Genomic DNA, 41,623 nt, shown 5'->3' on the forward strand with positions numbered 1-41,623 from the left:
CAGTCTCAAAAGCGGATCGTGTGCTGAAACGTCGGCTTTCGCCGGACGCTATCTATCAGATCGTCAAACATCGCCTCCAGTTGGCGGGGTTACCGGAGGACTTCGCCTCGCCGCACGGTCTGCGTTCTGGGTTCCTAACCCAAGCCGCACTGGACGGCGAACCAATCCAAGCTGCCATGCGCCTCTCACTACACCGTTCCATGGCCCAGGCGCAGAAGTACTATGACGACGTCGATATCGCCGAAAACCCGGCGACGGACTTGTTGGGGTAACCGTTTGCCAAAAAGCCAACTCGCACCGTAAGGCCGCCCTACCCCTGCCAACAGTCCCGAACCCGAATATTCGCCAGCAAGAATTCGATTGCGCATTAGTTGGATTCGTTTCTGAAGCGAGATCGCTCATCTGGATTCCAATTAAGTTACGCAGATCAAATTCCACTCTTCAGCTATTGGACTTGTCGTGTAGAAAAGCGTGCAATTTTGACCCCCTAAGCGGGGAAATCGGCGTCCAAATTTGACCCCTCCCTATGGTTGTAGACATCCTTTTCATTGAGCAGTCGATGGAGAGGCAAGCGGGATGATTTGCGTGGAAACTATTAGAAAAGTGCGTCGCTTACACCTGATCGAAAAAAAGAGCATCAAGGAAATTTGCCGTTCGCTCAATTTGAGCCGTGCAACGGTTCGAAAGATAATCCGATCGGGAGTGACGGAGTTCAAATATGAGCGCAAATCGCAGCCATACCCGGTGCTCGGGCCTTGGCGCGCGCGTCTGGATGAAACGCTTGAGGAGAACGAGGCGCTTCCGAAGAAACACCGCAAGCGGATGACCAAAATCTGGAAGGAACTCTCCGATGATGGTTTTGGCGGCGGGTATGACAGTGTTCGACGCTACACAAAGAATTGGCGCATTGCGCACGGCCGACAACAGGCGCAGGCGTTCATCCCGCTGATCTTTGATCCTGGGGAGGCGTACCAGTTCGACTGGAGTGTGGAGACGGTTTTGATGGACGGTGCACTCACGACCGTGAAGGTTGCCCATTTCAAACTTTGCCATAGCCGCATGCCATTCTCCATTGCCTATCCGCGCGAGACGCAGGAGATGGTCTTTGATGCCCACGACGAGGCCTTCAAATTCTTTGGTGGAGGCTGCATCAACGGGATCTACGATAACATGACGACCGCCGTCGATGCGATCCTGTCGGGCAAGGAAAGAAAGTTCAACAAGGCATTCTCCCGGATGTGTTCTCATCATCTGGTGAACCCGATCGCCTGTACGCGCGCGGCCGGTTGGGAGAAGGGTCAGGTTGAGAATCTGGTCAAGGAGAGCCGCGCCTATAGTTTTACACCGCGTCTGGAGGTGGCCGACTTCGATGAATTGAATGCCCGGCTGCAAAAAGACGCGATCAAACGCGCAAAAGAACTGCGGCATCCGGAAAACCTGGAGGTGACGGTCTGGGAGGAGTTCCAGCAGGAAAAGCCGCTGCTGACGCATCTGCAGAAGCCCTTCGTCGGGTTCCGTGAAAAGACGGTCGCCGTGAGCCGAACCTGCCTGATCAACTTCGAAAGAAACAAATACAGCGTTGAGGCAAGAGCTGTTGGACGTCAGGTCCAGTTGGCCTAAACGGACCATAGCTGCATATATGGACATCTGAACGAACGGATGGGGAACAAACGGCGGGCTTAGTGAACACTTAGAGTGGCCTAATCATTCTCAGTTTCTGGTCGGTTTTCGCCGTTTCCCTCATGCTCGGCCTTTCCACTTTTCACCTTGTACACGGTCCCGCGCGATACTCCCATTTCTCGGGCAATTTTTGTCGGAGACTGGCCGTTGGAAAGGCGGCTCTGGATCTCCTGCGTGTCAATTTTTGGAGACCGCCCTTTGTAGATGCCACGGAGCTTTGCGGCGGCAATTCCTTCAGCCTGGCGTTCCTGGCGGAGATTTGTTTCGAATTCGGCGAAGACACCCAGCATGTCAAAAAATGCCTTTCCAGTAGCGCTTGAAGTGTCGACGGGCTGTTCTGTGGCTACCAGATGAGCGCCCTTTTCCTTGATCTTTTCGACTATGATTTGCAGATCTCGGAGTGATCTTGCCAGACGGTCAATGCGTGTGACCACCAATGTCTCGTTGGGGTGGATGAAGGTGAGGATGGTACCGAGCTCGGGCCGACTTTCGAGGGTTGAGCCGCTGCCGGTTTCAGTCCTGATCATGGTGCATCCAGCCGCCCTCAGCGCGGCGATCTGAGCATCAATATTCTGATGAGCGGTTGATACTCTGGCATACCCGATCCGGGCGGTAGAAGTGTTCATTTTGGGTATGCCCCCCAGGCGATTTGTTCATTATATCGAAAACCACCCAAAATGAACGAAAAAACGTGACGGATAAGTGTTCATCAGAGGTGTCATTAAGGGTACACCCATAATAACACTCATGCAGCCAGCAAACTTCTATCGAATTCGATGCGCTGCTCCAAGTCCACCTCGAAGTGACCGTAGGGATTGACGTACTTGTAGAACAACGGTGAAAGCCCGCGCATGTCTTCCGGCGTCATCCGTTCTGCCCAACTCCGGTCGGACAGGATTGACTGCACCATGCGCGTATTGACGTAGACAAGCGAGGCCTGAACGAGTTGAAGCGACAGCGCCGCGATCTCCTGCTCGTTGACCCGGTTGGTTGATATCTCGCCGCCCTTGCCGAAGAACACAAATCCGTTTGCGCTGTTCCAGTTCTCGACCACGTTCAGGCCTTCGTTGATCTCGCGGCGATAGCTCTCAAGCCGGAGATAGCGGCAAAGGAAGATTGTTTTCACAGCTCGACCGAGCTCCGCTAGCGCCTTGTAGGTAGGATGCATCACATCGCCCTTGGAAAAGCGCCGCAAGATCGACTCCGGATCGGCAGTGCCATGTTGCATCGCTGCAGCGTACTTGACCATCTCGTCGTATTGACGCGCAATCTCGCCCCAGTCCACGACGCCCGCAAGAATAGGGGTGAGGTTTGTTAGGCTGGCCCGCTGGTCAGCAGAGGCCAGCACCAATTTTTGACTTGCAATCGCCTTGAGCCGGGGAGCCAGTTCGAAGTCGAAAAGATGCGCAAAAGCGAAGCCAACGACGCTCTGCCCATGAGAATCTACATACTGACGCTGGATTTCCATGTCCGTACAATGGCGCAGCACTCCTTCGATCATAGCCGCCACTTCAGAGGATGAACATCGCTTCAACTGCGAATAAATACAGGTCGCCCGACGCTCGACATGCCAGTAAATCATGACGCCCCGACCGCCATAGCGGGCGTGCCATTCCGTCATGAGGTTACGGTCCCAAGCCCCAAATTTTGTGGAGTCTGCCGCGCAGGCCGTCCCAACCGAACCCCATATATCCGGATCGCGAATTGCCAGCGTGGCATTGGCCACCTTGGCGCAAGCCGCCCTCAACGCGGTGGCGTTGACATAGCGCCTGTAAACGTGGGCGAGCTCATCAATGCTGACACCCTCGGTTCCAGTGGCAATCCGGTTGAGACCGGCATTTGTGCCAACCCCGTAAAGCGTAAGGAGCAGACGCCGGTTGCGGACATCTTCCGTCAACACCTCCCGACTGGCCGAACTCTCGAAACAATCCAGAAACCCGGTATCCAAAGCGGTTTCCTTTAGGACATCGAGAAGGCTTGTCATTGGCCAGGTTCGTCCGATCTCGTTTTTCAAGTTGATCAAACCGGCTGGCTCCGGTTGGCGCTCGAAAGGCGTGATACAGATGCGGTTATCCCCTGTTGTCCGTAATCGGACTTTGTCGTTTTTCGGCAGTGTCTCGTTCAACAACCGCAACTCGTCCTCAAGTTCGCTGCGAATATTTGCCACGAAGGCCTGAGCGTCCTGAGGCAGGCCAAGACCAGCGTAGTAAGACGCGCGACGCTCGTCAAAATCTGCGGGCAAGTCGTGGTCCGGATTCCGGTAGCGATCGGCACCTTCAACCCAGATTTCACGCGCGCGGATACTGGAACGAAGTTGGCCAAGTATACAGATTTCATAGGAAATCACGTTCAAACGACCCGTATCGTCAACGACAAATTCCTTCCAGCCTGCAGGAATGGAGCCGGCAGGTGCGTCCCCGACAGGCACTGTCCTGCGGCCTTCTTCCCGCCATTCAATGATCCGCTCAAGGGCATCAAGTATTGGACGCCACACAGCATTGTTCGACCGGAAGTGCAGGACGGACAAGAGTGCTGGCATCATCCTGCGGTAATGATTGGCATAGGAGCCGCGCATGACAGTCTGGATGCGCTTGTCCAGTGTGCCGCTGGCGCGATATTCTTCAATCACTGCCTTCAACTTTGCAACACTGGCGACCGGATAGATCACATCGATCACCCGCCCCTCCGGTTCCTCGATCGCCGCTTCTGCCATGGCACACAACAGTCGATCCTTGCCGTAAACCCGCTCGATGTCGCTGGCTATCTTGGCAATTACCCTTCGTCGCGAGCGGGTTTGAAGGCGATGCGTAATTTCCAGAAACAGATCAACCAGATCATCCGTCAGCTTTCTCTGACGGTCCATGAGATACAGGGCGTAGAGACCGATCCGCCGGTCATCGCTATGCCGTCGCATTTCTGAGGCATTCTCCCGTTCAACCCGGCGACACAACATGGAGATCCAGGCAGGGTCAATGCCAGCCAAATGCTCAGAGGACAAATTGAGGGCCGCAAGAAAAGTCAGGCGATCACATGCCCCAAGAACGTTGGCGAGAGTGGCCGCGCCAACCCCGTTTTTCATAAGGTGAAATCCACCAGGGCCTCTTGGTTCCGAAAGGCTTTTTTCCAGTTGGTCCCGCGTGTTGGCTGGAAGAATGCGGGCAGTGGATGCCAACAAATCCTTAAGAAAATCGTGCCTGGCACTACGAACCAACCGCTCCATGATCTTGTCAGATGAGATGTAGATCGAATTGCTGAGGCACCACGCATATGCCGATGCAACTTGGTCTTCCACAGTCGGAGCCGACGACCTGCGGCAGTCCTCAAAAATCCATGAGCGCAAAGCCAGGCGATCCCGATCTGTGGCTCGCCGAACCCCAAGATGTTTCAGGATGGCAACACGGTGGCGGCGGGCATTGACGTGGCGGTAATCGAATGGCTCCTGATCAACGGGAACCTTCACGTCCAGTTGCTGGGCCAAATACTCCAGTCCTTCGGAACTGAGATCTTGCTCACGCGAAGGGAAACGCCCATGCGTCTGGAAAAATCGCAGCTGGAAGGCAACCCGGAACCGGCTGGCTAAATTGAATGCCTCAACGAACTCCATGTCGTTGAAATTCAGACTCCAGCACTCCAGGAATGATCGATCAGACATACGCGCTCCCATCGGAAAAGATGCTTGATCTCAGAACAGCTGTACTCCTGCGTCAAGGCGTTTTTGTTCCCCATATGTTCGTTCAGATGTCCATATATGCAGCTATGGTCCGTTTAGGCCGGGTTTGAAGGAATGCTTAGGCCTCATTCAAAAAGACCTGCATGGCATATCGTTTACAACGACGATCCCAGGTACGATGGACGTAACCGTTTCACGATGGCCCACGAGCTTGGACACTATCAACTGCACCGACCAGTTCTTACGGAACAAAACTACAGGTCTGGGGCACTGGATACCGATACGCTTTTCCAATGCAAGCCGATGCAGAGCAACGCGTGGAGGGAATCTGAGCAACAAAGAGAGGAAGAAGCCGATACCTTTGCTTCCTTTCTGTTGATGCCGATTGATGACTACCGCGCGCAAGTCTCTGGTCAAAACATGTCAGCGGAGATGCTTGACCATGTGACCGACAGATACGGTGTGTCGCTCACTGCTGCAGCGCTAAAATGGATTGAATTTACGGATACTCGAGCTGCAATGGTGGTTTCACGAGACGGATTTGCGCTTTGGGGGCGCGCGAGCAAATCTGCATATAAAAGCGGGATATTTGTGCGATCCGGTATGGCTCTACCAGAGTTAGTTACCCGCGAAATCGATAGCTCGAGCCGAGGTTTTCTGTCTGACACACCCGTAGAACGTCCAAAGGGTGTGTGGTTTTTCAGCCGGGGTTCAGAGACTCTGCAAGAGCTAACCCTTCGGTCTGAGTTTCTAGATATTTCAATTTCGATTTTGCAGTTTCAGGCAACACCGTTCTTGACCACCGACGAAGACCCAAGTGATTGGGACACCGTCGATCAATTCAACCGAGTCTCCCGTTAACGTCAGCTTTGGCGCTGACATCCCAAAAATGCTGCTCGCGCAACGAATGGCCAGTTTCCGCCCTTTGCGCCGGAATCTTCCATTTATCCCGGGTATTCCGATGGGTTTCCGCGTGGCGCTGTGTTTTTAATAATGTGTTATTTTCAGCGCTATAGACGCTTTAAATATATACTTCTCAAAGAGTTTCTCTTGCCTTCTCTTTGAAATAGTATCATTTAGGGCGTCATGAGCGCTGGAAGATCGCAAAATCTGAAGAAAGTTCTCAACTCGGTGCCCGCGGGATATCTCGTCGATGCCAACTGGCTCACCGCCCATGGCATAGCCTACGAAACCTTTCGCGACTATGTAAAACGGGGCTGGCTCGAGCGCGTTCACCGCGGTGTTTTCCGCCGACCTGCTCCCAACCCACCCGCATCAAACACCGTTGACTGGAAGGCCTGCCTGCTCTCGGTGCAACATATCATGGGCTATGATATTCATGTCGGCGGCAAAACCGCTCTCTCACAACAGGGTTACGACCACTACCTGCGTTTGGCCAATACCGCCCCCGTCTGGATCTATGGCTACAAAATACCCAACTGGCTCACGAAGCTGCCACTCAATGCACCTATAGAAACGCGCAATACGTCGCTGTTCGCTGACCAGGCGCTTGGCGTTACAAATGACGACATAAAATCTGAAAACTCCCTCCCGTGGGATTGGCAACTGCGCATGTCGTCCCCCGAGCGGGCGGTCATGGAAGCCATGGACGAATTGCCGGACCATGAGAGTTTTCACAACCTCGACATGGTGTTCGAGGGCTTGACGACGCTACGACCTAAGTTGCTCTCGGCACTTTTGCTGAGCTGCAAAAAAATAAAGGTCAAGCGCCTCTTCTTCGTTTTTGCAGATCGCCACAATCACCCCTGGCGCAAACGACTTGATGCTGCCGCCTTCAACCTCGGGACGGGGGATCGAGCATTGGTCGAAGGGGGTCGGATACATCCGCGATATCGCATCATGGTACCCGAAGAGTTCGTCACGACAGGGGCAGAAAATGGCGCGTAGGAATTATGAATCCCAGGTCGCCCTGCTCGTGCGTGTATTGCCTTACGTCGCGAAGGAAGAGATATTCGCGCTCAAGGGCGGGACAGCCATCAACCTCTTCTATCGCGATCTACCGCGACTCTCGGTTGATATCGACCTGACATATCTGCCGATCAAAGAGCGTGAACAGAGCCTCGCCGAGATCAACGAAGCCATGGATCGTATCGCTAAGTCGATCGAAAAGGGTATCAGCGGGGCGAAGGCTCAAAGAATAAAAGGAGGTGGGGGCGGCGCCACTCGCGTGCTTGCGCGTCTGGAAGGTGCAGAAGTCAAAATCGAGACCTCGCCTGTCACACGCGGCGTTGTTCATGACCCCGAAACCCGGGCGGTCTCCGACGCCGTAGCAGACGCGTTTGGCTATGCAGAAATGCAGATCGTCTCATTCGAAGATTTGTTCGGCGGTAAGCTCCACGCAGCCGTGGATCGCCAGCATCCACGCGATCTTTATGATGTAAAGCTGCTCTACGAACACGAAAGACTGACGGATGATCTGTTCCGGACTTTCCTGATCTACATCGCCAGTTCGGCACGTCCGGCACACGAATTGCTGAATCCCAACCTGATCGCCCTAGATCAACCTTATGTGCGTGAGTTCGAGGGCATGACTAAGTCAGCCGTCGGCCTGGATGACCTACTGACGACGCGCAACCAACTGATTGCGGATATCCAATCTCGCTTCGACAAACCCACCAGGCAATTCTTGCTCAGTCTGCAGGATGGCGCGCCGGATTTCGCCGTAATAGATCGACCGCAAGCCGCCAATCTTCCCGCCGTGCGTTGGAAGCTTCTCAATCTGGAGCGCCTGATCCGGGACAACCCGAAAAAGCACGTCGAGCAAAGGGAAGAACTCGAGAAACTCCTAGGTCGCCTCTTCGACTGATTTAAATTCAGAGTCCGACCAATTGAAAGCGCGGGGACATTTCCGCGCCGCTTATTGTCACTGCGTATAATGCCGAGAAATTCGAACATCCCATTACGATTCAGGAGGCTCATTCTTCTCCGTTATGGGAGCCACCTGTCATCAGGTCAAGAATCGTCAATTGGTAGGTAAGCCGTAAGGAAGTCAAATTGGGTTGGCTTCAGCGAATTTCCGAATGTACGCGAGAAATGCACGGTCGGGATCTTTGGGTGGTTCCATTCCTGCAGACCAGTCACGCCATTGGCCCTCAATGTAGTAGATGTCATACCCCGGATGGCGCAGACGAGCAGTTTCGTAGGTTTCGGTCTTTAAGGCGTCACCTCTTTTTTCTAGCCAGGCCGGACGCGGCTTGATGCTTGGAGCAACAGGCACTTGAACGTTTTCTTCCTGTTCTTGTGCTTTTGCCTTACGTCCAACGGACGAAAATTTTAGAGCACGTTCCGCAGCCCCCTGCCCTTCTCCGTCCTTTTTCCACCAGCGCAATTCGACGTGAGTCACACGGCGCCCGGTCTTTATTGGATCGATCGCCACCATGTAATCCGACAGCGCATTGACTTCAGCAATTGCAGGTTCGATCGCGCGTAGCTTCAGGTTGCTCCAGTTGGTTAGCTTACCCTTTGGTACACCTAGAATGCCGCGCAGATCATCGACGGAAAAATTCTCGGATGAGCGCCAGCGCAGATTGCCGCGCTTCTGTACGATCTCATACAACGTCAGCGCATATTTCGAACTCAGTGCGAACATGATCTCGCGCTGTAAACGGGCAAAAACTGTCGAATTGGAAATAATTTTGCGCAACCGCGCTGGGATCTCGTATTCAATTAGCCCGTCGCTTCGCACTGTTTCTACGTTGCCACCCAACAACTGGACCCGCTCGACCGCAGGTTCGCCATCCCATACAACTTCCACTTTCACAATGGCGGACATCAATCGCTCAATAGACTCCCCTACCCTGTCGTTCGAATTATGCGACCCACGCAGCATGGATTTCTGGATAACATGGCTGACAGGCTTGTCGATCGCATCCCAAGCGTTTTCCAAAAGCTGATTGTAGATCCGCCGATCGTTAAGCGTCAGCGGTGTTACCTCAATCACGTCTACAAGCTCACCAGGCTTGACCAGGCTTTCAGAATTTGGCCGTGCGTCCAAAGTGCGGTATGGTTTTTTTGACATGTACTGCCCAACACCTAATTATTACTTTTGTATGGCGTATGATGTAAGCATAGACATCACTGTTGTCTCGGTCCAGCACCCAATCTGTAATTTTTCGAATCAGCATCGAGTCTCGCGTGATTCGAAGGAAGTCTCACAAACCCCAATAAAACAAGGGTTTTTCGAATCACCTCACCCGTCCCCAAAAGTAGGATTTAGGCCCGTCCCGAAATGTAAGCTTTAACAATCCGAAACGTAAGGCAAAGCACCCCAATCTGTAAGGATTTGCGCCCGATATGTAAGGGAAACATAGCACAAAGCATTGATTTTAAAGCAATAACACTCGTATGAACAATTGAATCCAAGAATCTTGAACAAGATTGTTTTTTATATTTGGTTTTTTGGGGGATTGGTACCAGGCAACATCGTCAGACATCAACTTCACCCGTATTAGATGTTCTGAGTTAGAATGTTGTTACTAATGACCTTCGGTTACCCCCAATTTCCGCTCCTGTGGCCTTTGCCTTCGAATTTCCCATTTTTTACGTGATCTGCCTCAAAAACCACACTTGAGCCGATTCACCATTCCGGGCATGATTCACGAAAGGCAGATTTCTACAGGACAAAACCTATGACCACCTCCCCCTTGCCCCCTGTTGGGCTGGAAGAGATTGAGCAACTATCTGATCGTGCAAGTACCGTGATGGAGCGATTGCGCGATCGAGTATTCTCCCCTGACACTGAGAAAACGCTAAACCTAAATTTCAATGTCCGCTCCGCAGCCGAGATGGTAGGTCGATCAGAGAAGTTAATCCGTGATGCTGAGGCCGACGGCCGCTTGCCTGAGCCGGAAAAAGACCCGGTCACTGGAAGAAGGACCGGGTACTCACTGTCTGACATAAACCGGATGCGGGAAGTTTTCGGTACACTACCTCATCGTGCAACAGATGATCCAACATTGGTTTTGTCAGTTCAGTCATTCAAAGGTGGCGTTGGAAAGTCGACGGTAACGACCCACCTTGCCCAGTTCCTCGCGCTTAAAGGCTATAGAGTTTGCGTTATCGATTGCGACAGCCAAGCTTCAACGACTTCGATTTTTGGCCTTAATCCTGACATTGACGTGGATGAGACTGAAGATACGCTTTACCCATTCTTTCAGCATGGTGGGCCGCAGACACTTCATTATGCTTTACGCGCTACGTATTGGCCTGGCATTGCGCTCATCCCTGCAAACCTCGGTCTCTATGACGCTGAGTATGAATTCGCAGCTCGGATGGCCAGGGATCAAGTTTTCGTGTTGGACCGTTTGCGAGATGGGATCAGCACCATAGCCGATCAATTTGACGTAATCCTTCTGGACCCGCCGCCTGCGCTAGGAATGATTTCTCTTTCAGTGCTTCGAGCAGCAAACGCGATGGTGATCCCTGCCCCGCCGAATAATATTGACTTTGGATCTACTGCTCATTTTTTGAAGATGATGGGTGCAACGTTAAATGAACTAGCTCAACATGGCGGAGCTCGTGATTATTCATTCGTCAAGATTCTGGCCACCAAGATGAACGACAACAAATCTGCGCATGCAGCCATCAAACGAATGATGGACGCGGTTTTTCCCCAAGACATGTTGGCTAGTGTTCTGAAAGACAGCGCCGAGATTGATAACGCCACAGCGAACTTGGGGACGGTGTACGAAATTACGGGACCAGCAGCTCGCACAGAAACCCACAAACGCTGTCGGGCATATCTGGACGCGGTGGGACGCGAGGTTGAGGTTTTGATGCGCAAAACCTGGCCCAGTCACCATGCTGCATTGCGCAAGGAGGGAGTGTTATGAGCAAGAAACATGACGCAATTTTCGATGACGTTCTAAGCGGTCTCGATAGCGGCCCTGCCCCCAAAGCTGAACGCGCTGGTGCTCGCTTTCTAAACCGCTCTAACAGAGTTGCGGAACGGATGTCGGGGGATATCGAGGAGAAGTCCCTGAGGTGGGTTGATCCCGGAGAATGCCGTATGTGGGAGCGACATAACCGTGCGTATGACCTACTATCGGAGGACAACTGTCGAGATTTGATTGACGGAATCCGCAGCCAGGGTCGGCAAGAGTTTCCAGCTATCGTGCGCAAGACAAGCGATCCAAATCAGCCGTATGAAGTGATTTGTGGTGCAAGGCGACATTTTGCAATCAACTGGCTACGCGCAAACAATTATCCACAGTTTCGCTACTTGGTGGATGTTCGAGAGCTTACCGATGAAGAAGCTTTTCGATTGGGCGATATCGAGAACCGCGACAGAGAAGATATCTCCGACTATGAGCGTGCTCGTGACTATGCAGACGCTGTGACTCGTTACTACGGTGGTAAGCAAAAGGCGATGGCCGTACGGCTAGAGGTCAGTGAGGCTTGGCTTTCACGTTATCTGCAACTGGCCAAATTGCCGAACGAGATCGTTGAGGCATTCCCTTCGATCCGAGAGATCAAAGAACTGCACGCCCGTACGCTAAAACCGTTTCTGGGTCGGCCCGAAGATCGAAAGAAACTGTTAGAAACTGCGAGGCAGATGGCAACTGATGGAGTCAGCCGTGACGGCGTGCAGGTCATGAATGTTTTCAAGGCAGCGTTGAAACCTCCTGCTTCGACGAAAGCAGATACAGTGACTTTTCAATCGTCACCCGAAAAGCCTGCGATGACATACAAACGCAAAGGCAAAAAGGTCGTGTTAGAATTTCCGACCGACGTACGCAAAGATGAACTGCAAGAGGTCTTTTTGATCTTCTTGGACAGGCATTTTGACACAGATCGAGACTGATCTACTGAAGCGAAATTGGAAATTGCCAATTGGCAATTTCCCTGCAACGTCGGTCTTTCTAAGAAAATTGCCAATTGGCAATTTTGGTAATCCCCTCACTCAGAGGTCGTTTTTACCATTCGAACTGGCTGCATCCCTGCCGCGTAAACGAAGCATTTGCCTCAGCGATTGAAGAGGCTTTCATCCGCGACAAGTCTGTCAATCGGCATTGAATAATGACCCCCCATCGGCGTCCAAATTTGACCCCCCTTGGAGCTAAGAGGGGCGTTGAGGGGGTCGTGTTTAGGTTGATTCAGGAGGGGGTGGACAGCAGGTCAAACCGAAAAGAGAGCGTAGCTCGACTGAAGGTTTGACCTGCTGTCTGTTTTGAATTTATTCCCCGATTTCGAGGTTAGTCGCGGTGGTTAATTCGCCAGCTTTCGTTCCCGGTTTCGATGATATCGCAATGGTGTGTCAGTCGATCCAGGAGAGCAGTGGTCATTTTGGCATCTGTGAACACACTCGGCCATTCAGCAAATGCGAGGTTGGTTGTTAGCAGAATAGACGTTCGCTCGTACAGTTTGCTGATGAGATGGAAGAGTAATCGTCCACCAGACTCTGCGAACGGCAGATAACCGAGTTCGTCTATAATCACGAGGTCGACGCGGATCAGCTGCTCGCTGAGCCGCCCGGCGTTGCCTTCGCGATGTTCAGCCTCCAGCTTGTTCGCGAGATCCACAGCGCTGAAGAACCTGACCCGCCGGCGGTTATTGACCGCGTGGCCCCCGATCGCTGTTGCGAGATGCGTTTTGCCCGATCCGGTTCCACCGACCAGCACGCCATTCCTGGCCTGGTCCATAAAATCGCCGTCATGAAGATTGCGCACGACTTCCTCGTTGACGGGGCTGACCGTGAAGTCGAACTCAGGTAAGGACTTGCAGACCGGGAACTTTGCGGCACCCATCTGATACCGGATCGAGCGCGCAGTCTTTTCGGCCAGTTCGGCCGTGAGGAGTTCGGCCACGACCTGTTGGGGCCGCCAGTTGTTTTTGGCTGCGGCCTGCATCACTTCGTCAAAGCAGTTGACGATGCCTGGCAACTTCAGTTGACGGGCAAGTTCGAGAATTTCCTTACGCAGTTGCATGGGAGCCTCCAAGCCTGTCATAGCGAGCGCAATCCGCGATCGGTGCCATTTTTAGCTGCAGGTGGGCAGGCGGCTCAATCGCCTTTGGCGGCGGGGGATTGGTGCGCCGAGAGACAATGTTCAGGATCGCATCGGCCTTGCGCAGGCCAGATTTTAGAGCTTCTTCGCAGGCAGCCTCGACCACATCAATGTCGTGCTGGTAAGCAGCGAAAAGAATATCGGCAAGTTGCCGGTCTCCGTCGGATGTGCCCCGCAGATGGGTCCAGATCTGCGTCATTGCCGGTGGTAGGTCCCAGTCACGGAACGGTGCTCCATTGCGCAGAGCGCCAGGCTTGCGCTTGAGGACGGGCACATAGTGCCAAGGGTTGAAGATCGTTTTTCCTCGGCCGAAGCACCGTTCGTGCTCTCCGACAATCTCACCGTCTTGGCGCAGGACAATCCGCGTGGCGTAGACCTGCAACTGGGCCTAAACGGACCATAGCTGCATATATGGACATCTGAACGAACATATGGGGAACAAAAACGCCTTGACGCAGGAGTACAGCTGTTCTGAGATCAGGCATCTTTTCCGATGGGAGCGCGTATGTCTGATCGATCATTCCTGGAGTGCTGGAGCCTGAATTTCAACGACATGGAGTTCGTTGAGGCATTCAATTTAGCCAGCCGGTTCCGGGTTGCCTTCCAGCTGCGATTTTTCCAGACGCATGGGCGTTTCCCTTCGCGTGAGCAAGATCTCAGTTCCGAAGGACTGGAGTATTTGGCCCAGCAACTGGACGTGAAGGTTCCCGTTGATCAGGAGCCATTCGATTACCGCCACGTCAATGCCCGCCGCCACCGTGTTGCCATCCTGAAACATCTTGGGGTTCGGCGAGCCACAGATCGGGATCGCCTGGCTTTGCGCTCATGGCTTTTTGAGGACTGCCGCAGGTCGTCGGCTCCGACTGTGGAAGAGCAAGTTGCATCGGCATATGCGTGGTGCCTCAGCAATTCGATCTACATCTCATCTGACAAGATCATGGAGCGGTTGGTTCGTAGTGCCAGGCACGATTTTCTTGAGGATTTGTTGGCATCCACTGCCCGCATTCTTCCAGCCAACACGCGGCACCAACTGGAAAAAAGCCTTTCGGAGCCAAGAGGCCCTGGTGGATTTCACCTTATGAAAAACGGGGTTGGCGCGGCCACTCTCGCCAACGTTCTTGGGGCATGTGATCGCCTGACTTTTCTTGCGGCCCTCAATTTGTCCTCTGAGCATTTGGCTGGCATTGACCCTGCCTGGATCTCCATGTTGTGTCGCCGGGTTGAACGGGAGAATGCCTCAGAAATGCGACGGCATAGCGATGACCGGCGGATCGGTCTCTACGCCCTGTATCTCATGGACCGTCAGAGAAAGCTGACGGATGATCTGGTTGATCTGTTTCTGGAAATTACGCATCGCCTTCAAACCCGCTCGCGACGAAGGGTAATTGCCAAGATAGCCAGCGACATCGAGCGGGTTTACGGCAAGGATCGACTGTTGTGTGCCATGGCAGAAGCGGCGATCGAGGAACCGGAGGGGCGGGTGATCGATGTGATCTATCCGGTCGCCAGTGTTGCAAAGTTGAAGGCAGTGATTGAAGAATATCGCGCCAGCGGCACACTGGACAAGCGCATCCAGACTGTCATGCGCGGCTCCTATGCCAATCATTACCGCAGGATGATGCCAGCACTCTTGTCCGTCCTGCACTTCCGGTCGAACAATGCTGTGTGGCGTCCAATACTTGATGCCCTTGAGCGGATCATTGAATGGCGGGAAGAAGGCCGCAGGACAGTGCCTGTCGGGGACGCACCTGCCGGCTCCATTCCTGCAGGCTGGAAGGAATTTGTCGTTGACGATACGGGTCGTTTGAACGTGATTTCCTATGAAATCTGTATACTTGGCCAACTTCGTTCCAGTATCCGCGCGCGTGAAATCTGGGTTGAAGGTGCCGATCGCTACCGGAATCCGGACCACGACTTGCCCGCAGATTTTGACGAGCGTCGCGCGTCTTACTACGCTGGTCTTGGCCTGCCTCAGGACGCTCAGGCCTTCGTGGCAAATATTCGCAGCGAACTTGAGGACGAGTTGCGGTTGTTGAACGAGACACTGCCGAAAAACGACAAAGTCCGATTACGGACAACAGGGGATAACCGCATCTGTATCACGCCTTTCGAGCGCCAACCGGAGCCAGCCGGTTTGATCAACTTGAAAAACGAGATCGGACGAACCTGGCCAATGACAAGCCTTCTCGATGTCCTAAAGGAAACCGCTTTGGATACCGGGTTTCTGGATTGTTTCGAGAGTTCGGCCAGTCGGGAGGTGTTGACGGAAGATGTCCGCAACCGGCGTCTGCTCCTTACGCTTTACGGGGTTGGCACAAATGCCGGTCTCAACCGGATTGCCACTGGAACCGAGGGTGTCAGCATTGATGAGCTCGCCCACGTTTACAGGCGCTATGTCAACGCCACCGCGTTGAGGGCGGCTTGCGCCAAGGTGGCCAATGCCACGCTGGCAATTCGCGATCCGGATATATGGGGTTCGGTTGGGACGGCCTGCGCGGCAGACTCCACAAAATTTGGGGCTTGGGACCGTAACCTCATGACGGAATGGCACGCCCGCTATGGCGGTCGGGGCGTCATGATTTACTGGCATGTCGAGCGTCGGGCGACCTGTATTTATTCGCAGTTGAAGCGATGTTCATCCTCTGAAGTGGCGGCTATGATCGAAGGAGTGCTGCGCCATTGTACGGACATGGAAATCCAGCGTCAGTATGTAGATTCTCATGGGCAGAGCGTCGTTGGCTTCGCTTTTGCGCATCTTTTCGACTTCGAACTGGCTCCCCGGCTCAAGGCGATTGCAAGTCAAAAATTGGTGCTGGCCTCTGCTGACCAGCGGGCCAGCCTAACAAACCTCACCCCTATTTGTAGAAAAGCGTGCAATTTTGACCCCCTAAGCGGGGAAATCGGCGTCCAAATTTGACCCCTCCCTATGGTTGTAGACATCCTTTTCATTGAGCAGTCGATGGAGAGGCAAGCGGGATGATTTGCGTGGAAACTATTAGAAAAGTGCGTCGCTTACACCTGATCGAAAAAAAGAGCATCAAGGAAATTTGCCGTTCGCTCAATTTGAGCCGTGCAACGGTTCGAAAGATAATCCGATCGGGAGTGACGGAGTTCAAATATGAGCGCAAATCGCAGCCATACCCGGTGCTCGGGCCTTGGCGCGCGCGTCTGGATGAAACGCTTGAGGAGAACGAGGCGCTTCCGAAGAAACACCGCAAGCGGATGACCAAAATCTGGAAGGAACTCTCCGATGATGGTTTTGGCGGCGGGTATGACAGTGTTCGACGCTACACAAAGAATTGGCGCATTGCGCACGGCCGACAACAGGCGCAGGCGTTCATCCCGCTGATCTTTGATCCTGGGGAGGCGTACCAGTTCGACTGGAGTGTGGAGACGGTTTTGATGGACGGTGCACTCACGACCGTGAAGGTTGCCCATTTCAAACTTTGCCATAGCCGCATGCCATTCTCCATTGCCTATCCGCGCGAGACGCAGGAGATGGTCTTTGATGCCCACGACGAGGCCTTCAAATTCTTTGGTGGAGGCTGCATCAACGGGATCTACGATAACATGACGACCGCCGTCGATGCGATCCTGTCGGGCAAGGAAAGAAAGTTCAACAAGGCATTCTCCCGGATGTGTTCTCATCATCTGGTGAACCCGATCGCCTGTACGCGCGCGGCCGGTTGGGAGAAGGGTCAGGTTGAGAATCTGGTCAAGGAGAGCCGCGCCTATAGTTTTACACCGCGTCTGGAGGTGGCCGACTTCGATGAATTGAATGCCCGGCTGCAAAAAGACGCGATCAAACGCGCAAAAGAACTGCGGCATCCGGAAAACCTGGAGGTGACGGTCTGGGAGGAGTTCCAGCAGGAAAAGCCGCTGCTGACGCATCTGCAGAAGCCCTTCGTCGGGTTCCGTGAAAAGACGGTCGCCGTGAGCCGAACCTGCCTGATCAACTTCGAAAGAAACAAATACAGCGTTGAGGCAAGAGCTGTTGGACGTCAGGTCCAGTTGCAGGTCTACGCCACGCGGATTGTCCTGCGCCAAGACGGTGAGATTGTCGGAGAGCACGAACGGTGCTTCGGCCGAGGAAAAACGATCTTCAACCCTTGGCACTATGTGCCCGTCCTCAAGCGCAAGCCTGGCGCTCTGCGCAATGGAGCACCGTTCCGTGACTGGGACCTACCACCGGCAATGACGCAGATCTGGACCCATCTGCGGGGCACATCCGACGGAGACCGGCAACTTGCCGATATTCTTTTCGCTGCTTACCAGCACGACATTGATGTGGTCGAGGCTGCCTGCGAAGAAGCTCTAAAATCTGGCCTGCGCAAGGCCGATGCGATCCTGAACATTGTCTCTCGGCGCACCAATCCCCCGCCGCCAAAGGCGATTGAGCCGCCTGCCCACCTGCAGCTGAAAATGGCACCGATCGCGGATTGCGCTCGCTATGACAGGCTTGGAGGCTCCCATGCAACTGCGTAAGGAAATTCTCGAACTTGCCCGTCAACTGAAGTTGCCAGGCATCGTCAACTGCTTTGACGAAGTGATGCAGGCCGCAGCCAAAAACAACTGGCGGCCCCAACAGGTCGTGGCCGAACTCCTCACGGCCGAACTGGCCGAAAAGACTGCGCGCTCGATCCGGTATCAGATGGGTGCCGCAAAGTTCCCGGTCTGCAAGTCCTTACCTGAGTTCGACTTCACGGTCAGCCCCGTCAACGAGGAAGTCGTGCGCAATCTTCATGACGGCGATTTTATGGACCAGGCCAGGAATGGCGTGCTGGTCGGTGGAACCGGATCGGGCAAAACGCATCTCGCAACAGCGATCGGGGGCCACGCGGTCAATAACCGCCGGCGGGTCAGGTTCTTCAGCGCTGTGGATCTCGCGAACAAGCTGGAGGCTGAACATCGCGAAGGCAACGCCGGGCGGCTCAGCGAGCAGCTGATCCGCGTCGACCTCGTGATTATAGACGAACTCGGTTATCTGCCGTTCGCAGAGTCTGGTGGACGATTACTCTTCCATCTCATCAGCAAACTGTACGAGCGAACGTCTATTCTGCTAACAACCAACCTCGCATTTGCTGAATGGCCGAGTGTGTTCACAGATGCCAAAATGACCACTGCTCTCCTGGATCGACTGACACACCATTGCGATATCATCGAAACCGGGAACGAAAGCTGGCGAATTAACCACCGCGACTAACCTCGAAATCGGGGAATAAATTCAAAACAGACAGCAGGTCAAACCTTCAGTCGAGCTACGCTCTCTTTTCGGTTTGACCTGCTGTCCACCCCCTCCTGAATCAACCTAAACACGACCCCCTCAACGCCCCTCTTAGCTCCAAGGGGGGTCAAATTTGGACGCCGATGGGGGGTCATTATTCAATGCCGATTGACACGTCTGTCGCGTTGGCATGTCGAAAGCGATGCGATCAACGAGGCGCTGGCCATCGTTCTCGACGCGCAGTCCAGGCTTCCCATGGCCCAATACTGGGGTTCGGGTCAGACCTCATCCAGCGACGGGCAGTTCTTCCCGACCACGCGCTAGGGCGAAGCAATGAATCTCATCAACGCCAAGTACGACACGCATGTTCCGGGGCTGAAAGCCTCCTGACTTCCGACCTTTTTGTTGATCTGACTGGGTTTTTGGTTTGTTTTCAGGTGTGGTTGCTCAGAGGCGCGTTGTAGTGCCCTATTATTATAAAAAGTATTGACATGGGCCTTCAGATGGCTAACCTCTTCGCCCATGTTCATCCGCACCAAACATGACGCAAAGCTCAACCGCACACGGATCCAGATCGTTGAATCCGTCCGCACCGGCTCCAAGGTACGCCAGAAGATCCTGCGCCATGTGGGTGTGGCCCATAACGACAGCGAGATTGAGGATATCAAGCGTCTGGCGGGCCGCTTGATGGAGCAATTACGCATTGATCGCTCGCCGCAAATGGAACTGTTCACGCCCACGGAATATGCCGATCTGCAGGCGCTGGTGCGCCGCGCTCCGCGGCCGGACAAGCTTGGCGTTGATCTTGCCGAGTGCCGTGAGGAGGCGCGGGTCTCTCTGGGTCTGCGGGATGTCATGGGGACGATGTATGACCAACTGGGTTGGGGGGCCCTTCTGGGGGCGGCGCGTAAAAGTGCCAATCGCATTGTGAAAGAGCTGGTTATGGCGCGGATCGCACAGCCCGAGAGCAAGCGCGCGACCGTGGAGGCGTTGGAGAACCAGGCAGGCATCACGCTCAATCTGGACGTGGTCTATCGGAGCATGGATTACATCAATACGCCGGTGATAGACGGGATTTGCAAAACCTCTCACGCGGCGGCAGAGAAGTTGCTGGGCGGGCCAGTGACCGTGCTGTTCTACGATTGCACGACCCTGGCCTTTGACACCGAGCGCGAGGACCCGGCCGAGGATGCGGACGGGGTCGAGCAGGATCATCTTCTGGCCAAGGGCTTCAGCAAGGATGGCAAGCATCACCGCGCTCAGGTCATGCTGGCGCTGATCGTCACCTCCGATGGGCTGCCTGTGGGCTATGAACTCTTCCCGGGAAACACCTGGGAAGGTCATACGCTGGAAGCTGCGCTGAAGGCGTTGGAGGGACGCTTCGACGTGGCCAGGGTCACGTTCGTGGCCGATGCCGCCATGCTCAGCAAGGACAACCAGCAGATGTTGCAGAACAAGGGTCTGCCCTACATCCTCGGCTATCGCATGAAGTCCGCCCCGGCCGCCGTGAAGGCGAACATTTTGAGCCCGGAGGGACGCCAGCCTTGGGCTGGACACGGTTCTGAAGAGGCAACCGAGAAGGGCTGGTACAAGGTGATCGACCAGGAGGGAGCGCGGGTCATTGTGACCTGGTCACCCACCCGGGCACGCAATGATGCCCACAAGCGCGACAAGGCAATCGAAAAGCTGCACAAGAAGCTCAAGCGCTCTCGCAAACCCGGCAGCTTCAGCAGCCGGGGATATGGCCGCTTCCTGGCCTTCCCCGACAGCGGGGACGTCACGCTGGATGATGCAAAGATCAAGGCAGCGGCACAATGGGACGGGCTGCATGCCATTGTTGTTCATGGTGCGGACGAACTGGAGGCACAGGACGTCATTGCCCGCTATCACCAGTTGTGGGAGATCGAAGCCTGCTTCCGCACCAACAAGCACGATCTGAAAATCCGGCCCATCTATCACTGGTCGCCGCGTCGGGTCCGGGCCCATATCGCCATCTGCTACATGGCCTTCTGCTGCCTGCAGCACCTGCGCAAGCATCTGGACCTGCTCGGACACCCGATGAGCCCGGCTCGTATCCGCAACGAGTTGAACGCATTGCAGCTCTCGATCCTGCGCCACAAAGGCACCCCTGACCGCTACGGCATGCCAAGCCATGCCACGGTCGATGCCAGACGCATCCTCACCTGCGTCGGCCTGACCTGGAACGAAGCCCCTTTCAAGATACCCCCCGGGCGCACCCGAAAAACTGGCCAGACCAAAGCCTGAGCTCCCTCAACACTCCGAAACAATCGCTGGCGAAAAAAGTCCGTGTAGTGCCTTTTGGCAACCAAGGCATAATAATATCAATGACTTATACGAAAAAATGTCGGAAGTCAGGAATCTCATCAACGCCAAGTACGACACGCATGTTCCGGGGCTGAAAGCCTACGCCCATGTGTCCGACCTGTACGGGCCGTACTGGATCAATTCGATCCCGGCCACTGTGAACGAGGCACCATATATTCTGGACGGATTGTGCCTGAGCGAGATCGGCAAGAAGATCAAGGAGCACTACGCCGACACGGGTGGGTTCACTGATCTCGTATTCGCCGCCTGCGCGCTGCTGGGCTATCGCTTCATTCCCCGGATCCGCGATCTGAAATCCAAGCGGTTCTACGTCTTCGATCGTAAAAGCGTTCCCAAGGAACTCAAGTGCCTGGTCGGGGGCAAGGTCCGGGAACAAACCTTCATCGACAACTGGGGCGATGTGCTGAGATGCACGGCCACGATGCGGTCCGGGAAGGTACCGCCAAGCCAGCTGCTGAAGCGATTGTCAGCCCGGCCGCGCAAGAACGATTTGGCCATCGCGATGCGGGAAATCGGACAGATCGAACGGACACTGTTCATCATCGAATGGACCCTTGATATGGACATGCAGCGCCGCTCTACTGTCGGGCTCAATAAAGGCGAAGCGCACCATGCGCTGAAGAATGCCTTGTGGATCGGCCGTCGGGGCGAGATCCGCGATCGGACCACGGAAAGCCAGCATTTCCGCCTGGCTTGCCTCAATCTGCTCACGGCGATCATCATATTCTGGAATACGGACCAGATCGGCAAAGCCATCCTGCAGCGGCAAAGCGAAGGCCTGGACACGCCCGAACACCTGCTCAGGCACATATCGCCCTTGGGATGGGAGCACATTCTGCTCATAGGTCAGTACATCTGGCGAGAAATGAGGCACAAAATCGCTTAGCGTACGATTTATCACTGTCCCGTAATCGACCCCAGTGTTTCCAGAATCGCCGTCAAGTGCGCCAGAATTTCCAATCATCCCGCTTGCCTCTCCATCGACTGCTCAATGAAAAGGATGTCTACAACCATAGGGAGGGGTCAAATTTGGACGCCGATTTCCCCGCTTAGGGGGTCAAAATTGCACGCTTTTCTACACCCAACCGGCCGCGCGCGTACAGGCGATCGGGTTCACCAGATGATGAGAACACATCCGGGAGAATGCCTTGTTGAACTTTCTTTCCTTGCCCGACAGGATCGCATCGACGGCGGTCGTCATGTTATCGTAGATCCCGTTGATGCAGCCTCCACCAAAGAATTTGAAGGCCTCGTCGTGGGCATCAAAGACCATCTCCTGCGTCTCGCGCGGATAGGCAATGGAGAATGGCATGCGGCTATGGCAAAGTTTGAAATGGGCAACCTTCACGGTCGTGAGTGCACCGTCCATCAAAACCGTCTCCACACTCCAGTCGAACTGGTACGCCTCCCCAGGATCAAAGATCAGCGGGATGAACGCCTGCGCCTGTTGTCGGCCGTGCGCAATGCGCCAATTCTTTGTGTAGCGTCGAACACTGTCATACCCGCCGCCAAAACCATCATCGGAGAGTTCCTTCCAGATTTTGGTCATCCGCTTGCGGTGTTTCTTCGGAAGCGCCTCGTTCTCCTCAAGCGTTTCATCCAGACGCGCGCGCCAAGGCCCGAGCACCGGGTATGGCTGCGATTTGCGCTCATATTTGAACTCCGTCACTCCCGATCGGATTATCTTTCGAACCGTTGCACGGCTCAAATTGAGCGAACGGCAAATTTCCTTGATGCTCTTTCAGGGCTATTTACCAGACGTCAAAAAGCGCTTGCAAATCATTTGATTGAGTGAATCCATTCTATGGATGTCAGGTACAGGAGGTTTCAGCGATGGTATCGGTTCGTTCAGTATTGCGTCAAATTCCCGACCCGCGCGGCAAAAAGGGCCGTCAACACCCACTTGAAGCGCTGGTCGGGTTGATGCTTCTCTCCATGCTCAGTGGGCGCAAGGGTATGATGGCGGCGTTCCGCCTTGGTCGTACGCTCACGCCGCGTCAACTCATGCGCTTGGGGTTCCGTCGCGGGCGCGCGTCACCCTGCCATGCAACGCTAACGGAAACGCTACGTATTCTCGACCCGGCCACCCTGGCGCAGGCCTTTGGGCGGCTTACGGCACCAGCACAAGATGATGAAGATCACCATCAGATCGCTATTGATGGCAAAACTCTACGTGGCAGCAAGGACGCGGCAGGCAAGGCGGAACATGTGTTGTCGGGGTTCTGCGCGACGCTTGAACAATCCGTCGGACACACATCATCGCGCGGCAAGGGCATGGAAATACCTGATGCCCTGCGGCTGCTGAACCAGATTGACCTTGCGGGACAGATCGTCACCGGGGATGCCATTTTCTGCCAAAAAACAGTCACTTCCAAAGTTGTGGAAAGGGGTGGCGATTACGTGTTCCCTGTAAAGAACAATCAGAAAGACCTGCGGGGAGAAATCGAAACGGCGTTCAAGACGCCGGTTTTTCCCCCTGTTGGAATGGCGGGAGACGCCGCAATCGGGGCACGGCAGAATCGACCAGCGCCGCATCGAGATCCTTCCCGTCGAGGCATTGAGTGAGCACATGCGCAAGCAGTGGCCAACGATCCGCAGTATCGCCTGCATCAGCCGAACCCGCGAGCATATCCGCGCCGGGCAGATTACCAGAACACAGGCCGAGACAGTGTATCTCATCACCAGCCTGACGCGGCCCAAACCCAAAGACATCCTGCGCCTGAACCGTAACCATTGGCGCATCGAGACCATGCACCGCGACAAGGATGTCACTCTGGGAGAGGATCGCTACACCAACCGATCTGACAACGCGCCACGCAATATCTTTACCCTTGTCAGCGCGACCAGAACCTTGCTCAAGCGCATATCGAAATCACCAACAAAGGCTATCGAAATGATGCAGGACAACCGCGCAAGGGCTATCAGAATCGTCACAGATCAACCCAAAAACACCTTTCTCTGAATCGCCCTGATGCTCTTTCCTGACTTCCGACATTTTTTCGTATAAGTCATTGATATTATTATGCCTTGGTTGCCAAAAGGCACTACACGGACTTTTTTCGCCAGCGATTGTTTCGGAGTGTTGAGGGAGCTCAGGCTTTGGTCTGGCCAGTTTTTCGGGTGCGCCCGGGGGGTATCTTGAAAGGGGCTTCGTTCCAGGTCAGGCCGACGCAGGTGAGGATGCGTCTGGCATCGACCGTGGCATGGCTTGGCATGCCGTAGCGGTCAGGGGTGCCTTTGTGGCGCAGGATCGAGAGCTGCAATGCGTTCAACTCGTTGCGGATACGAGCCGGGCTCATCGGGTGTCCGAGCAGGTCCAGATGCTTGCGCAGGTGCTGCAGGCAGCAGAAGGCCATGTAGCAGATGGCGATATGGGCCCGGACCCGACGCGGCGACCAGTGATAGATGGGCCGGATTTTCAGATCGTGCTTGTTGGTGCGGAAGCAGGCTTCGATCTCCCACAACTGGTGATAGCGGGCAATGACGTCCTGTGCCTCCAGTTCGTCCGCACCATGAACAACAATGGCATGCAGCCCGTCCCATTGTGCCGCTGCCTTGATCTTTGCATCATCCAGCGTGACGTCCCCGCTGTCGGGGAAGGCCAGGAAGCGGCCATATCCCCGGCTGCTGAAGCTGCCGGGTTTGCGAGAGCGCTTGAGCTTCTTGTGCAGCTTTTCGATTGCCTTGTCGCGCTTGTGGGCATCATTGCGTGCCCGGGTGGGTGACCAGGTCACAATGACCCGCGCTCCCTCCTGGTCGATCACCTTGTACCAGCCCTTCTCGGTTGCCTCTTCAGAACCGTGTCCAGCCCAAGGCTGGCGTCCCTCCGGGCTCAAAATGTTCGCCTTCACGGCGGCCGGGGCGGACTTCATGCGATAGCCGAGGATGTAGGGCAGACCCTTGTTCTGCAACATCTGCTGGTTGTCCTTGCTGAGCATGGCGGCATCGGCCACGAACGTGACCCTGGCCACGTCGAAGCGTCCCTCCAACGCCTTCAGCGCAGCTTCCAGCGTATGACCTTCCCAGGTGTTTCCCGGGAAGAGTTCATAGCCCACAGGCAGCCCATCGGAGGTGACGATCAGCGCCAGCATGACCTGAGCGCGGTGATGCTTGCCATCCTTGCTGAAGCCCTTGGCCAGAAGATGATCCTGCTCGACCCCGTCCGCATCCTCGGCCGGGTCCTCGCGCTCGGTGTCAAAGGCCAGGGTCGTGCAATCGTAGAACAGCACGGTCACTGGCCCGCCCAGCAACTTCTCTGCCGCCGCGTGAGAGGTTTTGCAAATCCCGTCTATCACCGGCGTATTGATGTAATCCATGCTCCGATAGACCACGTCCAGATTGAGCGTGATGCCTGCCTGGTTCTCCAACGCCTCCACGGTCGCGCGCTTGCTCTCGGGCTGTGCGATCCGCGCCATAACCAGCTCTTTCACAATGCGATTGGCACTTTTACGCGCCGCCCCCAGAAGGGCCCCCCAACCCAGTTGGTCATACATCGTCCCCATGACATCCCGCAGACCCAGAGAGACCCGCGCCTCCTCACGGCACTCGGCAAGATCAACGCCAAGCTTGTCCGGCCGCGGAGCGCGGCGCACCAGCGCCTGCAGATCGGCATATTCCGTGGGCGTGAACAGTTCCATTTGCGGCGAGCGATCAATGCGTAATTGCTCCATCAAGCGGCCCGCCAGACGCTTGATATCCTCAATCTCGCTGTCGTTATGGGCCACACCCACATGGCGCAGGATCTTCTGGCGTACCTTGGAGCCGGTGCGGACGGATTCAACGATCTGGATCCGTGTGCGGTTGAGCTTTGCGTCATGTTTGGTGCGGATGAACATGGGCGAAGAGGTTAGCCATCTGAAGGCCCATGTCAATACTTTTTATAATAATGGGGCACTACAACGCGCCTCTGAGCAACCACACCTGAAAACAAACCAAAAACCCAGTCAGATCAACAAAAAGGTCGGAAGTCAGGAGGCCGAGACAGTGTATCTCATCACCAGCCTGACGCGGCCCAAACCCAAAGACATCCTGCGCCTGAACCGTAACCATTGGCGCATCGAGACCATGCACCGCGACAAGGATGTCACTCTGGGAGAGGATCGCTACACCAACCGATCTGACAACGCGCCACGCAATATCTTTACCCTTGTCAGCGCGACCAGAACCTTGCTCAAGCGCATATCGAAATCACCAACAAAGGCTATCGAAATGATGCAGGACAACCGCGCAAGGGCTATCAGAATCGTCACAGATCAACCCAAAAACACCTTTCTCTGAATCGCCCTGATGCTCTTTTTTTCGATCAGGTGTAAGCGACGCACTTTTCTAATAGTTTCCACGCAAATCATCCCGCTTGCCTCTCCATCGACTGCTCAATGAAAAGGATGTCTACAACCATAGGGAGGGGTCAAATTTGGACGCCGATTTCCCCGCTTAGGGGGTCAAAATTGCACGCTTTTCTACAAATAGCTGGATAATGTCGGCATCTCGAAACTCCATCGCATGATGAAACCTCAAGAATCCAATTCGACTCAACTGTCAAAGCTTAAGTGCGATTCCCCTGGCTTCAAAGCTGAAGTGCAATACTCACCAAAAGGTAATCGCTTTTGCGTTTTGGTGGCGGCGCGGTTGAGTTCGAGCATGAATTTGTCTTGCCATCCAGAGCGTTTCATCTCTCCGAATTTATACACGCGACCCAACTGGAACTCATCACGGCCAGAGATTGGAAAGCGCAAAGCTGATCGCGTCGAAGGGTGGGACCGACACGGTGTCTGCGTTCGCCAGCGAGGCGATCAGAACCCATTGTCCATCCTTCAGCTCAAACGCCTCTAGGGTTCGCCCATCCGGGTCAACAAGCCAAAGATGACCTACGCCGTCACGGGCATAGATGGCCCGCTTGGGTCCAAGGTCGATCTGTCGGGTCGAGGGCGAAAGCACTTCACACACCCAGTTCGGCGCAATAGAAACAAAAGGGGTTTCGGGCGGGTCCGGCATGATCTCACGCCGCCAACCGGCAAGGTCAGGGACGACCACGTCGTCGCCGAGGTGAACTTCCGGTTCGTCCAGTATCCACCAACCACCGGGTCCGCCGGTTCCGTGATTAAAAGGATCCATCAGCTTTCCGCCTATCGAAGATGCCGCAACGGCGTGTGGAAAGGCTGGTCGCGGGTGGGTATGCAGCGTTCCGCCCAGGATCTGCGCGACCATATTGGATGGAGCATCGATGACGTCCTGATAGGTGGCAGGGTGTTTGTTCTTTGCGGTCACAGTTGCTGTTTTGGCCATGGGTTCAGTATCCTGGCTGATTTTGGGTGTCTTAAGACCACCCGGGGTTTGGGTTCAGTACCTTTGTTGTGCTAGACTCAATGTTGGAACTTTTTCCAAGCCGCCGGATATGCCTCATGAATATGTGGAAACCATTTAGCTTTCTAAATTTCCTCGATTGCCTCGAGTGATTCCGGAATAATCTGCCCACCATCAACGACGATCTGCTGGCCGGTGATGTAAGCAGCCTCTTCAGATGCAAAAAACAGAGCAGCGTGGCCTATATCTTCGACATCACCCAATCGCTTCAACGGAATTGAGGTCGTCATCGTATCCAAATATTCTTGGCCCAAATCCTGCAGCCCCTCCGTGTAGATGTTGCCGGGCATGACAGCGTTGATCGTCGTGTTGTAGCGCGATAACTCCATCGCCGCCGTCTTGAGGAAACCCAGTTGCCCGGCCTTTGACGCGCCGTAATGGGACCAGCCGGGAAATCCTGTGATAGGACCAGTGATAGATGAAGTTAACACCACACGCCCCTTACCAGCCTTTTTGAAATGCGGAATAGCGGCTTTAACGCAAAGAAAAGACGACCGGAGATTTGTGGCCATGACCTCATCCCATTCATCGGGTTCCATGTCGATGATTTTGGTCTGTGGGAAGGTGCCAGCATTGGCGCAAACCACATCTATCCCGCCTTGCGTTTCTGCTGTGAGATTGATCATCGCATTGACGCTCTGCCAATCAGATACGTCACAGACGACGTAGCGCACATTGCCTTCAATTTCCGCGGCCACCTGTTTCATTGTTTCCTCGCCACGCGCAGCAATGGTGATGTTCGCGCCGTGTCGAGCAAACACAGACACGATCCCTCGGCCGATACCTTTTGAACCTCCTGTTACAATGACGCTTTTTCCAATGATTGAAGTCAGCATGAAACCTCCTATGATGTTTGGCTGGTAGCTGGTATTTTTGATCTTGAAGGCTGGGAAGTCCTCGAATATCCAATTGTTTTTCAATGTGTTGTAGATGATGGTCAGGAGCTTTCGAGCGGTGGCAATGATGGCTTTTCCCGACCCGCGTCGCTCCTTGATGGAGCACCGCAAAACGTGAAGCACGTGATCCAGATCGACGGCCGGCGTATCCATGATCATCTGGGCGTGCCGCTAGGTCCGAGGAGGTTCAGACAATTGCGTGGCGCAAAAATTGGCCAATCGCTGCATGCCGGTTTCGACAGATTTATTTAGAACCTCATTGACATTTGCGTTACTGGTGTATCTCAACATTGTTTCATATAGCGTCTTGATATCAGGCCCCCAGGCTTCGGTTTGGAACAATTTGTAGTAAGGGACCCATTCTGAGCCCACGCGGATTTGCAGGTTTGGATCAACGATGTAGTGTCCGCGCCTGACCCGACGAAACAAGTAGCGATTGTAAGGTGACTTTCCGTCAACTTCGTTCTTGGACAGGATACCGGAAATGTAATCCCGCCTTTTACGTCGCTCCGGTAGCACAATCTCTGGCAGCTCGGAGACGGTCACGGAAAGGTCCTGGGCGGTGAAGCCGTAGCGCCACAACGCAATCCAGGGACCCAGGCGACGATAAAACAACGCTCCCAAAATGCGCAGCAAGATATACTCCATCGAACGGCGATCGAGCTTGATCAGGCGGCCTTGTGCCTGAATGTCAAAGCTGGCCGGGGCCAGGATGTCGAACAGGTCAGGCAGTTTATGCTGCGCAAAATGCTCATCCACCAGGCCGCGCTCAAGAGCGAACTCCACGGCCGTGAAACCGTGGCTCGCGGTCAGCGTGGGGTCGGCACCCCGCTCGATCAGCGCTTTTGCAACAGGCAGATTGCCGACCCGGGCAGCGGCCATAAGTGGGGTCAGGTTGAAGGACAAGCGGTGGTCGATTCCGTAGCGCTCCACATCCTGAAGAACTTTGCCGGGGTTTTTGAACTCATATGCTTCGAAGTGCTTCTGGTGCAGAAGTCTGATAGCTTTCTCTTCCGGATCCTGAGCAGGCTTGAACCCATCAAGAGCCAACCGGTTCAGCACCGGTCGGTAACAGTGCAGCAGGGCATAATCAAAAACGGGCAGAAGCTGTTTGCGCTTGCCTGAAGCAAACGCGGTCTCGCACTGTGCCTCGAAGGCGGCATGGTCCACCACCCCCCATGGCACTGGCTTTTGCCCCAGTATCCGGTCCCGAATGTCTTCCGCTTGCTCCGTCTTGCCCTGCATCTCGAGGCGGCGCGCCTCGCGCTGCCACTGCTCAAGGCTGGAATCTTCCCGCTCTGCTGACACAGTGACCTCAGAGAAGCGATCCATCCGCAACAGGTTCATGAGAGCGTGACCATGATCGGCTTCTACCCAATACAGATTGCGTACCGCGCGCGTCACCGCGACGAATAGGGAATTGATATAAAACTTGTAGACCTCCAGCGACTTGTCGCTTTTGTCGCGCGCCCGGGCATATGCAAGCGTATCGGCCTCCAGATCCGCCGGATTGACATCCCGGGCCACCTCGCGAAACGCTCTGGTCTCGTCGCTGACCACGTTGAACAGAATGATGCTGTCATATTCAAGCCCCTTGGCTTCCTGTATCGAGAACACCAAAGGGGTGTTGAACCAGCGTCGCGCCTGCTCTTTCTGGTTCGGGTGCAACACCAGCACCGCCACGCGCGTGGACCGCCGGGTACGGTCATCAAGGTCGCGCAAGACCTCTGCGGTGTGGGGCAGCAACTGAAGCTGACCGGTCTCGCGCGTTACGCTGCGGACCAGGTAGTTGCTTTCCCGATCCACGGATCCAAACCGGGCGTGCTTCAGTTTCAGGATTCGGTTGGCCAGTTCCGTAACGGTCAAGGTGTTGCGATAATTGGTGTGCAGAATACGCGCAATCTCATCAGCATCCGACCCGGCAAGTCCCCGGTCTTCAAAAAACAGCGACTTGATATGCGCCCATGAAAAGAAGTTTGGGTGAACAATCTGGTTGGAATCGCCCGTCAGAATGAACGCTCCTGCGGTTCGGAGCGATTTCAGGATCAGAAAGAGCTGGATATTGGTAATGTCCTGAACTTCATCGACGACCAGAAAATCATATCGCGGAGCCACAGCCCCCAGATACTCGTGACTCAGGATATTGGGATCATACAGGTCTGATTCCTTCAGGAACCTGCGGTACTTCTCAAAAAGACCATAAACCTCCGGTCGCTCTTCTGCGCTGAAAATCGATTGCCGAACCCCCAGATTTAGATAATCCTCCCGACGCAACCAGCCCTCTTTCCCGACGGGTCCGGTGATGACACCCCGGATTTCCTCAAACACTTTGTGGGCATCGCGCAGAGACCGTGACACTGACTGGCGCGCAAACCAGGTCTGGAAGTCGCGCGGGGTGACTTCGCGGCCAGCGGGGACGCGAATGCTCTCCAGAAATTCCTGAAACGAAAGAAAATCGATATCCTGATCGTCATTTGTGTAATTCTGGGCGAAATATAAGTCCCGCGCATTGCGAACCAGATACGGCGACAGGCTTACATACAGCACGTCACCGACCATTTGCTTCATTTTCTCCAGGGTCAGCACAGTCTTTCCGCTGCCCGCAGACCCGATCACGATGACAGGTGGCGATAGCGCGTGAATTGCCTCTTGCTCGTCATCAAAGGTCAGAATTTTGTCAAGGATGTTGAAACGCGGCTTATTTGGGTTCAACAGGGGGAGGTCACCGGCGGGCGTGACGGTGTCGGCGGCAATCAGGGGAATTCTGTCGTCGTCGATCTCAGCGCCACGACGGAGAAAGCGCGACTTCTCATAGGCGTGATGACGGATGTGTTCGAGGATCAGGCAGCAGATCTCGTCCTGCACCCGATAGAACGCGAAGAGCAGCCGATCGGACCTGTTGAGGCGCGCCCGATATAGCGTGTCGGTGATCTTACGCACATCGGCGCGCGCAAAATCACCTTCTCTCAAGGCGCAAACAACCCTGTCAAAATTAGGTATCCGCTCCGGGACCAATTCGTTATACACAAGAACGCGCATTGTACCCCGTTCCCTCAATTCTAGCTGAGCATGATTATGGCCCCATCCCGCGCTGAGTTCAGCGGCAACAGAATGATCAAAAATAGCAACTGCCCCACCTTTTGCGGTACTCTCCATCCCACATTCAGGAGGCCGCCAAGGTATCAGCTACCATCTTTGGTTTGCGCTCGATCAGCGCAATAAGAACCATCGCAGCTCGATCCGGCAGGCGTCGTTTTTGCTCCCAATCGCGCAACGTCGCAACTGGCAAGCCATACCGTTCAGCAAAATCCGTCTGAGAAAGTTTCTGTTTCTTACGGACTGCCGCTACATCCACTGTTTCAGGAATGAATGCCCCGGCAGGTTCCATTTCACCCTTTGCGATCGCAAGAGCTTCTTCCGCACTGTGGATTAATTCAGTACCAAAACTCATATCAGTCTCCTTCACTTCTTTCCACGCCGTTTGCCCGTCAGGAGCGTTGCATTGGCACGGTAAGCATCAGCGATTGTCGGCAGCACACTGGCCAACTCATTCTTTTCTGCTTTGGTCAGGTTTGCTTTTGTACCCTTACCGTAAACAGCCAAAAGAAAGACCGGTACGTCAGCACCACCAAAATAATGAATGGTTCTGTAACCACCACTCTTGCCGCCACCGTGCCCCGGATGACGCAACTTTCGCGCTCCGCCAGTAGCTGGTATAACGTCGCCAGCCAATGGATCATCAGCCAGCGTATTAACGATGTTTCCCATCTGCTCTTCAGAAAGCCCATGACGATTTGCCTGCGTCAAAAACGTCGGTGTCCAGCAAACTGTGTGCATGCTTATACATCTACGGCAATGCCGTAGCTTTATCAAGCCACATTTCCACGCTGGAATACAACATTGCCCTCACATCCAGGGTTCCTGTTTGGCCTGACGACGACTAGACGTTCAGACGCGGGGTTCCGTGGCAGGCTCTCAAGGCTTGGCGAGAACCACACCCCGGCAGGGAATCGCACCCTTGTCGAGAACATTCTGAATTGTCGAGAGCACCGCAAAGCCTTATAAAACCAAGTAATCGGAAAAAACACCGATAGTACAAAGAAGGTCCAAACTTGGCACGCAGAAAAGATCCTCTTCCGTCCAGCAGTAGCGAAAAAGACTATAGGATCAACACGTCATTGTCGCGGGGGCTGGCGATTCTGAAGGCTTTTAGTCCTGACAACAGGCCCATCGGAAACGCCGAAATCGCCAGCAGAGTTGGCTTACCCAAGGCGACAATTTCGAGGCTGACATACACTCTGACCGAGTTGGGCTATCTGAAATACGATGAGGACATCGGACGCTATTCATTGGGGCCAGCGGTTCTTACTCTCGGATATGATGTCATGGCGCAAATGGAGATCCGGGATATCGCGAGACCCTACATGCAGGAACTGGCAAATTATGCCGATGCGTCGATCTATCTGGGGGCACCAAACGAGACCGAGTTCATCTATGTGGAAGCCTGCCGGACGCCCGGTTCCATGGCGATCCGCCTTGGGGTGGGGTCTCGCATTCCGATGTCCACCACCGGCATGGGGCGTGCCTACCTGGCTGCATTACCCGACGCAGAACGCGAAGCTTTGATCACTCAGATTGCCCAAGGTTATGGCGAAGACTGGCCCGAGGTCGAAGCGAAAATGCGCCGTGAAATCTCGCAGGCCCAAGAACGCGGCTTTGCCCTCAGCCATGGGGATTGGGTGGCCGAGGCCAATTCCGCCGGCGCAGTCGTGCGCCGTGCCGACGGAGGTCCGGTCTATGCCCTGAACGTGGGGGGCTTGCGCTCGGTCGTGACGACCGAGCGGCTCGAAGCCGACCTGGGCCCTCGTGTACTAGGTGTGGCCAAGCAGATCGAACATTTCGCACGAGGCATGCTCTAGGCGGACTGGATTTCGGTAATCTCCTGGTAGAGTTTTACCGTTTCGCGCACGCCTTCCCTCAGGGGTGTTTCCTGCCAATCCCCAATTACCTTTTGCAACGTTCCGGTATCAAATCCGGCTGCAGGCGAGACCCGCTCATTGTCGGCTCTTGTCACCTTGGCACCGGGCACCACTGCGTGGATAGCAGCCAGGACATCGTCGATCGAATCGACCCGCTCTGTGATATCGGACAGCAGTGCCCCTTCCCAGTCTGACTGAACCGCCTTGGCAATGACCCTGGCCACATCGCCGACATATTGAAAGCAACTACGTGTTGCGAACGGGATTTTATAGGATTCTCCCAAGGCAGCAGCCTGAATCGCCCGGGTGATGGCCGAGGTTTCGCCATCGTCGCGCCCGACGCCATAGATAATATATGGCCTCAGCCCCAAGCTAGGCAGATCGTGATCCTGCCAGTAGATTCGTGCAATCTCTTCATCCGTTTTTTTGAACACACCGTAAAGGTTTGATGGCGCATTATCAGGACCACGTGGTTTGGCGGCAATAGAACTGGTGTAGATGATCCGCCGGATGCCGTATTTGCGGGCCATTTCGAAAATATTGATATGTCCGACAATGTTTACGGTCGCCCCGGCTGCCGGCTTTTCGCGGCAGACAGGAATTTGCAGCGCGGCAAGGTGAATGATTCCGGTCGGACGGGTTTCGGCTATCAGATTTTCCACCGCTCCGCTGTCGGTGACGTCACAAATCCTCAGATCAACCAGGCCCTCCGGCAGTTCCGGGCGCAGCTCTCGCAGGCGGTGGTGATTATCGGTGATATCGGTTGCAATGACAGGAACCCCCTGATCAATCAGGACGGAAATGATCCACGATCCCAGGAACCCAGTCGCCCCGGTGATCAGGATACGGTCTTCGCTTGGTTTCATGACTTTCCTTCTTTCTGCTCGCGTTCCCGCACATAACGAACCAACGGCCAAAGCAGCATCGCCGCCGTCACCATGAACAGAGTGAGGGCGATCGGCCGTTCAAAAAAGGCAAGGAACGATCCACGGGTGAGCAGCAGGCCCTGCCTGAGCGAATTCTCGATCATCTGGCTGAGCACCATACCGATCACAAGCGGTGCAAGCGGGAACCCAGCCTTGCGCAAGACGAACCCGCCGACACCAGCAAGAAATGCGGTTGCCAGATCAAGAGGGTTACCGCGCACGCCATAGGCGCCGACGATGGCGATCACCGTAACCATGGCCATCAGCAGCGGTTCTGGCACCCGCAGAGCGCGCGTGAAAAGCTGCGCGCCTAGGGCACCAACAAAAAACATCAGCACGTTGACCAGCACCAGGATCAGGAAGACCGCATAAACCAGATCAAGGTTCTCGGTGAAAAGCCGTGGTCCGGGGGTCAACCCATGCACGATGAAGGTTCCCAGCATCAAGGCCGTCACCGGGTCCCCCGGAATTCCCAGGGCAAGTGTCGGTACCATTGCCGAGCCAGTCACAGCGTTGTTGGCGCTTTCAGCAGAGACAAGTCCGTCGGGTTCTCCGATGCCCAGCTTTTCCTTGTTGGGTGCCGAGCGCTTGGCTTCTCCATAAGCGATAAAGGCCGCAGTTGCCGCGCCGGTACCTGGCAGCGTGCCAACAAAGGACCCGATGGTGCAGGATTTCAATAGCAGCCAAAGGCGCGGCGTCCACTCCGACAGTGCAGGCAGGCGAAAGCCAACCTTGTGTGTAATCACCTCTTTTACCTGGGTCGATTCCGAGGCGCGGATGAACACTTCCGAGAGGGCAAACAGCCCGACGATGGCCGGGATGAGCGAGATACCTGCGGTCATTTCGAAATTGCCGAAGGTAAAGCGCATGTCTCCGGTCACGTGGTCGACGCCGATCGTGGCAAGAAAAAGCCCGATCGCCCCGGAGAGCAACCCCTTGGCCATGGCACCTCGGGACACGTTGGCAATACAAATCAGGGCAAAGATACCAAGGGCGAAATACTCGATTGCGGTGAAGTTCAGCGAAAACGCCGCCAGTTGTGGTGCGGCGATGATCAATACGAGCACCGAAAAAAGACCGCCAAGCACCGAGGCCACCGTGGCCCATCCGATGGCCAGATCGGCATCGCCCCGTTGCGCCATGGGAAACCCGTCCAGCGCGGTTGCGGCGGCCTGCGGCGTGCCCGGCGTGTTGATAACGATAGCAGAGATCGATCCGCCATAAACCGAACCGCAATAGATCCCCAGCATCAACGCCAGCGCCGGAATCTGGTCCATAGAAAAGGTGAAGGGCAGGATCATAGTGATGCCAATCACAGATCCGAGTCCTGGCAGAACCCCCACGGCGACACCTAGGATGGTGCCGGCAAGGATCGACAACAGGGCAGAGAAGGTCAGGATGTGCTCAAGCCCGAGCAAAAAAACGTCCATCAGATAACCTCGAACCAGGGAGACGAAGGGAGGATGATCAGGAACACTTTTTCAAAGATGTACCAGACCGAAAACGTGTAGATGATCGAGATGACCAAGGTGATCTTCCAGTTCCTGTAGCCCAGGACGAAGGGGAGTACGAAGGTGAAGATCAGCGTGGGAATAACAAATCCGGCCCAGTTGATTGAAAAGATGTAACCGCCAGTGATGGCAATTGCCACCGCAACGACGACAAGGGCATTCCGACCAAGCCCGTCGCTTTCTTCGGCAAAACCCTCGGCGATGACGACCAGGGAAAACACCGCCATCGCACCCAAAACAATTCGCGGGAAGAAGACGGGGCCACGGCCCGCCGTCAGGATCGACGTCTGATACGCTGCATCAAAAGTATGGTAGAACAGGTAGACTGTCGCCAAAAGGATCAGCCCGCCCACGATACTCGAAAAGGATGGTTTCGCCATGACCGCCCCGCAAAAAATATGAAAAGGCGCCCAGGGAGTTACTTCTTCAGGCCGGCAGCGGTCAGAACCTCATCGTTCTTCGCGAATTCTAAAGCAACGAAGGCTTCGAAATCCGCGCTGTTCATGAAGGCGACCGGCATGCGGAGATCGGCCATACGGCTGCTGAATGCGTCCGAATTCATGCCGGCCTCGCAGGCGGCTTCAAGTGCCGCCTTGGCTTCGGCGGGAATACCCTTGGGGGCCACCAGACCACCCCAGATTGGGAAGTGCATCGGAACACCCTGATCGTTCGCAGTGGGCAAATCCTGAGCAGTCGAGACCCGCTCGGATGTCAGCATCGCCAGCGATTTGACCTGATCCGAGTTTTTGGTCAGGAACGAAATATGCGCAACAAACATGTCGGTCGATCCATCCAGAATAGCTTTGAATGTCGGCGCCGATCCTTTGTAGGGGATAAAAGTGAATTCCGCCCCCGATGCAGCCGCCAAGCCCAGACCGGCGACATGCGGAATCGACCCTACCGCCTGCACACCATAGTTCAGTTCGCCCGGGTTTGCCTTGGCATGCTCCAGCATCTCCTGCAACGAATTGAATGGGCTGTCCTTGCGGACGACCAGCGATGAAGGCGCCGAATATGCCTGGCAGATATAGTCAAAACTGACGGGATCATACGGCAACTCGCGCAGGTGAGGCTGAGTGGTCATCGGTCCGACCGGCATCATGCCGATCGTATAGCCATCAGCCTTGGAGCGAGCGGTTTCTGCGGTACCAATCGTTCCGCCCGCACCAGCGGTGTTCTTGACGACGATCTCAACACCCAGGACTTCAGCCATCGGGCCTGCCAGCGTGCGGGTTGTAATGTCGGTGCCACCGCCGGCGCTGAATGGCACAATGATCGTAACGGGTTTTGCCGGATAGTCTGCCGCAAATGCAGCGCTAGCAACCCCGGCTGCAGCCCCGAGAGCTGCAATGGATGAACGAATCATTTTCATAGGTCTTCCTCCCTGGATTCAGGCCGCACCACATGGGTTTGGCAGTGCCATTTGCGTCCTCAGCAACATAGACTCCGGGGACAATAGTTCATTCTCTGCTATATTTTAAATACATTTTTAAATTTTTTGGAATTTATTTTCATTTTTTTCATTCCGAGCTAGAAGGAGTCCGAAAGCCCCCGGCTTGCAAAGGCGGAACAGGGCGAAAAGCAAACACTGCACACAGTAGAAGGGACAGTCAAAATGGCCCAAACCAGCGAAATAGTCGTTCGGACCCTGATCGATTCGGGCGTCACCCGCGGATTTACCTTGCCCGGATTGGGGGTGACCTGGTCGCTACCGGCTTTCTACGACGCAAGGAATGAATTCGACGTCGTTCTGTGCCGCAACGAATGGATCGCGTCGATCATGGCGCAGGCTGCCGGGCGCCTAACGGGCAAGCCCTCGTGTCTGATGGGACAAGGCCCTTGGATATCCACCATGGGCGGCGTTGGCATTCAGGAAGCACATTTTGCAGGTACCCCGATGGTGGTTCTGACTGAAACCTCTGACTACGACGGCTATGGACAGATGGGTGTCTACCAAACCATGACCGGGGACTTTGGCGGGGCCAACGCGTTGGCCTCGCTCCAGCAGATCACAAAGTACTCCACCTATGCAACCACCCCCGAAGAGGCCGTGTTTGGTACACAAATGGCGGTCAAGCATGCATCTCTGCCGCGTATGGGACCCGCCGCCGTAATAATGAAGACGCCGATCATTCGCGCCGAGATGAACGACGAGCCCAAGCCCGGGCTTTACCCGACTGAAGGATACCTCGCCTACACGCCGGCACGCCCCGACCTTTCCGCCATTGCCACTTTGGCCAGCATGATCAATGAGGCGAAGCGCCCGGTAATTGTTGCAGGCAACGGCGTGAATGCTGCTGGAGCCGGAGAGAAGCTGCAGGCGCTGGCCGAAAAGGCAGGCATCATGGTGGTGACCAGCTATAATGGCAAAGGGGTAATCGCCGAGACATCCGCAGTCTGTGGTGGTATGCTCGGTACATGGGGGCACAAGGCCGCCAACCGGGTTCTGGCTCGGGCTGATTTCGTGCTGATGCTCGGGGCCTCGATGGGGCCTGATTACACGCGATTCCGAGATCCGGGCCTCATTCGCCCCAGTGACCAGAAACTGGCACAGGTCGATATCGACCCTCGCAATGCCGGCTGGGTCTATCCGGTTGATCTGGCTGTGACCGGCGATGTTAGCGACGTTCTGGATATGCTGGGAGAGATCGGTCTGTCAAAGATCAACGCGGAGGCCCGCATCGAGGCCGGGATGGAGACAAAGACGCGGTATCGCTATTTCGATTTGCCCGATCTTCCCGCCGCGCAGGGCACGGTGCATCATACCGACGTGGTGCGAGGACTGCAGGACTTCCTCGGCCCTGACGATCTGCTGACATTGGACGCCGGGGCGCAGCGGATCTGGAGCACTTTCGGTCTGCGCATGCCCTATCCTGGGCAACTCCTGGTGCCCGGAGGCACGGGTGTCATGGGGTGGAGCCCGCCGGCGGCCACTGCAGCCAAGATCGTGCGACCGGAGAAACGCGTGACCAGCCTTTCAGGTGACGGTGGCTTCATGATGACGGTTCAAACCATCCCCACTGCCGTTCAACAGGAACTCGATATTGTCTATCTCGTCTCCAACAATGCGGGCCTCGGCATGGTGCGCGACAATCTCGGTGAAAAGCGGATCGCGGTCGATTTCAACGATGTCGACTTTGCCAAGGTCTCTGAGGGCATGGGTGCGAAGGGGCTGACCGTCTATCGCCCCGGCGATATCCGCGACGCCCTGGAAGAAGCGCATAAGATGGGTGGACCGGTTGTGGTCGACGTCAAGGTCGACCCGGATGCTGGCCATGCGGAGGCCTGTGATGTTGCGCCGCTTTGAGGATCGCACCGCGCTGATCACCGCCGCCGGATCGGGGCTGGGCTGGGGAATGGCGCGACGACTGGCCCGCGAGGGCGCCCGCGCTACCATCTGGGATCGGGACGAGGCGGTGCTGCATCAGGCAGCTGAGGCGGCGCAAGCGGAGGGTTTGGCGATAACCCCCCGCGCGCTCGACATGACCGATAGCGGAGCCATCGCGGCTGCCGTGAAAAGCATGATTGCCGCCGATGGCCGAATTGACGTTTTGGTCAACAATATCGGTGGGTCACTGCACACACCGTTTCGTTTTCTGGAGCAAAGCGACGAAGATTGGGAGCGGGTCATATCGGTCAACGTCACGGCCTGCGTACGCACCACCCGTGCCGTTCTGCCCCATATGGTCGAAAGCGGGTATGGCAGGGTCATCAATATGGGGTCGAAAGCGGGCCGGTTTGGCAGCCTGTTTGCCGGGGCCAACTACACAGCGTCCAAAGGCGCAATGCAGGCCTTCACCTTGCAGATCGCACAGGAGTTTGGCCCGCAAGGCATCACCTGCAATACGATCTGCCCCGGCGCCGTTCTAACAGCGCGCGTCAGGGGGCTGTTAGAAAAACGTCAGACCGTGGATGAAAGGAAACGGGTCCTGCAATCAATCCCTGTTCGTCGCCACGGGACTGTCGAGGATATAGCTGCTGCCGTCGCCTATTTGGCATCCGAAGAGGCTGGTTTCGTCAATGGTGCCTCGTTGGACGTCAATGGAGGACAGAGCATGGTTATCTGAACTTCGATACTGTCAATTATCTTTCGCACATTTGATTTCAGGCAACGCTGGCTCCTTGTGTTTGGTCCGCGAATAGCGGGTCCATATTCAATGCCGATTGACATCGAGGGAACTATGCGATGTGTTCTTCCTATTGACGAACAATCCGACTCTGTATGCTTGTGTACTGCGCCGCGCAAACAAGTCTCCGGCCATTTTTTGGCCGAGTTGGCAAAGGGTTTTATGTTTAGTCGGGTCGTCAAATTCCACGCGATCCGACAACGGCAAGCTCAGATCGATTCGAACATACTGTTTGTGAGGGATGAGGTTTTCGCAAATTCTGACCGCAACATTCACTTGGCTCCGGAGGATCAACTCAACCAAATTAATGCGCCCGTTGATGAACCATGCTATGGCCCCCCATCTAGTAGAGTCTTTACTCTTTAGGGTGCGAAGGTATATGTCACGCCCCCATCTCGCCAGCCTTTGCACACGCGGCGGAACGTGACCTTCCCGCGTCCTGATTTTTGATGGCGCTTCCAGATCGACAGCGTGATCTGTTGTGCCGACCGACAGCACAAAAAAGTCGGAAAGCGAAACACCGAAGTTCTTACTTAGATCAGCTACAGCTAGCAACTCCGGGGCATTGGCAGAAATTCCTCCATCGACCAGCCAACCCGACGAACCTTCGTTTTCCTTGTCGCCTTGAGTGAACCCATACTTCTGAAATGGAAAATATGTGGGTGCGGAAACTGACGCTTGTACTGCCTGCCAGATTTTGGTGTTCTCATAGTGGAGGCTGCTGCTTTTATAGCCACCGATTAGGAGTGTGTTGCCCGTCTCGGCGTCCACCGCAGACACGTAGCAAGGTTTTTTCAGTTCGCTAAATGTGCGATCCCCGAAGATTTCTCGCAAAAGACCTTCCAGATGTTTCTTCGAATACCGGCTCGAGATGTAGCCAGGACCAGGGATGCCGGGAAATATCTTATCTCCATGTTCATGAAAAATTTCCAGAAGCTCGGATGGGGATTTACCGATGGCCAGCCCTGCAGAAATTATCGCTCCAACAGAGGTGCCAACAAAGCCATCGCAACAGTCTTGTATTCGCCCGTGGTCTAGTCTACTCGGGCCCTCGAAGCAAAATCTTTTTTTCTCTATGGCTTTCAAGACTTCAAGTGTGAAAACGCCTTTGTAGCCGCCGCCCGAGAGACTCAATAACTGAAAAAGCTCTCTGCGAGGCAGCGATATCATCTTGCCACTTTCATCGTGGTAATCGGGTAGTCGATGTGGTCTGCCAAACCATTGAAATGGTCATCTGGATGGTTGGTAATGACAAGATTCAGGTTCCAGTGAGCAGCTGTGGCGAACTCGATGAACGGAGATATGTCTCTCGATCCCTTGAATTTTTCTTCTTCGAACGCGGCGATATATGCTTGCGCCGCCAAGTCCAAAATTGTCGCGTCTACATCGATCAGGCGTGAATTGTGCGTGGAACGCCTTAGTAGAGCGAACGCGTTTTTTATATTTGGTTTTGATCTAAACTCCGACGATCGGTTTTTAAACTGAATTAGTCCGTAGGTGTAAACTGATATGAAGGCTGTATGTTCACGGTCAACTGGCTGATCGTGTTTCCACAATTTCCAGTTTTTGGAACCTTCTAAGTATTCAAGGAATGCTGAGTAGCTTAGCAGAAAACCCGAAGTCCCAGTGTCCATATCGTTCTGAGTCATGTCGAAGCGGAACAACGGCCACCAAGGCGACCGCTACAATCTTAAGGGCAGACGGAAAGAGGTTTTCTAAGATGCGACAAATCGACGTCCATCGCCTGAATCCGTTCGGTTACCGGAGCAACGGACTGATAGTTATTTGCAGATTTCCCAAGCGCTTCTGCCCACACTCCAGTCAACTGGAACAGTTTCTCTTTTCGCTGAGCGTTTGTCGGGTTCTCAGCAAGCTCC

36 protein-coding genes and 4 pseudogenes are annotated in these 41,623 nt (G+C 54.9%); 19 read left to right on the forward strand and 21 right to left on the reverse strand.

The features are described 5' to 3' along the window. Together ACOERD_RS01670 and istA (ACOERD_RS01675) are read left to right on the forward strand one after the other, a co-directional pair. A partial coding sequence (locus tag ACOERD_RS01670; RefSeq protein WP_419737825.1) for a tyrosine-type recombinase/integrase occupies nt 1-272 on the forward strand: 272 nt, incomplete at its 5' end. 304 nt (nt 273-576) lie between these two features. Then, nucleotides 577-1,620 (forward strand): IS21 family transposase, encoded by a 1,044-nt coding sequence (istA, locus tag ACOERD_RS01675; RefSeq protein WP_419737826.1) that lies wholly within the window; start codon nt 577-579, stop codon nt 1,618-1,620. Between the two features lie 80 nt (nt 1,621-1,700). Here istA (ACOERD_RS01675) and ACOERD_RS01680 read toward each other — a convergent pair whose 3' ends face one another. Both ACOERD_RS01680 and ACOERD_RS01685 read right to left on the reverse strand, forming a co-directional pair. Continuing rightward, nucleotides 1,701-2,306, reverse strand: a complete 606-nt coding sequence (locus ACOERD_RS01680; protein WP_419737827.1) for a recombinase family protein — start codon at nt 2,304-2,306, stop codon at nt 1,701-1,703. 119 nt (nt 2,307-2,425) lie between these two features. After that, nucleotides 2,426-5,332: a Tn3 family transposase gene (locus ACOERD_RS01685; RefSeq protein ID WP_419737828.1), complete on the reverse strand. Its 2,907-nt coding sequence runs from the start codon at nt 5,330-5,332 to the stop codon at nt 2,426-2,428. A 132-nt stretch (nt 5,333-5,464) separates the two neighbouring features. Here ACOERD_RS01685 and ACOERD_RS01690 point away from each other — a divergent pair, with 132 nt between their 5' ends. The 3 genes from ACOERD_RS01690 (at nt 5,465) to ACOERD_RS01700 (ending at nt 8,177) form a co-directional block, all read left to right on the forward strand. Then, entirely contained in the window at nt 5,465-6,211 is a 747-nt protein-coding gene (locus ACOERD_RS01690) for an ImmA/IrrE family metallo-endopeptidase (RefSeq protein WP_419737829.1), read from the forward strand. A gap of 225 nt (nt 6,212-6,436) precedes the next feature. Beyond that, complete coding sequence (locus tag ACOERD_RS01695; protein WP_419737830.1) at nt 6,437-7,258, forward strand: type IV toxin-antitoxin system AbiEi family antitoxin domain-containing protein; 822 nt, start codon at nt 6,437-6,439, stop codon at nt 7,256-7,258. Further along, nucleotides 7,248-8,177 (forward strand): nucleotidyl transferase AbiEii/AbiGii toxin family protein, encoded by a 930-nt coding sequence (locus tag ACOERD_RS01700; RefSeq protein WP_419737831.1) that lies wholly within the window; start codon nt 7,248-7,250, stop codon nt 8,175-8,177. Before ACOERD_RS01695 ends, ACOERD_RS01700 begins: the two co-directional genes overlap by 11 nt. A 183-nt stretch (nt 8,178-8,360) precedes the next feature. Here the strand turns inward: ACOERD_RS01700 and ACOERD_RS01705 are convergent, their stop codons facing one another. Next, nucleotides 8,361-9,389, reverse strand: a complete 1,029-nt coding sequence (locus ACOERD_RS01705; protein WP_419737832.1) for a replication initiation protein — start codon at nt 9,387-9,389, stop codon at nt 8,361-8,363. Between the two features lie 610 nt (nt 9,390-9,999). Here ACOERD_RS01705 and ACOERD_RS01710 point away from each other — a divergent pair. Further along, the gene (locus ACOERD_RS01710) at nt 10,000-11,202 is read left to right on the forward strand and encodes an AAA family ATPase (protein WP_170637909.1); all 1,203 of its coding nucleotides are present in this window, start codon (nt 10,000-10,002) and stop codon (nt 11,200-11,202) included. Further along, a complete protein-coding gene (locus ACOERD_RS01715) occupies nt 11,199-12,173 on the forward strand; it encodes a ParB/RepB/Spo0J family partition protein (protein ID WP_419737833.1) in 975 nt (324 codons plus the stop codon). The genes ACOERD_RS01710 and ACOERD_RS01715 overlap by 4 nt, the downstream gene beginning before the upstream one ends. A gap of 391 nt (nt 12,174-12,564) precedes the next feature. Here ACOERD_RS01715 and istB (ACOERD_RS01720) read toward each other — a convergent pair whose 3' ends face one another. Then, nucleotides 12,565-13,296, reverse strand: a complete 732-nt coding sequence (gene istB, locus ACOERD_RS01720) for an IS21-like element helper ATPase IstB (protein ID WP_419737606.1) — start codon at nt 13,294-13,296, stop codon at nt 12,565-12,567. Next, on the reverse strand, nt 13,283-13,756 hold the full coding sequence (locus tag ACOERD_RS01725; RefSeq protein ID WP_419737834.1) for a hypothetical protein: 474 nt from the start codon (nt 13,754-13,756) through the stop codon (nt 13,283-13,285). The genes istB (ACOERD_RS01720) and ACOERD_RS01725 overlap by 14 nt, the downstream gene beginning before the upstream one ends. A 123-nt stretch (nt 13,757-13,879) precedes the next feature. Here ACOERD_RS01725 and ACOERD_RS01730 point away from each other — a divergent pair, with 123 nt between their 5' ends. The 4 genes and pseudogenes from ACOERD_RS01730 to ACOERD_RS01745 all read left to right on the forward strand — a co-directional run. Further along, nucleotides 13,880-16,291 (forward strand): Tn3 family transposase, encoded by a 2,412-nt coding sequence (locus ACOERD_RS01730; protein WP_419737835.1) that lies wholly within the window; start codon nt 13,880-13,882, stop codon nt 16,289-16,291. A gap of 59 nt (nt 16,292-16,350) precedes the next feature. Next, nucleotides 16,351-17,859, forward strand: coding sequence for an IS21 family transposase (gene istA / locus ACOERD_RS01735; protein WP_419737605.1), 1,509 nt, complete (start codon nt 16,351-16,353; stop codon nt 17,857-17,859). Further along, nucleotides 17,846-18,577 carry an IS21-like element helper ATPase IstB gene (gene istB, locus ACOERD_RS01740; RefSeq protein ID WP_419737606.1) on the forward strand — a complete coding sequence of 244 codons (732 nt, stop codon included), beginning with the start codon at nt 17,846-17,848 and terminating at the stop codon, nt 18,575-18,577. Before istA (ACOERD_RS01735) ends, istB (ACOERD_RS01740) begins: the two co-directional genes overlap by 14 nt. Nucleotides 18,578-18,763: 186 nt before the next feature. Beyond that, a pseudogene (locus tag ACOERD_RS01745) lies at nt 18,764-18,982 on the forward strand (Tn3 family transposase); the annotation flags it as partial. On the opposite strand, the gene ACOERD_RS01750 reads toward ACOERD_RS01745, so the two are convergent. After that, the gene (locus tag ACOERD_RS01750; RefSeq protein ID WP_419737854.1) at nt 18,919-19,128 is read right to left on the reverse strand and encodes a hypothetical protein; all 210 of its coding nucleotides are present in this window, start codon (nt 19,126-19,128) and stop codon (nt 18,919-18,921) included. The pseudogene ACOERD_RS01745 and the gene ACOERD_RS01750 sit on opposite strands and share 64 nt — an antisense overlap. Here ACOERD_RS01750 and ACOERD_RS01755 point away from each other — a divergent pair. Both ACOERD_RS01755 and ACOERD_RS01760 read left to right on the forward strand, forming a co-directional pair. After that, nucleotides 19,121-20,863, forward strand: coding sequence for an IS1634 family transposase (locus ACOERD_RS01755; protein ID WP_419737624.1), 1,743 nt, complete (start codon nt 19,121-19,123; stop codon nt 20,861-20,863). The two genes, ACOERD_RS01750 and ACOERD_RS01755, sit on opposite strands and share 8 nt — an antisense overlap. A 94-nt stretch (nt 20,864-20,957) precedes the next feature. Then, nucleotides 20,958-21,830 (forward strand): annotated as a pseudogene (locus ACOERD_RS01760) (Tn3 family transposase); the annotation flags it as partial. A 195-nt stretch (nt 21,831-22,025) separates the two neighbouring features. Here ACOERD_RS01760 and istA (ACOERD_RS01765) read toward each other — a convergent pair. After that, a pseudogene (gene istA / locus ACOERD_RS01765) lies at nt 22,026-22,679 on the reverse strand (IS21 family transposase); the annotation flags it as partial. A gap of 98 nt (nt 22,680-22,777) precedes the next feature. On the opposite strand from istA (ACOERD_RS01765), the gene ACOERD_RS01770 reads away from it, so the two are divergent. Together ACOERD_RS01770 and ACOERD_RS01775 are read left to right on the forward strand one after the other, a co-directional pair. Then, complete coding sequence (locus tag ACOERD_RS01770) at nt 22,778-23,509, forward strand: ISAs1 family transposase (RefSeq protein WP_419737836.1); 732 nt, start codon at nt 22,778-22,780, stop codon at nt 23,507-23,509. Further along, the gene (locus ACOERD_RS01775) at nt 23,424-23,906 is read left to right on the forward strand and encodes an ISAs1 family transposase (RefSeq protein ID WP_419737837.1); all 483 of its coding nucleotides are present in this window, start codon (nt 23,424-23,426) and stop codon (nt 23,904-23,906) included. Before ACOERD_RS01770 ends, ACOERD_RS01775 begins: the two co-directional genes overlap by 86 nt. A gap of 130 nt (nt 23,907-24,036) precedes the next feature. Here the strand turns inward: ACOERD_RS01775 and ACOERD_RS01780 are convergent, their stop codons facing one another. Further along, the gene (locus tag ACOERD_RS01780; protein ID WP_419737624.1) at nt 24,037-25,779 is read right to left on the reverse strand and encodes an IS1634 family transposase; all 1,743 of its coding nucleotides are present in this window, start codon (nt 25,777-25,779) and stop codon (nt 24,037-24,039) included. On the opposite strand from ACOERD_RS01780, the gene ACOERD_RS01785 reads away from it, so the two are divergent. Then, nucleotides 25,772-26,221 carry a hypothetical protein gene (locus tag ACOERD_RS01785; RefSeq protein WP_419737838.1) on the forward strand — a complete coding sequence of 150 codons (450 nt, stop codon included), beginning with the start codon at nt 25,772-25,774 and terminating at the stop codon, nt 26,219-26,221. The two genes, ACOERD_RS01780 and ACOERD_RS01785, sit on opposite strands and share 8 nt — an antisense overlap. A 432-nt stretch (nt 26,222-26,653) precedes the next feature. Here the strand turns inward: ACOERD_RS01785 and ACOERD_RS01790 are convergent, their stop codons facing one another. From ACOERD_RS01790 to ACOERD_RS01815, 6 genes and pseudogenes are all read right to left on the reverse strand, one after another. Continuing rightward, nucleotides 26,654-27,229: a Uma2 family endonuclease gene (locus ACOERD_RS01790; protein WP_419737839.1), complete on the reverse strand. Its 576-nt coding sequence runs from the start codon at nt 27,227-27,229 to the stop codon at nt 26,654-26,656. Nucleotides 27,230-27,372: 143 nt separating this feature from the next. Next, the gene (gene fabG / locus ACOERD_RS01795) at nt 27,373-28,143 is read right to left on the reverse strand and encodes a 3-oxoacyl-ACP reductase FabG (RefSeq protein WP_419737853.1); all 771 of its coding nucleotides are present in this window, start codon (nt 28,141-28,143) and stop codon (nt 27,373-27,375) included. 39 nt (nt 28,144-28,182) lie between these two features. After that, a pseudogene (locus tag ACOERD_RS01800) lies at nt 28,183-28,302 on the reverse strand (IS110 family transposase); the annotation flags it as partial. A gap of 72 nt (nt 28,303-28,374) precedes the next feature. Continuing rightward, the gene (locus tag ACOERD_RS01805) at nt 28,375-31,359 is read right to left on the reverse strand and encodes a hypothetical protein (RefSeq protein ID WP_419737840.1); all 2,985 of its coding nucleotides are present in this window, start codon (nt 31,357-31,359) and stop codon (nt 28,375-28,377) included. A 7-nt stretch (nt 31,360-31,366) separates the two neighbouring features. Next, nucleotides 31,367-31,654, reverse strand: a complete 288-nt coding sequence (locus ACOERD_RS01810) for a helix-turn-helix domain-containing protein (RefSeq protein WP_419737841.1) — start codon at nt 31,652-31,654, stop codon at nt 31,367-31,369. 11 nt (nt 31,655-31,665) lie between these two features. Next, complete coding sequence (locus tag ACOERD_RS01815) at nt 31,666-32,040, reverse strand: type II toxin-antitoxin system RelE/ParE family toxin (protein ID WP_419737842.1); 375 nt, start codon at nt 32,038-32,040, stop codon at nt 31,666-31,668. 275 nt (nt 32,041-32,315) lie between these two features. Here ACOERD_RS01815 and ACOERD_RS01820 point away from each other — a divergent pair, with 275 nt between their 5' ends. Further along, nucleotides 32,316-33,122 (forward strand): IclR family transcriptional regulator, encoded by an 807-nt coding sequence (locus ACOERD_RS01820; protein WP_419737843.1) that lies wholly within the window; start codon nt 32,316-32,318, stop codon nt 33,120-33,122. On the opposite strand, the gene ACOERD_RS01825 is transcribed toward ACOERD_RS01820, so the two are convergent. From ACOERD_RS01825 to ACOERD_RS01840, 4 genes are read right to left on the reverse strand one after another with little or no spacing between them, the layout of a single operon-like run. Then, nucleotides 33,119-34,048, reverse strand: a complete 930-nt coding sequence (locus ACOERD_RS01825) for an NAD-dependent epimerase/dehydratase family protein (protein ID WP_419737844.1) — start codon at nt 34,046-34,048, stop codon at nt 33,119-33,121. The genes ACOERD_RS01820 and ACOERD_RS01825 overlap by 4 nt on opposite strands. Next, nucleotides 34,045-35,538, reverse strand: coding sequence for a tripartite tricarboxylate transporter permease (locus ACOERD_RS01830; RefSeq protein WP_419737845.1), 1,494 nt, complete (start codon nt 35,536-35,538; stop codon nt 34,045-34,047). The genes ACOERD_RS01825 and ACOERD_RS01830 overlap by 4 nt, the downstream gene beginning before the upstream one ends. After that, complete coding sequence (locus ACOERD_RS01835) at nt 35,538-35,999, reverse strand: tripartite tricarboxylate transporter TctB family protein (RefSeq protein WP_419737846.1); 462 nt, start codon at nt 35,997-35,999, stop codon at nt 35,538-35,540. The genes ACOERD_RS01830 and ACOERD_RS01835 overlap by 1 nt, the downstream gene beginning before the upstream one ends. A 38-nt stretch (nt 36,000-36,037) precedes the next feature. Further along, on the reverse strand, nt 36,038-36,991 hold the full coding sequence (locus ACOERD_RS01840) for a Bug family tripartite tricarboxylate transporter substrate binding protein (protein ID WP_419737847.1): 954 nt from the start codon (nt 36,989-36,991) through the stop codon (nt 36,038-36,040). 243 nt (nt 36,992-37,234) lie between these two features. On the opposite strand from ACOERD_RS01840, the gene ACOERD_RS01845 reads away from it, so the two are divergent. Together ACOERD_RS01845 and ACOERD_RS01850 are read left to right on the forward strand one after the other, a co-directional pair. Next, nucleotides 37,235-38,926 (forward strand): thiamine pyrophosphate-binding protein, encoded by a 1,692-nt coding sequence (locus ACOERD_RS01845; protein ID WP_419737848.1) that lies wholly within the window; start codon nt 37,235-37,237, stop codon nt 38,924-38,926. Further along, nucleotides 38,910-39,686: an SDR family NAD(P)-dependent oxidoreductase gene (locus ACOERD_RS01850; protein ID WP_419737849.1), complete on the forward strand. Its 777-nt coding sequence runs from the start codon at nt 38,910-38,912 to the stop codon at nt 39,684-39,686. The genes ACOERD_RS01845 and ACOERD_RS01850 overlap by 17 nt, the downstream gene beginning before the upstream one ends. Before the next feature lie 87 nt (nt 39,687-39,773). Here ACOERD_RS01850 and ACOERD_RS01855 read toward each other — a convergent pair whose 3' ends face one another. The 3 genes from ACOERD_RS01855 to ACOERD_RS01865 form a co-directional block, all read right to left on the reverse strand. Continuing rightward, a complete protein-coding gene (locus ACOERD_RS01855) occupies nt 39,774-40,916 on the reverse strand; it encodes a patatin-like phospholipase family protein (protein ID WP_419737850.1) in 1,143 nt (380 codons plus the stop codon). Beyond that, a complete protein-coding gene (locus ACOERD_RS01860; protein WP_419737851.1) occupies nt 40,913-41,395 on the reverse strand; it encodes a hypothetical protein in 483 nt (160 codons plus the stop codon). Before ACOERD_RS01860 ends, ACOERD_RS01855 begins: the two co-directional genes overlap by 4 nt. Nucleotides 41,396-41,436: 41 nt before the next feature. Next, the coding region (locus tag ACOERD_RS01865; protein WP_419737852.1) for a hypothetical protein at nt 41,437-41,623 on the reverse strand (187 nt) is incomplete at its 5' end.

It is taken from the genome of Ruegeria sp., from assembly GCF_965199275.1.
Classification (GTDB): Bacteria; Pseudomonadota; Alphaproteobacteria; order Rhodobacterales; family Rhodobacteraceae; genus Ruegeria.

Excerpts from the sequence above, each read along its gene's own strand:
- istA (WP_419737605.1), top strand. The coding sequence starts at position 16,351 with ATGATTTGCGTGGAAACTATTAGAAAAGTGCGTCGCTTACACCTGATC.
- istA (WP_419737826.1), top strand. The coding sequence starts at position 577 with ATGATTTGCGTGGAAACTATTAGAAAAGTGCGTCGCTTACACCTGATC.
- ACOERD_RS01695 (WP_419737830.1), top strand. The coding sequence starts at position 6,437 with ATGAGCGCTGGAAGATCGCAAAATCTGAAGAAAGTTCTCAACTCGGTG.
- ACOERD_RS01840 (WP_419737847.1), bottom strand. The coding sequence starts at position 36,991 with ATGAAAATGATTCGTTCATCCATTGCAGCTCTCGGGGCTGCAGCCGGG.
- ACOERD_RS01705 (WP_419737832.1), bottom strand. The coding sequence starts at position 9,389 with ATGTCAAAAAAACCATACCGCACTTTGGACGCACGGCCAAATTCTGAA.
- ACOERD_RS01700 (WP_419737831.1), top strand. The coding sequence starts at position 7,248 with ATGGCGCGTAGGAATTATGAATCCCAGGTCGCCCTGCTCGTGCGTGTA.
- ACOERD_RS01860 (WP_419737851.1), bottom strand. The coding sequence starts at position 41,395 with ATGACTCAGAACGATATGGACACTGGGACTTCGGGTTTTCTGCTAAGC.
- ACOERD_RS01845 (WP_419737848.1), top strand. The coding sequence starts at position 37,235 with ATGGCCCAAACCAGCGAAATAGTCGTTCGGACCCTGATCGATTCGGGC.
- ACOERD_RS01680 (WP_419737827.1), bottom strand. The coding sequence starts at position 2,306 with ATGAACACTTCTACCGCCCGGATCGGGTATGCCAGAGTATCAACCGCT.
- ACOERD_RS01815 (WP_419737842.1), bottom strand. The coding sequence starts at position 32,040 with ATGCACACAGTTTGCTGGACACCGACGTTTTTGACGCAGGCAAATCGT.
- ACOERD_RS01810 (WP_419737841.1), bottom strand. The coding sequence starts at position 31,654 with ATGAGTTTTGGTACTGAATTAATCCACAGTGCGGAAGAAGCTCTTGCG.
- ACOERD_RS01830 (WP_419737845.1), bottom strand. The coding sequence starts at position 35,538 with ATGGACGTTTTTTTGCTCGGGCTTGAGCACATCCTGACCTTCTCTGCC.
- ACOERD_RS01855 (WP_419737850.1), bottom strand. The coding sequence starts at position 40,916 with ATGATATCGCTGCCTCGCAGAGAGCTTTTTCAGTTATTGAGTCTCTCG.
- ACOERD_RS01780 (WP_419737624.1), bottom strand. The coding sequence starts at position 25,779 with ATGTTCATCCGCACCAAACATGACGCAAAGCTCAACCGCACACGGATC.
- ACOERD_RS01715 (WP_419737833.1), top strand. The coding sequence starts at position 11,199 with ATGAGCAAGAAACATGACGCAATTTTCGATGACGTTCTAAGCGGTCTC.
- ACOERD_RS01730 (WP_419737835.1), top strand. The coding sequence starts at position 13,880 with ATGTCTGATCGATCATTCCTGGAGTGCTGGAGCCTGAATTTCAACGAC.
- ACOERD_RS01805 (WP_419737840.1), bottom strand. The coding sequence starts at position 31,359 with ATGGAGAGTACCGCAAAAGGTGGGGCAGTTGCTATTTTTGATCATTCT.
- ACOERD_RS01750 (WP_419737854.1), bottom strand. The coding sequence starts at position 19,128 with ATGAACATGGGCGAAGAGGTTAGCCATCTGAAGGCCCATGTCAATACT.
- ACOERD_RS01850 (WP_419737849.1), top strand. The coding sequence starts at position 38,910 with ATGTTGCGCCGCTTTGAGGATCGCACCGCGCTGATCACCGCCGCCGGA.
- istB (WP_419737606.1), top strand. The coding sequence starts at position 17,846 with ATGCAACTGCGTAAGGAAATTCTCGAACTTGCCCGTCAACTGAAGTTG.
- ACOERD_RS01835 (WP_419737846.1), bottom strand. The coding sequence starts at position 35,999 with ATGGCGAAACCATCCTTTTCGAGTATCGTGGGCGGGCTGATCCTTTTG.
- ACOERD_RS01785 (WP_419737838.1), top strand. The coding sequence starts at position 25,772 with ATGAACATGGGCGAAGAGGTTAGCCATCTGAAGGCCCATGTCAATACT.
- ACOERD_RS01825 (WP_419737844.1), bottom strand. The coding sequence starts at position 34,048 with ATGAAACCAAGCGAAGACCGTATCCTGATCACCGGGGCGACTGGGTTC.
- ACOERD_RS01770 (WP_419737836.1), top strand. The coding sequence starts at position 22,778 with ATGGTATCGGTTCGTTCAGTATTGCGTCAAATTCCCGACCCGCGCGGC.
- istB (WP_419737606.1), bottom strand. The coding sequence starts at position 13,296 with ATGCAACTGCGTAAGGAAATTCTCGAACTTGCCCGTCAACTGAAGTTG.
- ACOERD_RS01755 (WP_419737624.1), top strand. The coding sequence starts at position 19,121 with ATGTTCATCCGCACCAAACATGACGCAAAGCTCAACCGCACACGGATC.
- ACOERD_RS01790 (WP_419737839.1), bottom strand. The coding sequence starts at position 27,229 with ATGGCCAAAACAGCAACTGTGACCGCAAAGAACAAACACCCTGCCACC.
- fabG (WP_419737853.1), bottom strand. The coding sequence starts at position 28,143 with ATGCTGACTTCAATCATTGGAAAAAGCGTCATTGTAACAGGAGGTTCA.
- ACOERD_RS01690 (WP_419737829.1), top strand. The coding sequence starts at position 5,465 with ATGCTTAGGCCTCATTCAAAAAGACCTGCATGGCATATCGTTTACAAC.
- ACOERD_RS01710 (WP_170637909.1), top strand. The coding sequence starts at position 10,000 with ATGACCACCTCCCCCTTGCCCCCTGTTGGGCTGGAAGAGATTGAGCAA.
- ACOERD_RS01685 (WP_419737828.1), bottom strand. The coding sequence starts at position 5,332 with ATGTCTGATCGATCATTCCTGGAGTGCTGGAGTCTGAATTTCAACGAC.